This is a genomic window from Hymenobacter gummosus (genome assembly GCF_003970915.1).
In the GTDB taxonomy this organism is placed as follows: Bacteria; Bacteroidota; Bacteroidia; order Cytophagales; family Hymenobacteraceae; genus Solirubrum; species Solirubrum gummosum.
Genome location: NZ_RXOF01000006.1, coordinates 173,015 through 229,713, shown reverse-complemented (window position 1 = coordinate 229,713; position 56,699 = coordinate 173,015). Strand labels below are relative to the sequence as shown.

At 66.2% G+C, this 56,699-nt stretch carries 49 protein-coding genes (2 of these 49 running past the window's edge); 22 read left to right on the top strand and 27 right to left on the bottom strand.

Annotation, left to right across the window (positions count from 1 at the left end):
• The 5 genes from EJV47_RS28035 to EJV47_RS12680 all read right to left on the bottom strand — a co-directional run.
• A protein-coding gene (locus EJV47_RS28035) for a GEVED domain-containing protein (RefSeq protein WP_165903737.1) crosses the window boundary here: on the bottom strand, positions 1-1,314 show its 5' portion. It extends 393 nt beyond the left edge of the window; only the first 1,314 of its 1,707 coding nucleotides appear in the window; it begins with the start codon at positions 1,312-1,314; its stop codon lies beyond the left edge, outside the window.
• Positions 1,315-1,677: 363 nt separating this feature from the next.
• Positions 1,678-2,940: a M43 family zinc metalloprotease gene (locus EJV47_RS12695; RefSeq protein ID WP_165903736.1), complete on the bottom strand. Its 1,263-nt coding sequence runs from the start codon at positions 2,938-2,940 to the stop codon at positions 1,678-1,680.
• 214 nt (positions 2,941-3,154) lie between these two features.
• On the bottom strand, positions 3,155-4,519 hold the full coding sequence (gene hflX / locus EJV47_RS12690) for a GTPase HflX (protein ID WP_126693527.1): 1,365 nt from the start codon (positions 4,517-4,519) through the stop codon (positions 3,155-3,157).
• 210 nt (positions 4,520-4,729) lie between these two features.
• A complete protein-coding gene (locus EJV47_RS12685; RefSeq protein ID WP_165903735.1) occupies positions 4,730-5,599 on the bottom strand; it encodes a GNAT family N-acetyltransferase in 870 nt (289 codons plus the stop codon).
• Between the two features lie 58 nt (positions 5,600-5,657).
• Positions 5,658-8,258, bottom strand: coding sequence for a cellulase family glycosylhydrolase (locus EJV47_RS12680; RefSeq protein ID WP_126693525.1), 2,601 nt, complete (start codon positions 8,256-8,258; stop codon positions 5,658-5,660).
• Positions 8,259-8,661: 403 nt separating this feature from the next.
• Between EJV47_RS12680 and EJV47_RS12675 the strand changes: the two genes are divergently transcribed.
• Entirely contained in the window at positions 8,662-9,780 is a 1,119-nt protein-coding gene (locus EJV47_RS12675) for a glycosyltransferase family 4 protein (RefSeq protein WP_126693524.1), read from the top strand.
• 61 nt (positions 9,781-9,841) lie between these two features.
• On the top strand, positions 9,842-10,393 hold the full coding sequence (rfbC, locus tag EJV47_RS12670) for a dTDP-4-dehydrorhamnose 3,5-epimerase (RefSeq protein WP_126693523.1): 552 nt from the start codon (positions 9,842-9,844) through the stop codon (positions 10,391-10,393).
• Between the two features lie 107 nt (positions 10,394-10,500).
• Here rfbC and EJV47_RS12665 read toward each other — a convergent pair whose 3' ends face one another.
• Entirely contained in the window at positions 10,501-11,802 is a 1,302-nt protein-coding gene (locus tag EJV47_RS12665; RefSeq protein ID WP_126693522.1) for a UDP-N-acetylmuramoyl-tripeptide--D-alanyl-D-alanine ligase, read from the bottom strand.
• 142 nt (positions 11,803-11,944) lie between these two features.
• Between EJV47_RS12665 and EJV47_RS12660 the strand changes: the two genes are divergently transcribed.
• Positions 11,945-14,227, top strand: coding sequence for a T9SS type A sorting domain-containing protein (locus tag EJV47_RS12660; RefSeq protein WP_126693521.1), 2,283 nt, complete (start codon positions 11,945-11,947; stop codon positions 14,225-14,227).
• A gap of 176 nt (positions 14,228-14,403) precedes the next feature.
• Here EJV47_RS12660 and EJV47_RS12655 read toward each other — a convergent pair whose 3' ends face one another.
• From EJV47_RS12655 to EJV47_RS12640, 4 genes are all read right to left on the bottom strand, one after another.
• A complete protein-coding gene (locus tag EJV47_RS12655; protein ID WP_126693520.1) occupies positions 14,404-15,210 on the bottom strand; it encodes an amidohydrolase in 807 nt (268 codons plus the stop codon).
• A 146-nt stretch (positions 15,211-15,356) separates the two neighbouring features.
• A complete protein-coding gene (locus EJV47_RS12650) occupies positions 15,357-16,508 on the bottom strand; it encodes a methionine aminotransferase (RefSeq protein ID WP_126693519.1) in 1,152 nt (383 codons plus the stop codon).
• 56 nt (positions 16,509-16,564) lie between these two features.
• The gene (locus EJV47_RS12645) at positions 16,565-16,783 is read right to left on the bottom strand and encodes a hypothetical protein (RefSeq protein ID WP_126693518.1); all 219 of its coding nucleotides are present in this window, start codon (positions 16,781-16,783) and stop codon (positions 16,565-16,567) included.
• A gap of 271 nt (positions 16,784-17,054) precedes the next feature.
• A complete protein-coding gene (locus EJV47_RS12640) occupies positions 17,055-20,063 on the bottom strand; it encodes a PAS domain-containing protein (protein ID WP_126693517.1) in 3,009 nt (1,002 codons plus the stop codon).
• Positions 20,064-20,248: 185 nt separating this feature from the next.
• Between EJV47_RS12640 and EJV47_RS12635 the strand changes: the two genes are divergently transcribed.
• From EJV47_RS12635 to EJV47_RS12625, 3 genes are read left to right on the top strand one after another with little or no spacing between them, the layout of a single operon-like run.
• A complete protein-coding gene (locus EJV47_RS12635) occupies positions 20,249-20,644 on the top strand; it encodes a hypothetical protein (RefSeq protein WP_126693516.1) in 396 nt (131 codons plus the stop codon).
• Positions 20,645-20,691: 47 nt separating this feature from the next.
• Entirely contained in the window at positions 20,692-21,093 is a 402-nt protein-coding gene (locus tag EJV47_RS12630; protein WP_126693515.1) for a hypothetical protein, read from the top strand.
• Between the two features lie 39 nt (positions 21,094-21,132).
• Complete coding sequence (locus EJV47_RS12625) at positions 21,133-24,012, top strand: TolB-like translocation protein (protein WP_126693514.1); 2,880 nt, start codon at positions 21,133-21,135, stop codon at positions 24,010-24,012.
• A gap of 280 nt (positions 24,013-24,292) precedes the next feature.
• Here the strand turns inward: EJV47_RS12625 and msrA are convergent, their stop codons facing one another.
• Positions 24,293-24,979 carry a peptide-methionine (S)-S-oxide reductase MsrA gene (gene msrA, locus EJV47_RS12620; protein WP_126693513.1) on the bottom strand — a complete coding sequence of 229 codons (687 nt, stop codon included), beginning with the start codon at positions 24,977-24,979 and terminating at the stop codon, positions 24,293-24,295.
• Positions 24,980-25,146: 167 nt separating this feature from the next.
• Here msrA and EJV47_RS12615 point away from each other — a divergent pair, with 167 nt between their 5' ends.
• The gene (locus EJV47_RS12615) at positions 25,147-25,743 is read left to right on the top strand and encodes a DUF4136 domain-containing protein (protein ID WP_126693512.1); all 597 of its coding nucleotides are present in this window, start codon (positions 25,147-25,149) and stop codon (positions 25,741-25,743) included.
• A 278-nt stretch (positions 25,744-26,021) separates the two neighbouring features.
• Here EJV47_RS12615 and EJV47_RS12610 read toward each other — a convergent pair whose 3' ends face one another.
• Entirely contained in the window at positions 26,022-27,314 is a 1,293-nt protein-coding gene (locus EJV47_RS12610; protein WP_126693511.1) for an MFS transporter, read from the bottom strand.
• Positions 27,315-27,572: 258 nt separating this feature from the next.
• Between EJV47_RS12610 and EJV47_RS12605 the strand changes: the two genes are divergently transcribed.
• The 6 genes from EJV47_RS12605 to EJV47_RS12580 all read left to right on the top strand — a co-directional run bounded on the left by EJV47_RS12605 (position 27,573) and on the right by EJV47_RS12580 (position 35,329).
• On the top strand, positions 27,573-31,382 hold the full coding sequence (locus EJV47_RS12605; protein WP_126693510.1) for an ice-binding family protein: 3,810 nt from the start codon (positions 27,573-27,575) through the stop codon (positions 31,380-31,382).
• 228 nt (positions 31,383-31,610) lie between these two features.
• Positions 31,611-32,948, top strand: coding sequence for a hypothetical protein (locus EJV47_RS12600; RefSeq protein WP_165903734.1), 1,338 nt, complete (start codon positions 31,611-31,613; stop codon positions 32,946-32,948).
• Positions 32,949-32,965: 17 nt separating this feature from the next.
• A complete protein-coding gene (locus EJV47_RS12595; protein ID WP_126693508.1) occupies positions 32,966-33,322 on the top strand; it encodes a T9SS type A sorting domain-containing protein in 357 nt (118 codons plus the stop codon).
• A 56-nt stretch (positions 33,323-33,378) separates the two neighbouring features.
• Positions 33,379-33,693, top strand: coding sequence for a hypothetical protein (locus EJV47_RS12590; RefSeq protein WP_126693507.1), 315 nt, complete (start codon positions 33,379-33,381; stop codon positions 33,691-33,693).
• Between the two features lie 483 nt (positions 33,694-34,176).
• Positions 34,177-34,887 carry a hypothetical protein gene (locus EJV47_RS12585; protein WP_126693506.1) on the top strand — a complete coding sequence of 237 codons (711 nt, stop codon included), beginning with the start codon at positions 34,177-34,179 and terminating at the stop codon, positions 34,885-34,887.
• A gap of 139 nt (positions 34,888-35,026) precedes the next feature.
• A complete protein-coding gene (locus EJV47_RS12580) occupies positions 35,027-35,329 on the top strand; it encodes a hypothetical protein (RefSeq protein WP_126693505.1) in 303 nt (100 codons plus the stop codon).
• Here the strand turns inward: EJV47_RS12580 and EJV47_RS12575 are convergent.
• Both EJV47_RS12575 and EJV47_RS12570 read right to left on the bottom strand, forming a co-directional pair.
• The gene (locus EJV47_RS12575; RefSeq protein ID WP_126693504.1) at positions 35,287-36,345 is read right to left on the bottom strand and encodes a ferredoxin--NADP reductase; all 1,059 of its coding nucleotides are present in this window, start codon (positions 36,343-36,345) and stop codon (positions 35,287-35,289) included. The two genes, EJV47_RS12580 and EJV47_RS12575, sit on opposite strands and share 43 nt — an antisense overlap.
• A 435-nt stretch (positions 36,346-36,780) precedes the next feature.
• The gene (locus tag EJV47_RS12570; protein WP_126693503.1) at positions 36,781-37,782 is read right to left on the bottom strand and encodes an aldo/keto reductase; all 1,002 of its coding nucleotides are present in this window, start codon (positions 37,780-37,782) and stop codon (positions 36,781-36,783) included.
• A 150-nt stretch (positions 37,783-37,932) separates the two neighbouring features.
• Between EJV47_RS12570 and EJV47_RS12565 the strand changes: the two genes are divergently transcribed.
• The 4 genes from EJV47_RS12565 to EJV47_RS12550 all read left to right on the top strand — a co-directional run bounded on the left by EJV47_RS12565 (position 37,933) and on the right by EJV47_RS12550 (position 40,946).
• Positions 37,933-38,352, top strand: coding sequence for a hypothetical protein (locus tag EJV47_RS12565; protein WP_126693502.1), 420 nt, complete (start codon positions 37,933-37,935; stop codon positions 38,350-38,352).
• 4 nt (positions 38,353-38,356) lie between these two features.
• Positions 38,357-39,187, top strand: a complete 831-nt coding sequence (locus tag EJV47_RS12560; RefSeq protein WP_126693501.1) for an alpha/beta fold hydrolase — start codon at positions 38,357-38,359, stop codon at positions 39,185-39,187.
• Positions 39,188-39,876: 689 nt separating this feature from the next.
• The gene (locus tag EJV47_RS12555) at positions 39,877-40,332 is read left to right on the top strand and encodes a DUF2141 domain-containing protein (RefSeq protein WP_126693500.1); all 456 of its coding nucleotides are present in this window, start codon (positions 39,877-39,879) and stop codon (positions 40,330-40,332) included.
• A gap of 179 nt (positions 40,333-40,511) precedes the next feature.
• Entirely contained in the window at positions 40,512-40,946 is a 435-nt protein-coding gene (locus EJV47_RS12550) for a hypothetical protein (RefSeq protein ID WP_126693499.1), read from the top strand.
• A 4-nt stretch (positions 40,947-40,950) separates the two neighbouring features.
• On the opposite strand, the gene EJV47_RS12545 is transcribed toward EJV47_RS12550, so the two are convergent.
• Both EJV47_RS12545 and EJV47_RS12540 read right to left on the bottom strand, forming a co-directional pair.
• Complete coding sequence (locus tag EJV47_RS12545) at positions 40,951-41,451, bottom strand: YdeI/OmpD-associated family protein (protein WP_126693498.1); 501 nt, start codon at positions 41,449-41,451, stop codon at positions 40,951-40,953.
• Positions 41,452-41,518: 67 nt separating this feature from the next.
• Positions 41,519-42,088: a hypothetical protein gene (locus EJV47_RS12540; RefSeq protein ID WP_126693497.1), complete on the bottom strand. Its 570-nt coding sequence runs from the start codon at positions 42,086-42,088 to the stop codon at positions 41,519-41,521.
• A 183-nt stretch (positions 42,089-42,271) separates the two neighbouring features.
• Between EJV47_RS12540 and EJV47_RS12535 the strand changes: the two genes are divergently transcribed.
• Together EJV47_RS12535 and EJV47_RS12530 are read left to right on the top strand one after the other, a co-directional pair.
• Positions 42,272-42,973 carry a DsbA family oxidoreductase gene (locus EJV47_RS12535; protein ID WP_126693496.1) on the top strand — a complete coding sequence of 234 codons (702 nt, stop codon included), beginning with the start codon at positions 42,272-42,274 and terminating at the stop codon, positions 42,971-42,973.
• A 110-nt stretch (positions 42,974-43,083) separates the two neighbouring features.
• The gene (locus tag EJV47_RS12530; protein WP_126693495.1) at positions 43,084-43,389 is read left to right on the top strand and encodes a hypothetical protein; all 306 of its coding nucleotides are present in this window, start codon (positions 43,084-43,086) and stop codon (positions 43,387-43,389) included.
• A gap of 74 nt (positions 43,390-43,463) precedes the next feature.
• Here EJV47_RS12530 and EJV47_RS12525 read toward each other — a convergent pair whose 3' ends face one another.
• The 6 genes from EJV47_RS12525 to EJV47_RS12500 form a co-directional block, all read right to left on the bottom strand.
• Positions 43,464-44,165, bottom strand: coding sequence for an START domain-containing protein (locus tag EJV47_RS12525; RefSeq protein ID WP_126693494.1), 702 nt, complete (start codon positions 44,163-44,165; stop codon positions 43,464-43,466).
• A gap of 186 nt (positions 44,166-44,351) precedes the next feature.
• A complete protein-coding gene (locus EJV47_RS12520; RefSeq protein ID WP_126693493.1) occupies positions 44,352-45,035 on the bottom strand; it encodes an OmpA family protein in 684 nt (227 codons plus the stop codon).
• Positions 45,032-45,622 carry a hypothetical protein gene (locus EJV47_RS12515; protein ID WP_126693492.1) on the bottom strand — a complete coding sequence of 197 codons (591 nt, stop codon included), beginning with the start codon at positions 45,620-45,622 and terminating at the stop codon, positions 45,032-45,034. Before EJV47_RS12515 ends, EJV47_RS12520 begins: the two co-directional genes overlap by 4 nt.
• 157 nt (positions 45,623-45,779) lie before the next feature.
• A complete protein-coding gene (locus tag EJV47_RS12510; protein ID WP_126693491.1) occupies positions 45,780-46,490 on the bottom strand; it encodes a copper homeostasis protein CutC in 711 nt (236 codons plus the stop codon).
• Positions 46,487-47,515 (bottom strand): glycosylasparaginase, encoded by a 1,029-nt coding sequence (locus EJV47_RS12505; protein ID WP_126693490.1) that lies wholly within the window; start codon positions 47,513-47,515, stop codon positions 46,487-46,489. Before EJV47_RS12505 ends, EJV47_RS12510 begins: the two co-directional genes overlap by 4 nt.
• A 162-nt stretch (positions 47,516-47,677) precedes the next feature.
• Positions 47,678-48,055, bottom strand: a complete 378-nt coding sequence (locus tag EJV47_RS12500) for a hypothetical protein (RefSeq protein WP_126693489.1) — start codon at positions 48,053-48,055, stop codon at positions 47,678-47,680.
• Positions 48,056-48,313: 258 nt separating this feature from the next.
• On the opposite strand from EJV47_RS12500, the gene EJV47_RS12495 reads away from it, so the two are divergent.
• Positions 48,314-50,248 carry an alpha-amylase family glycosyl hydrolase gene (locus EJV47_RS12495; RefSeq protein WP_126693488.1) on the top strand — a complete coding sequence of 645 codons (1,935 nt, stop codon included), beginning with the start codon at positions 48,314-48,316 and terminating at the stop codon, positions 50,246-50,248.
• 149 nt (positions 50,249-50,397) lie between these two features.
• On the opposite strand, the gene EJV47_RS12490 is transcribed toward EJV47_RS12495, so the two are convergent.
• Complete coding sequence (locus EJV47_RS12490) at positions 50,398-50,784, bottom strand: hypothetical protein (protein ID WP_126693487.1); 387 nt, start codon at positions 50,782-50,784, stop codon at positions 50,398-50,400.
• Between the two features lie 334 nt (positions 50,785-51,118).
• Between EJV47_RS12490 and EJV47_RS12485 the strand changes: the two genes are divergently transcribed.
• Positions 51,119-52,099, top strand: coding sequence for a GlxA family transcriptional regulator (locus EJV47_RS12485; RefSeq protein WP_126693486.1), 981 nt, complete (start codon positions 51,119-51,121; stop codon positions 52,097-52,099).
• A 292-nt stretch (positions 52,100-52,391) separates the two neighbouring features.
• Here the strand turns inward: EJV47_RS12485 and EJV47_RS12480 are convergent, their stop codons facing one another.
• Together EJV47_RS12480 and EJV47_RS12475 are read right to left on the bottom strand one after the other, a co-directional pair.
• On the bottom strand, positions 52,392-52,829 hold the full coding sequence (locus EJV47_RS12480) for a DoxX family protein (protein WP_126693485.1): 438 nt from the start codon (positions 52,827-52,829) through the stop codon (positions 52,392-52,394).
• 137 nt (positions 52,830-52,966) lie between these two features.
• Positions 52,967-53,518 carry a GNAT family N-acetyltransferase gene (locus EJV47_RS12475; RefSeq protein WP_126693484.1) on the bottom strand — a complete coding sequence of 184 codons (552 nt, stop codon included), beginning with the start codon at positions 53,516-53,518 and terminating at the stop codon, positions 52,967-52,969.
• Between the two features lie 166 nt (positions 53,519-53,684).
• Here EJV47_RS12475 and EJV47_RS12470 point away from each other — a divergent pair, with 166 nt between their 5' ends.
• Entirely contained in the window at positions 53,685-54,839 is a 1,155-nt protein-coding gene (locus EJV47_RS12470; RefSeq protein WP_126693483.1) for an alpha/beta hydrolase, read from the top strand.
• Between the two features lie 68 nt (positions 54,840-54,907).
• Here EJV47_RS12470 and EJV47_RS12465 read toward each other — a convergent pair whose 3' ends face one another.
• Positions 54,908-55,639 (bottom strand): DUF6683 family protein, encoded by a 732-nt coding sequence (locus EJV47_RS12465; protein WP_126693482.1) that lies wholly within the window; start codon positions 55,637-55,639, stop codon positions 54,908-54,910.
• Positions 55,640-55,758: 119 nt separating this feature from the next.
• On the bottom strand, positions 55,759-56,699 hold the 3' portion of the coding sequence (locus tag EJV47_RS12460; protein WP_126693481.1) for a M1 family aminopeptidase. Its footprint extends 580 nt past the window's final position; 941 of the gene's 1,521 nt are visible here — the last part of the coding sequence; its start codon lies off the right edge, out of view — the gene reads right to left on this strand; it ends in the stop codon at positions 55,759-55,761.

The following is a 56,699-nucleotide window of genomic DNA, read 5'->3' as shown; positions in this document are numbered from 1 at the left end:
GGGCACCGTGAAGGCGCTGCTCAGCGTGATGGCCGAGTTGCTGCTGCGGCTGGCTACCAGCTCGCCCGAGTCGCTGAAGTCGCCGTCCTGGTTGTAGTCGATGTACACCTTCCAGTATTCGGTGTAGGCGGTGCTGGTGAAGCCGGCCGAGTAGTAGATGGTCTGGGCCGAGCCGGCCGTTACCGTGGTGCCCAGGGCCGTGCCGTCGTAGTAGCCGGCGTCCTTGCTGGAGCTGCGGTTGATGGAGCCTAGCTGCACCAGGTCAATCCACTCGTAGCTCACGTTGCCACCTTTCGAGGCGCAGTAGGTCGGGGTAGTCGGGGTGGGCGTGGTGCCGCCGGGAGCAGTGCCGCCGTCGGAAGTCACGAGGCCGGCGCGGGCGCCGCCCGAGGCAAACAGCGCGTTCATGCGCGTCGACTGGCCCACCGAGAACATGTACATGCAACGGTCATCGGTGTAGTCCATGTAGTTCATGAACATGTCGCCGTTGGTGGTGTTGCCGCAGGTGCGCTTCGGGAAGGAGGGGCAGCCGTAGTTCGAGGTCTGCTGGGTCGGGGTGTCCGATACCAGGTCGTTGCCGCAGTTGGCGTCGCCCCAGATGTGGCGCAGGTTCAGCCAGTGGCCTACTTCGTGGGTGCCGGTGCGGCCCAGGTTGAAGGGCGACACGGCCGAGCCGCCGCGGCCGAAAGCCGTGGTCAGGATAACTACGCCGTCGGTAGCGGCGGGGCCGCCGGGAAACTGCGCGTAGCCCAGCACGCCGCCCGAGAGGTTACACACCCACAGGTTCAGGTACTTGCTGGAATTCCAGGCGTCGAGGCCGCCGGTGCTGGCCGACTTCATCTGGTCGTCGGTGCCCCAGGACGTCTTGGTGGTCTGCTTGCGCTGAATGCCGGTGGTAGCGGCGCCGCTGGGCGTGCGCTTGGCCAGCACGAATTCGATGTTGGCGTCGGCGGCCAGGCCGGCGAAGGCCGACGGCACGCTGGTCCGGTCGGCGTTCAGCTTGCGGAAGTCCTCGTTCAGCACCGCAATCTGCGAGGCAATCTGGGCATCCGAAATGTTTTGCGCGGCGGTGTTGTACAGCACGTGCACCACTACTGGGATGGTCACCACGGCCGTGGTCCGGTTGGCCGTGGGGTTGGCCTCGAAGCTGCGCGTATGCGACTCCACGGCGGCCATGCGCTGGGCCAGGCCGGGGTCGGCGGCGAGTTGGTGGGCCAGGTGGTCATTGGTGGCGCACTGGCGTACCGACTGGGCCTGCGCGGCCGAGGTCAGCAAGCCGAGGCAAGCCAAAGCAGCGTAGAAGGTTTTCTTCATGAACGGTTGGTTTGGTTGTGGAAAAAGAGAGCTGTGGGTGATGAAATTGAAATTGAGGCTGCCAATGTTTGAAGAAATTACGGTGCTAACAAGTGTTTGTTGAATAATTTTTGCAAAACCAGAAAAAATATTACCCATCGATGTCAAAGTAGTTGGATGGATGAGTTGAAAGTGTACTTTTGCGGCCCGATAAAATTTAGTTGTGTTTATCATATAATAAATATACCAATGTCTAAACATTGGTTGTTCAGCTGTAACTGCTTTGCTGATAATTATTTGCGGTGTTCATTCATCGGCCTGGATGCAAAAAGCCCCGGCTGACATTCAGCCGGGGCTTTTGACTATTTCCTGGATAAGCAGCGCTTACTCCTTCACGAAGCTCTTCTGCACCACCTGGCTGCCGTCGCTGATGGCAATGCGGTACAGGCCCTTGTTTAGGCTCTGCACGTCGAGCTGGCCGGTGCTGGCGTCGTAGCGGGCCCCCTTCATCAGCTGGCCGTGAATGTCGTATACCTGCACGCTGGTGGCGCTGCTGCGGGCCCCCGAGGTGGCGTCCGTCAGCGTGAGCACCGAGGCGGCGGGGTTGGGGTAGAGCGAGTACGAGCCACCGGTAGCCACCGTGCGCGGGGCAGTGCCGCCGTTGGAGGTTACGAGGCCAGCGCGGGCGCCGCCCGAGGTAAACAGCGCGTTCATGCGCGTCGACTGGCCGCTGGTAAACATGTACATGCAGCGGTCATAGGTGTAGTCCATGTAGTTCATCGACATGTCGCCCTGGTTGCCGCAGGTCACGTGCGGGAAGGCCGGGCAGCCGCCGTTGCTGGTCTGCTGGGTCGGCGTGTCCGATACCAGGTCGTTGCCGCAGCTGGCGTCGCCCCAGATGTGGCGCAGGTTCAGCCAGTGGCCGATTTCGTGGGTAGCCGTGCGGCCGCCGTTGTAGTTGGTGGCCGCGCCGCCGGGCACCGAGGAGTACAGGCACACCACGCCGTCGGTGGCGGCGGCACCGCCCGGGAACTGCGCGTAGCCCAGCAGGCCCTGGCCCAGGTTGCACAGCCAGAGGTTCAGGTACTTGTCGCGGGGCCAGGCGTCGGAGCCGCCCTTGCTGCTGTACTTCACAAAGTCGTTCGAGCTAAACGAGCGGGTTTTGGTCGACTTGCGCACCACGCCGGTGGTCGGGTTGCCGCTGGGGTCCTGCTTGGCCAGCACAAACTGGATGTTGGTGTTGGCGGCCAGGCCGGCGTAGATGGCAGGCGTCTGGCTCGCGTCGGCGTTCAGCTTGGCGAAGTCCTCGTTGAGCACCCGGATCTGGGCGTCAATCTGCGACTGCGGCACGTTCTGAGCAGAGGTATTGTACACCACGTGCACCACCACGGGGATGGTTACCACCGCGTTGGTGCGGTTGGCGGTGGGGTTGGCGGCGAAGCTGCGCGTCTGGGCTTCGATGTTGGCTAGGCGCTGGCTCATGGCCGGGTCGGCGGCGAGCTGCTGGGCCAGCACGTCCATGGAGGCGCACTGGCGGCCGGGCTGCTGCTGCACGGTACCGATGCTGCGGTCCTGATCCTGGGCCACGGCGGGCTGCAGGGCGGCAATGCCTAAGCCAAGTGCAAGAGCGTAGAACGTTTTTCTCATGTAAGGTTTGGTTGAGGTGGTGGCAAGAAGTGTCCGGTTAATAGATGGATTTATTTACACAAAAGCAAAAAATAGGTTTCATAATTTTAAATAACACAATTGCTATATACTTGCCAGTGAAGGAAGTAAAAATTCGCAATTCACGAATTGGGCAAAACAAAGAGCCCGGCGGTTGGGCCGGGCTCGAAGCTGGACAGGATTAGTACAAAAACGACTATTCCTCCGCGGAGTAAGCCGCCAGGTCGGGGAAGGGCGGGTGGCCGGGGTACTGCCGCTCGTAGATGCCGCGCAGGCGCCGGGCAATCATGGCGCGCAGCTCGTCGATGTTTTGCCGCTCCTGGGCCGAGATGAAAATGACCGGGTCGTGCAGGCGGGCCATGTAGGAGGCCTGTAGCTGCTCCAGCGTGGGGCGCGTCTGCACCTCGTCGGCGTGGTGCAGGTCCTCGGCGTGGTCGGGCTCCACGTCGTGCAGGTGGGCAGCCGGGTCCACGTCGGTCTGGTACTGGTCGATTTTGTTGAACACCAGGATGGTCGGCTTCTCGGCCGCGCCAATGTCCTTGAGCGTGTCGTTGACTACCTGAATGTGCTCCTCGAACGAGGGGTGCGAAATATCCACCACGTGCAGCAGCAAATCGGCTTCGCGGATTTCGTCCAGCGTCGACTTGAAGCTCTCAATAAGGCGGGTGGGCAGCTTGCGGATAAAGCCGACGGTGTCGGAGAGCAGGAAGGGCACGTTTTCGAGTACCACCTTGCGCACCGTCGAGTCGAGGGTGGCGAAAAGCTTGTTTTCGGCAAACACCTCGGTGCGGGCCAGCAAGTTCATCAGCGTCGATTTGCCCACGTTGGTGTAGCCCACCAGGGCCACGCGCAGGATGCCGGTGCGGGCCTTGCGCTGGGTCTGGGTCTGCTTGTCAAATTCCTTGAGTTGCTCCTTGAGCAGGCTGATCCGGTCGCGCACCACGCGGCGGTCCGTCTCGATTTCCCGTTCGCCCGGGCCGCGCATGCCCACGCCGCCGCGCTGGCGCTCCAAGTGGGTCCAGAGGCCCGTCAGGCGCGGGAGCAGGTACTGGTACTGGGCCAGCTCCACCTGGGTGCGGGCCGTGGCCGTCTTGGCCCGGGAGGCGAAGATGTCGAGGATGAGCAGGGTACGGTCCAGGATTTTCACCTTCAGCTCGCCCTCCAGGTTGCGCAGCTGCGAAGGCGAAAGGTCGTCGTCGAAGATGACCATGCTGGTGCCGTGGTGCTGCACGTAGGCGCGAATTTCCTCCAGCTTGCCCGAGCCCACGAAGGTGCGCAGGTCGGGCTTTTCGAGCTTCTGGATAAAGCGCTTGGTGGGCACGGTGCCGGCGGTTTCGGTGAGGAAGGCCAGCTCGTCGAGGTATTCGGTGGTGACGCTGTCGTCCTGGCGTTTGTCGGGCACGGCCACCAGCACGGCGGTTTCGGCTTCCTGGCCGGTTTCGTAGGTGGCGTCCTTGTTGCCCTTGGCCAGGATGCGCCCCACGCGGCCCTTCACCGAGTCGGTGGCGCCGGGGTGGCGGGTGCTGTTGGAGCGTCGTTTGGAAGAAGGTCGGCTAGGCATAGGTTTGGGAGACAGGAGGCAACCGGGGGCCGGCTGCGGTACGTGTGGGGTGGGGGGAAGGGTGTGGCTACGCGCGGCGAGGCCCGCAACAAGCGGGTTTCTGCCGGTAACATACGGTAAAGGTAATGTAGTGGCTAAGGGCCAGGCTAAAGCACCTTAACCAAGCGCCGGAACGACCAACCAGTTAGCCATCCAGCTATTTGGCCCGTTTTACTTCAGCGTGAGGCTGTAGGCGGCCACCTGCTCAATCTGTTCGGGCGTGAGCTGGCCCTTGAAGGCGGGCATCTTGCCCAGGCCGTTCGTGACCATGTACACCCGGCCCATCTGGTTGAGGTTGCTCTTGGTCAGGTCGTGGGCGCCGTTGAGGCCGCGCTTGCCGTCGGGGCCGTGGCAGAGCACGCAGTTCTGCTCGAACAAGGCCTTGCCGGGGTCGACCACATCGGCCGCCGCCACGGCCGGCGCGGGAGGCGTAGCAGCGGGCTTTTCGGCCTCGCCGCAGCTGCCGAGCAGGGTCAGCAGCAACAGGGCGGCGGCCAGCAGCGGGGCGGGTGCGGCGGCCGGCTCGGGGCGCAGGCAGGACCACTGCCAGACCTCGCCCCAGTTCGGATCGATGACGGGGCCCAGGTACTGCAGGCCGGCTTTTTCCAGCACCCGGCAGGAGGCGTTGCGCGCGGGCTGGGTCAGGGCCGTCACGCGGCGCACCCGGGGGTGACCAAAGGCGTAGTCCTTGAGGGCACGGGCGGCTTCGGTGGCCAGGCCCTGCCCGCGGTAGCTTTCCAGCACGCTGTAGCCGATTTCCACGGTGCCCTGCTCGTCGGGGCGGCCCTTGAAGCCGGCCAGGCCGATCAGGCGCTGCTCCTGGCGGTGCACCAGCAGGTACATCCACCAGGGCTGCAGGGCCGGGTCGCGGCGCAGGTGCTGGTAGCCCGAGGCCAGGGCCATCTGGGCTTCCATCGAGCCGGGCCAGCCCGCCTCGGCCGTTACGCCCAGCACGCCGGCCAGCACGTGGGGCCCGGCCAGCGCCGCCTCGAAGTAGGTCGGGGTGCAGGGAATCAGCTGGAGGCGCGGGGTGGTGAGCATGGCGGATACGGGGCGGGTGAGCAAGGCAAAATTACGGGCAAATCGGGCCGCGCGGCCGCTACTGCAGCTGCACCGACTCGATATCCACCTGAATGGGGGCGCCCACGGCCGGACCATTCACCACTACCTGCAGCACCTCGGCCTCGGAAAGACGCAGCTGCGGGGGCTGGCTGGCGGGCCGGAACTGCAGGGGCAGAAAGCCGGGGTAGGGCCGCGGGGTGATGAGCAGGGCGTCGGGCTGCAGGCGGCTGAGCGGGATGCGGATGGTCTGCCACTCGGCGCTGAGGCGCAGCGGGGCGGCGTAAGCGGCGGCGTCCTTGGTGAGCAGGGCCACTTTCACCGCGGCCGCCGGCTGGTTGCTGCGGGCCTTCACCACCAGCTCCTTCACGCCGCCCAGCTCCGAGGCGCGGCCCGTCAGATAATCGGCGAAGTAGGCGCGCAGGCTCACGCTGGGGCCGGGCGCGGCCGGGCCGGCGTCGGCTTTGGTGGTGGGCACCACCAGGCGCAGGGCCAGGGCGCCGTCGGGGGCGCTGGTCACGTAGTCGGCCCAGCCGGAAAAGGCGTTTTCGGTGCCGCGCACCTCGGTGCGGGGCTGGTCGCGGGCGGGCTGGTAGAGCGACACCGGCGTGCCGGCCGCCACCACGGGCACTTCCCAGCGCTGCGGGGAGAAAAAGTCCCAGTCGCGGGGCTGGCCTTCGGCGCCGCCGGGGAAAGTCAGGGCGGGCTGACCGGGGCGCTTCAGAACCACCCAGTAGCGCAGCAGGCCGGGGTAGAGCAGCTCGGCGGGCACTTCGGCCTCGGCGGTGGCGCCGGCGCCGCGCGTCATGGGCAGGGTGCGGGTGCGGCCGTAGAAGTGCTGCGCTACCAGCAGCAGGCTATCCTGAGGCCCGGCGCCGCCTACCAGCACCCGCAGGCGCAGGGGCTGCCCGGCCGTGGCCTGGGCGTAGGGCTGGTGGCGCAGCAGCGGGGGCTGCTTGGTCGGGGCCGGGGCCACAAACTCGCCCAGCTTGAGGGCGCCCAGCGGCGTATCGGCCCCGAAGGCGGCGGTGCTCTGGCCGCGGGCGGCCAGCAGGTACACGCCGGGGCGCACCGTCAGGCGGGTCCCGCTGGCGGTGGCCTGGGCGGGGTTGCCGGGGTTGAGGCCGCGCAGGCTGAAATCAGCGCCCAGCCCCGGCAGGTTCACCGTCAGCGGCTGCTCGTTCCATTCGAGGTAGGTGACGGCCTTGCGCAGGGAGGCCGTTTCAAACGGGTCGCGCACCGGCACGGCGTCGGGCAGCACCTCCAGCCGCCAGATGCCGGCAGCCAGGCGGTCGAGAAAGTAGGCCCCCGAGCCGCCGTACGTCACCAGCGGCGAGGAGCCCACGCCGGCTACGTGCTGCAGCTTGGCCGGCTTCTTCGGCTGGGTGCGGGTCGAGTTGGTGTGGTAGAACTCCTCCTCGGTGTTCATTTCGCTCAGCTGCTGGCGGTAGCTGACGCGGAACGGCCCAAACGTGGAATCGGCGGGGTAGCGGCGGAAGGGCTGGCTGCGCTTCACCTCGCGGAACACCTTGCCCGCAATGAGCAGGCTAAGGGCCTTGGCCGGCGTGTAGGCCAGGTTCAGGTAGTGCGTCTGGTACTCGGTGTTGTAGGGGGCAATGGCCAACGGGTCGTAGGCAAACTGGGTGGCCCACTGAAAACCGGCTTCGCGGAAGCTGCGGGCCATCAGCGGGTACATGATGGGCTGCAGCACGTCGGCCGACTCGAACTCGTACACCATCTTGGCACGGCGCTTAAACCGTGGGTCGTTGCGGTAGGGGATGGGGTACTGGTCGACGTAGGGCAGCAGGTTGCCGCGCAGCTCGTGGCCGCTCACCAGGCCCTGCGGGTACCACTGAAAGGTAATGCCGTCGACGTTGGCATCGAGGATGGCCTCGTGCACCGGGTAGTTTTCGGCGATGTTGTAGAAAATGGGCTTCTGCAGGCCGGTGGCGCGCATGGCCCGCACCATGCGGTTGGCAAAGTCCGTCACCTGCGCCTTGGGCTCGTGGTAGCGCGGCTCGTTGCACACCTCGAAGGCAATGATGTCCGGGTCGTCGCGCAGCAGGCGCTTGGTATACGGGTTCTGGTGGTTCAGAAACTGCGTCAGGTACCGCTCCTGAGCCGCTATGGCGCGCGGATTCACGTACGCTTCGGCCTTGGAGTAGATGCTGGAAAAGCCGGTGCCGGAGTCGGGCTCGGGGTAGCCATTGTTCCAGTAGGCAATGGGCGTGAGGATGGTCTTAATGCCGCGCTGCTTAAGCTCGGCCAGCAGAAAGTCGAGCAGGCGCAGGTGTTCGTTTTGTTGCAGATTGCCCAGCGTATCGGTGATTTCCACGTCCCAGACGTGCACCCGGAAGGCATCCACGCCCATGCGGGCCAGGTGGTACACGTCCTGTCGGATGGCCTGCTCCACGTCGGCGCCCACGCGCTGGTGGGCCCGGTAGGCGTGGGCGAAGGGCGCGGTGTAGTTGACCCCGAACAGGGCCACCTCCCGCTTGGAATCCGTCCAGCGCAGCACGCCTTCTTTGTCAACGAACACGCCGGCCGCTGGGGCCTGGGTGGCCCGGCGCTGAGCCTGGGCGGGGGAAACAGTCAGCCCGCCGAGCAGCAGGGGCAGCAACAGAAAACGCAGAAGCTTCATAGGCAAGGGCCGGCCGCGGGGCCGGGTTCAGGCTGCAAAAGTACGCCCCGCATCCCGGTCCGGGCTGTCTGCTTCCGGAGCCGGGCGTCTGACTTCCGGGTACGTGGCCAGCGTTTCCGGGTAGCGCCCCGACGCTTCCGGGAGCCTAGGACCGGCTTCCGGGCACTGGCGCGCGGCTTCCGGACCCATGCGGCCCGCTTCCGGGGGCGTGGCCGCGGCTTCCGGCCGGGTGGGGAATGGTTCCGGGCGCATGGGCGCGGTTTCCGGGTGCCCAACCGAGCTTCCGGGTGGTCAACCGACCTTCCCGGCGGTCAACCGCACGGGAACCGACTCCCCAACGCCTACCCCCATACCCGCTTGCCCTATCTTTGCGCCCCGGCGCCCAACCCGCGCCGGCTTTTTTATGCGCGTTGCCATTGTCATCAATACCAGCTGGAACATCTGGAACTTCCGCCGTAACCTCGTGCGCGCCCTGCAGGCCGCCGGCCACGAAGTGCTGGCCATGGCCCCGCCCGACGCCTACTCCGAACGGCTCGAAACCGAACTGGGCTGCCGCTACGTGCCCATCCCGATGGAAAACAAGGGCACCAACCCCGTCAAGGACGCCCAGCTGACCAAGCGCTTCTACGACGCCTACCGCCGCCACCGCCCCGACGTGGTGCTGCACTACACCATCAAGCCCAACATCTACGGCACGCTGGCCGCCCGGCTGGCCGGCATTCCGAGCGTCAACAACGTGTCGGGCCTGGGCACGGCCTTTATCGTGCAGAACCTGGTGAGCCGCATCGTGCTGGGCCTGTACCGCTTTGCCTTCCGCTTCCCCAAGCGGGTATTTTTCCAGAACGACGACGACCGGCAGCTCTTTCTGCAGCACCAGCTGGTGCGCCGCGAAATAACCGACCTGCTGCCCGGCTCCGGCATCGACGTGGAGAAGCTGCGCCCCGACCCGCAAGCCCCCGTGCGCCACGAGCCGTTCGTGTTCCTGATGATTGCCCGCGTGCTCTACGAAAAGGGCGTGGAGGAGTACTTCGAGGCCGCCCGGCAGGTGCGCGCGGCCGTGCCCGGCACCCGCTTTCAGCTGCTCGGCGGCATCGATGAGTCGGGCGGGGTAGGGGTGAAGCGCGTGGTGTTCGACGAGTGGCTGCGGGCCGGCAACGTGGAATACCTCGGCACTTCCGACGACGTGCCCGCCCACATCCTGCAGGCCGACTGCGTGGTGCTGCCCTCCTACCGCGAAGGCACGCCCAAAACCCTGCTCGAAGCCGCCGCCCTGGGCAAGCCCGTGGTAACCACCGACGTGCCCGGCTGCCGCGAAACCGTCGTTGACGGCCAGAACGGCTACCTCTGCCAGGTGCGCTCCGCCGATGACCTCGCCGCCAAGATGCTGCAGGTGCTCCGGCTGCCCGACGCCGAGCTGCGCCGCATGGGCCAGGCCTCGCGCCACTTGGCCGAAACCAAGTTCGACGAGCGGCTGGTGCTCGATAAATACCTGCGCACCGTCGCCGAATTCGGCCGCCGATAGCCCTATTTTAGCCCCGGGACGCGCTGGCCGCGCCCCGCGCCGTCCCTACCGAATCTGCCCGATGGAAGTAATTCAGTGTCCGCTCAGCGGGGTGTTGGAGCTGGTGCCGCGCGTGTTTGGCGACGCCCGCGGCTCGTTCCTGGAGTCGTTCAGCGCCCGCCTGCTGGCCGAAAAAGCCGGCATCCGGGAAGACTGGGTGCAGGACAACCAGTCGGTGTCGGCGGCCGGGGTGCTGCGCGGGCTGCACTTCCAGCGCCCGCCCTACGCCCAGGCCAAGCTGGTGCGCGTGGCCCGCGGCCGCGCCCTCGACGTGGTGGTGGACATCCGCCGCGACTCGCCCACCTTCGGCCAGCACACGCAGGTACTGCTCTCGGCCGAGCGGGCCAACATCGTCTACATTCCCACTGGCTTCGCCCACGGCTTCGTCTCCCTCGACGACGACACCATCTTCCTCTACAAGTGCAGCAACTACTACGAGCCGGCCCACGAGGGCGGCCTGCTCTGGAACGACCCCGCCCTGAACATCCGCTGGGGCGACGAGGATTTCGTGCCTATCGTCTCACCCAAGGACGAAATCCTGCCCACCCTGGCCGAGCTGAACAGCCCTTTTTAGGAGTTTAAGAGGGTAGGAGGGTAAGAGTTTAGGAGTTAAAAAGTTTGCGAGGGTAGGAGTCGCCCGAACGATAACTCCTACCCCCTTACCCCTATACCCTCTTACCCTTACAGCAGCTCCATCAGCGTTTCCAGGCCCATGCCGCGGGAGCCTTTGACGAGCACGAGGCGTTCCTGCAGCGGATGCTCGCGCAGCCAGGCGGCCGCCTGGGCTTTGGTGTGGAAGTGGTGGAAGCCCGGGCGCTGGGCGCGCTGCATTTCCTGGCCCACCAGCAGCACCGTGCCGTAGCCTTGGCGCAGCAGCAGGTCGCCGAGGGCGTGGTGCTCGGCCGTGCTTTCCTCGCCCAGCTCGAACATGTCGCCCAGCACCACGGCTTTGCGGCCGGCCTCGCCGGGGCGGGCCGTAAAGCTGGCCAGGGCCGCCGCCATCGAGGAAGGGTTGGCGTTGTAGGCGTCGAGGACGACCTCGTTGTGGGCCGTGCGCACCAGCTGGGAGCGGTTGTTTTGCGGGTCGTAGGCGGCCAGGGCCTCGGCAATGTCGGCCGTGGGCACGCCGAAGTGGGCTCCCACGGCGGCGGCGGCGGCCAGGTTCACGAAGTTGTAGGCCCCGGTAATGGCCGCTTCCACCGGCGTGCCGTCGAACAGGCGCAGGCGCACCCGCGGCGCGGCCGACAGCAGCTCGGCCGGGTAAGTATCCTGCGGACCGGGGTACGTCACGCGCTGGGGCAGCAGCTGGCCCGCCGCGGCCAGGCGCGCATCGGCCGTGTTGACGAAGACCGTGCCGCCGGTGGCCGTCAGGAAGCGGAACAGCTCGGTCTTGCCCCGGGCCACGCCCTCGATGCCGCCGAAGCCCTCCAGGTGGGCCTTGCCGATGTTGGTGATGAGCCCGTGCGTGGGGCGGGCGTACTGGCAGTAGCTGTCGATTTCGCCCTGGTGGTTGGCGCCCATTTCCACCACGGCCAGCTCGTGCTCCTCGGGCCGGATGCTGAGCAGGGTGAGCGGCACGCCGATGTGGTTGTTGAGGTTGCCGCGGGTGTACTGTACCCGGAAGCGGCGGCTGAGCACCGCGTTCAGCAGCTCCTTGGTGGTGGTTTTGCCGTTGGAGCCCGTCACGGCCAGCACCGGGATGCGCAGCTGCTGGCGGTGGTGCAGGGCCAGCTGCTGCAGGGCGGCCAGGGTGTCGGGCGCGTAGCAGTAGCGGGCCGGGTCGGTGGCGGCCAGCGCCTCGTCGTCGACCACGGCAAAGCGGGCACCCTTCGCCAGGGCCTGCGGGGCGAAGTCGGCGCCGCGGAAGCTGGGGCCGTTCAGGGCCACGAACAGCGTCTGGTCCTGGGCCTGGCGGGTATCGGTGCTCACGGCGCGGCACTGCCGGTAGCGGGCGTAGAGGTCGGAAATGGAAATCGGCGGCATACCAGCGGGTTTGGCGTAATTTGGGAAAGGAAATCTAAGAAGGGAACCAAGGAGCCCCGGCGCAAATTTTGCTGTTAGTTCCAACCTAATTCGCTTTTCGGGCATCATCCTCGTCATTCAGCCCTTCTTTCCGTCTTTTTCTATGCTTCGTCGTTTACCCGCCCTGCTGGCCTTGCTGCTGCCCCTGGCCGCCGCGGCCCAATCCCCGTTCGGCTTCGAATACCGCCCCAACCTGCTGCCGCCCGTGCTGGTGGGCTCGGATACCCTGCACCTGGCCTGGGCCGGGGGCCTCAACAGCCCCCAGTATTCCAGCATCGACCTGAACGCCGACGGGAACAACGACTTGTTCGTGTTTGAGCGCATGACCAACCGGGTGCTGACCTTCCTGAGCGTGCCGGCCCCCACGGGCGGCCGGCGCTGGCAGTACGCCCCGAGCTACGAAAGCATCTTCCCCGCCGACCTGGACCGCTGGGCCCTGCTGCGCGACTACGACTGCGACGGCCGCCCCGACCTCTGGGCCTTTGCCGGCACCGGCGACGTGCGGGTGTACCGCAACGTGGCCGGCCCGGGCGGGCGGCCCACCTTCCAGCAGGCCAGCCCCCAGCTGGCGTTCTACAACACCACCACCTTCAACGGCACCATCTACCTGGGCAGCTACGACATCCCGGCCATTCAGGACGTGGACGGCGACGGGAAGCTCGACATCATTGCCTTCGACTTCGGCTTTGGCACCCAGGTGCAGTACTACCGCAACGTCAGCACCAGCTGCGGGGGGCTGCAGTACCGCTACGAGTCGCTGAACTGGGGCGGCATCACCTTCTGCGGCAGCACCTGCACCGATTACAGCATGGCCGGCACCGCCTGCCGCCCCACCGGCATCAACCACACCGGTGGCTTCGGGCTGCTGCTGCAGGACTTCGACAACGACGGCGACCAGGACCTGCTGCTGGGCCGCGACAGCTGCCCCGAAATGGTGGCCATCCGCAACTCGGGCACGGCCGCCGTGGCCAACACCAACAACAGTAGCCTGCTGCGCACGCTGCCCAACGGCCTGGGCGTGGTCGATTTGGTGAACTACCCCGTGCCCTACGCCATCGACGCCAACCAGGACGGCAAGCAGGACATCGTGGTGGCCTCGGGCCTGGCCAACAACGACGATCTGACCACCATGCGCCGCAACGGGGCCATGTTTTTCAACACCGGCACCAACGCCGCCCCCAACTACGTGCGGCAGAGCGGCCCCTTTCTGCAGGACCAGATGATTGACGTGAGCGAGGGCGCCGCCACGGCCTTCGGCGACATCGACGGCGACGGACTGGTGGACATGCTGGTGGCCAATACCGCCGACCAGTACGCCGGGCCGCTGTCGTCGGGCACGTACCGCGCCACGCTGTCCTACTACCGCAACATCGGCACGGCCCAGCGCCCGGCCTACCGCCTCGTCACCAACGACTACCTCAATCTGTCGGCGCTCAGCCTGCAGAGCCTGCGCCCGGCCCTGACCGACCTCAACCGCGACGGGGCCCTGGATTTGGTGTTCGGCAGCTACTACATCGGCGCCAACTTCCTTTTCTACTACCTGAACACGGCCGCCGCGGGCCAGCCGGCCAGCTTCAATACCAGCCAGCTCAACAACCTCAATAACCTCGGCAACACCCGCGGCGACACGCCCTGCTTTACCGACGTGGACGGCGACGGGTACCTCGATTTGCTGATTGGCACCAACACCGGCCACCGCCTCACCGGCGGCTCGCTGCGCTACTACCGCCGCAACCCCAGCCAGCCCCTGAACGACGCCTTTACGCTGGTCAATGACAACTTCGGCGGCTTCCGCACCCCCGACAACCAGCGCCCCATGAACCTGACGCCCGCCGTGGCCGACGTGGATGGTGACGGCACGCCCGATTTGCTGGTGCTGGAGCACACCGGTACCCTGCACCTGGTCACCAACTACCGCGCCCAGAGCGGCATCTTCACCGAGCGCACCGAGGTGATGCGCAACCCGGCCACCGGCCAGATGGAGGCGCCGCGCTGGGGCAATACCGTCAGCGTCGACCGCAGCCGCAACCACCTCAACCTGGTCGACCTCAACGGCGACAATGCCCCCGAGCTGGTAGTCGGCACCGAAGCCGGCGGCCTGATGCTCTACGGCACCGTGGGCCGCATCACCAGCACCCGCCGCCAGGCCGCCGATGCGCTGCCCCTGCAGGTGTACCCCAACCCGGCCCAGCAGCAGGTCACCGTGGAGTCGGCCACGCCGGCGCGGGTGCTGCTGCGCGATTTGCTGGGCCGCGTGGTGCAGCAGCACGACGCCCTGCTGCGCCGCCAGCAGCTCAACGTGGAAACCCTGCCCGCCGGCGTGTACCTGCTCGAAGCCACCGACGCCAACGGCCGCCGCGGCGTGCAGCGTCTACAGGTGAAATAGTGAGGTGGTGATATGGTGAGTTTCACCGCCTAACAGGCCCAAAACCCGCAAACGTAGCGGCCCCGGCAACCTTGGTTGCCGGGGCCGCTACGTTTGCGGGTCGTACTGTTTGGTAGCTCAGGTAGTCGGTAAGGAGCCGTCCGCACGTCAACTCACCATTTCACCACCTCACTATTTCACAGCTTCACCATCTCCCCGCTTACGCGCAGGTCGAACTCGTCGGCGTCGAGCAGGGCGGGGAAGCGGCCGCGGTAGGCTTCCAGGTCGGCGCGGCGCAGGGTGCGGGTGATGCCCGTTTCCTGGTTGCCGACTTCCACCAGGTACTCGCCCTTCATGTCGAGCAGGGCCGAGTCGCCGTCGTAGGGCTGGCCTTTCAGGTCCATGCCCACGCAGTTGACGCCCATGGTGTAGGCCAGGTTTTCGATGGCGCGGGCGCGTAGCAGGGTCATCCAGGCGGTGCGGCGGGCGGCGGGCCAGTTGGCCACGTACAGCAGCAGGTCGTAGGGCTGGTGGATATCGTTGCGGCTCCACACGGGGAAGCGCAAATCGTAGCAGACGAGCGGGCAGATGCGCCAGCCGCGCCACTCCTCGATCAGGCGCTGCTGCCCGGCGGCGTACACTTCATGCTCGCCGGCCATACGGAACAGGTGGCGCTTGTCGTAGTGGCTGTACGAGCCGTCGGGGCGCACCCAGTGCAGGCGGTTGTAGTAGTGCCCGTCCTCGTCGCGAATCATGATGCTGCCGGTAATCACCGCGTCGCGTTTGACGGCCAGCTCCCGCATCCAGGCCAGGGTAGGGCCCTCGGCCGGCTCGGCCCAGCGTTCGGCCTCCATGCTGAAGCCGGTGCTGAACATTTCCGGCAGCACAATCAAATCCGTCGGAATGGAAATTTCGGCGATATGCGCCGCCAGCTCGCTGCGGTTGGCCGCAGGGTCGTGCCACTTGATGGCGAACTGAACAAACGAAACGGTGAGGTCGGACACGGTGAGAGAGCGAAGAAGAGGGTTACTTCGGCATGTTACTGAATTGAGGGTAAAAAGACAATAGAAGATTTGGAAAGTGATACGTCTCAGTGCAAACTCCCGCCCTTACTCAACCCGAAAGTCGGCGTAGCCGGAGAAGGGGGGAATTAGCCCCGGAAGCGGCGCAGCCGCTCGGCGGCGGCCTGCAGCGTCTCATCCTGCTTGGCGAAGCAGAAGCGCACCAGGCCGTGGTCGGTGCCGTCGTGGTAGAAGGCCGACACGGGCACCACGGCCACGCCGGCTTCCTGGGTGAGGCGGTGGGCAAATTCCACGTCGCCCAGGCCGGGAGCCAGCTGCTGGTAGCGGGCCAGCTGGAAGTAGGAGCCCTCGGAGGGCAGCAGCTCGAAGCCGGTGCCGCGCATCAGCTGCCCGAACAGGTCGCGCTTCTGCTGCATAAAGCGCGGCAGGTAGTCGTAGGAGGTGGCGTCGCCGAGCACGTCGGCAATGGCCAGCTGGGCCAGGGTGCTGACGGCGAAGGTGACGAACTGGTGCACCCGGCGCACCTCGGCGCTGAGGGCGGGCGCAGCCACGCAGTAGCCCACTTTCCAGCCGGTGGCGTGGTAGGTCTTGCCGAACGACGACACCACGAAAGCCCGCTCGCGCAGGGCCGGGTGGTGCAGGGCCGAGCGGTGCGGCCGCCCGTCGAACACCATGTGCTCGTACACCTCGTCGGACAGCAGCAGGGTGTCGGAATCGGTCAGCAAGGCGGCCAGCTGCTGCCAGTCCTCGTCGGTCCACACGGCGCCGGTGGGGTTGTGCGGGGTATTCACCATCACCAGGCGGGTGCGGGGCGAGAGGGCGGCGCGCACCCGGTCCCAGTCGGGGCGAAACTCGGGCAAACTCAGGGGCACGTACACGGGCCGGCCGCCCGCCAGCCGGATGGCCGGGGCGTAGGAGTCGTAGGCCGGCTCCAGCACCAGCACCTCGTCGCCGGGGCGCACCACGGCCGTGATGACGGCAAACAGCGCCTCGGTGGCCCCGCTGGTGACGGTAATATCCGTGGCCGGATCGGGCGCGGGTACGCCGTAGACGCGGGCGGTTTTGTCGGCAATCAGCTCGCGCAGGCGCGGCAGGCCGGGCATGGGCGCGTACTGGTGCTGCGGGCCCTGGGCGTGGTGGGCCAGGGCTTCGGTGAGGGCCGCGGGCGGGTTGAAATCGGGGAAACCCTGGGCCAGGTTGATGGCCCCGTGCTCGGTGGCCAGCTGCGTCATCACCGCGAAGATGCTGGTGCCGACGTCGGGGAGTTTGGAAGTAAGCAAGGTGGGGAACGAAGAAGCAGTGGAGGCCCGTAAGTTACGGTCCGCGCAATATGCGGCTACTTGTCGAAGTAGTGAATCATCCGCTCCGCTTCTTCCGGGCTGAAATCCGCTTGGTGTTTGGCCAGGGCGGCCCGCACGTCGTCGGGTGCGCGGCCGGTGCCAGTCCAGCGGACGACGGAGACGCCCCGGCTACCGCGGATAAAGTAGCAGGTAGTCCAATGGGAGGAAATCGGACTGATGATATAAAATAACCCTAGGTTGTCTCGGGTAACCAAATCATTCAGGCAAACATCCACGCGTCGAACATCGACACGCCATTCCATCTGGTTTTGTTCTGTTATGAAAGCAGATAACCGCCGAATGTCTCGGTTACGCAGATGAAGGTCCGCTACCTGTACGCACCATTTAGGCGGTGGCATCGGTGACTTCGTACCGTCCGCGTTTTCTCGCATAAGCTGCTGAAACTTCGGCGCGCAGCCCATGAGGCTAATGGCGCTCGGCAGCCCCGCCGCCAGATACTTTACAGCTTGTTGGCCGCGCATCAGCTTACTCTGCCAGCGTCCCGCTATCCTTCGGCAGCCGCACCCGGAAGGTGGTGCCCACGCCGGGCGTGCTTTCCACCAGCAGCTCGCCGCCGTGGGCCTGCACCAGCCGCTGCACCAAATAGAGGCCGGTGCCGGAGCCGGGCACGTGGTCGTGGAAGCGGCGGAACAGCTGGAACAGCTCGGTGCCGTGGCGCGACAAATCAATGCCCAGGCCGTTGTCCTGCACCGTCAGCACCGGGCGGCCGGCGGCGTCGCGCTCGGTCCACACCCGGATGCGGGGCGGGCGGCTGGGGTCGTGGTACTTCACGGCATTCGAGAGCAGGTTATAGAGCACGCTCTGCAGGTTGGGCCGCACGAATTCCACGGCCGGCACCTGGGAAAAATCCGTCTCGACCACGGCGCCCACCGTGCGCACCTGCTCGCCGATGCTGTGCAGCACTTCCTGCGTCAGGCGCTCCAGGCGCACCTGCTCGGGGGCGGCCAGCATGCTCTGCTTCTGCGTCTGCACCAGGGCCGCCAGCTCCTTGATGGTGGTGTAAATCTGCTCCAGGGAGTGCTCGAACATGGTGAGCAGAGCCGGCGCGTCGGGGTCGTCGTAGCGGGCCGAGCGCGTCAGCTCCTGGAAGATGCCGGCCATGTTGTCGATGGGCTGGCGCAAGTCGTGCGAGGCGGTGTACACGAAGTTGTCCAGGTCCTGGTTGATGCGCAACAGCTCGGCGTTGCGCGCCTCCAGCTCGTGCTGAAAGCGCTTGTAGTCGTCGATGTCGGTGCTGGAGCCAAACCAGCGCAGGATGCGGCCGTCGGCGTCGCGCAGGGGCAGGGCGCGGTGCAGGTGCCAGCGGTACTGCCCGTCGTGGCGGCGCACCCGGTCCTCGTTTTCGTACGGCTCGCCCGAGGCCATGTGCTGGCGGAAGCGCGCGAGCGTGCGTTCCTGGTCCTCGGGGTCCACCAGGTCCTGCCAGCCCCAGTGCAGCGACGCTTCCAGGCTGCGGCCGGTGTACTCCACCCAGCGCTGGTTGAAGTGGCTGATGGTGCCGTCGGGCTCCACAATCCAGATGAGGTTGGTGAGGCTGTCGGCCAGGAAGCGGAACTGCTCCTCGGAGCGGCGCAGCTCGTCCTGCAGGGCGCGCTGCTCGTGGATGTCGGTGCTGGAGCCGTACCACTTCACGATGCGGCCCTCGGCGTCGCGCATGGCGGTGGCCCGCACCAGAAACCAGCGGTAGAGCCCATCGGTGCCGCGCACGCGGTGCTCCACCTCGCAGTCCTGGCCGGTGCGCATGCTTTCGGCCCAGCGCTGGCGCGTGAGGTCCTGCTCGTCGGGGTGCACCAAGGCCAGCCAGCCGCCGCGGGCTACCTCGCCGGGCGTCTGACCGGTGTAGTCGAGGAAGCGTTGGTTGGCGTAGTCGATCTGGCCCGCGGGCGTGGCCGTCCAGGTAAACAGCGGCACGGTGTCGGCCAGGAAGCGGAACTGCTGCTCGCTGTGGCGCAGGCGCTCGGCCAGCTCCTGCTGCTCGTGCACGTCGGTAAGGGTGCCGTACCAGCGGCTCAGGCGCTGCTGCTCGTCGAACACCGGCAGCGAGCGGGCCAGGTGCCAGCGGTACTGCCCGTCGGCAGCGCGCAGGCGCAGCTGGCTGGTCCAGGGCTGCCGGTCGCGGCGCGCCCGCACGAAGGAGCCGGCCACGGTGGGGTAGTCGTCGGGGTGCACAAAGGTGCGCCAGTCCTGGCCACGGGGCGGCTTGGCCGGGGCACCCGTAAAGGCCGACCACTGCGGACTCACGTACACCAGGCGGCCGTTCGGCGCCTGGCTGAAGCTGATCAGCGGCAGAGCCTCCGTCATGGCCCGCACCTGCTCGTCGCGGCGGCGCACGGTGGCCGTGAGCCGCTCGTGGCGCTGCCGGGCCTGCACCTGGGCCGTCACGTCGACGGCGAAGAAGAGCACGCCCTGAATCTGGCCCTGCCCGCCCGGCAGGGGCTGCAGGGTCAAATCGTAGTAGCGCTGCACGCGCTGCTGGGTCTGGGCATTCACCCAGCTGATGGGGCGGGCCTGCTCCTGCAGGGGGCGGCCCTGGCGGTAGGCCTCGTCGAAGAGGGCCAGCAGACCCTGGCCGGCCAGCTCGGGCACGCTCTGGGCCAGGGGCCAGCCCACGCGCAGGCGTCCGCCGAGCAGCTCCAGAAAGTTGGGCGTGGCGAAGGACACGATGTGGTCGGTGCCGAACACGGTGGCCACGTAGGCCGGCACCTGTCCCAGAATCTGCTGCAGCTGCTGGTCCTTGGCCAGCAGGCGCTGCTGCACGCGCTTGGCGTCGTCCACGTCGGTGCAGGTGCCCAGCCACTGGCTGATGCGGCCGTGGGCGTCGTGCAGGGGCAGGGCTTGCACCAGAAACCAGCGGAAGCGGCCGTCGTGGCTGCGCAGGCGCAGCTCGGCCCGGTACGGCTCGCCGCTGCTCAGGGCCTGCTGCCAGCGGTGGCGGGCGGCGGGCTGGTCGGCCGGGTACAGCTGCGCGGTCCAGCTGGGGTCGGGGGCGGCCAGGCCGGCGTGGCCGGTGTAGTCGAGCCAGCGGGGGCTGAAATAGTCGTGCCGGCCCTGGGCGTCGGTGGTCCAGACCAGCTGCGGGATAAACTCGCTCAGAAAGCGGAAGGACTCGGGCGGCCGGGGCGGCTCGGGGGCGGGCGGCGCCGGGGCGGCCTGGGCCAGCACGTAGCCCCCGTGCCCATTGGTCCTCACGGCCTGCAAGGTGAGGGCGCGGGCGGCACCGTCGGCCGCGCGCACCCCGATGGTGGCCGGCGCCGCGGGCGGGGCCAGCAGCAGCGTAGCCCAGCTGGCCCCATCTTCGAGCAGGGGCAGCACCGCATCGGCCGGCCGGCCCAGCAGCTCGGCGGGCGCGCAGCCCAGCCAGGCGCCCACGGCCGCGTTGGCCGCCGCCACCGTCTGGTCGGGCGCCAGGGCTAAGCAGGGCGTCGACAGGGCGTCGAACAGCAGCCCGAAATCGGGGGCGGAAAGCGAGGGCATGGCAGCGCGGATGAGGGGAAATGGACGAGTTGCCTTTCTCAAAGATACGCGCCCGCGCCCGGCCACCGGCCCATTTGGCCGGCGGATTTGGAAAGAAGATTGAATTATTTCGCCCGGCTTGCAGAAAAGCGGCAACCCGGTTCGTCCGCCGGCCGTACGAGTAGGTTCGACTTCCCCCGCTTTGCATGGCCGAACGTTTACTTTACCGCGACGCTGTCATCAGTGTGGCTTACGACGAAGCCGAGCAGTGGCTATTGGCCGAATGGCAGGCCGAGCAGGACGCCTTTACGGTGCAGGCCGGGGCGCTGCGCATGCTGGAGCTGCTGCGGCAGCAGGGCTGCCGTAAAGTGCTCAACGACAACCGCCGGGTGCAGACCACCTGGGCCGATGCGGCCGAATGGGGTGGCAGGGTGTGGTTTCCGCTTATGATTGAGGCTGGCCTGGAATATTTTGCCTGGGTGTACTCGCCCAACGTGTACAGCCGCCTGAGCACCGACCTCACCCTGCAACACACCGCCAAGCCCGTCGTAAGAACTTTTGACAGCATCGAGGCGGCCCGCACCTGGCTGCGCCAGATCTAGCCCTCCGAAGCTGCAATTTGCCGCACCTGTTATTGTTGTCTTGCGGTATGCTACGGCTCCTCTATCATTCTCCCACGCTGAGTATTGAAGCGGATGAATACCACGGTTGGCTGTACGCCAACTGGCGGCACGTGCCCGGTTTGCCGGCCGTGCAGGGCGGCTGCGCCGCCATCCTCGACTGCCTGCAGCAAACCGGCTACTGCCGGATTCTGAACGACAACCGCCTGGTTTGCTCGCTCTGGGCCGAGGCCGCCGAGTGGGTGGGCCGCACCTTCATGCCCCAGCTCGACGCGGCCGGGGTGCGGCACTTGGCCTGGATCAACGCCCGCAGCATGTACGGCCGGCTGAGCAGCAGTCAGGCCGTGGCCTACACCGAGCGGCCCCACACCCGCCTGTTCGACGACTACGCCGAGGCCGTGGCCTGGCTGCGCGCCGCCGAGGGGCCGTAGAGTTGCAAATGCGCCGGTCCGGCCGCAGCTTTACCGGTGATGCTCCGCTTTTTCGCCCTGGCACTGCCGGCCGCTCTGCTGCTGGCCGGCGCGGCCGCCGCCCAAACCCTGCCCATCCTCGACCAAAACCCGCCCGACCTGCGCTGGCAGCGGGTGCGCACCCCCCACTTCCGGGTGCTCTACCCCGCGGGTTTCGACTCGGCGGCCCAGCACACGGCCCGGCGCCTGGAGCAGGCCCACGCCGCCGGCACCCGCTCCCTGGGCGTGACGGCCCGGCCCCTGACGGTGGTGCTGCAGACGCAGACGACGGTCAGCAACGGCTTCGTGACCTTTCTGCCCCGCCACGCCGAGTTTTTCACCACCCCGCCCCAGGAGGCCAGCTTGGGCACCGTCGACTGGCTCGACCAGCTGGTGGTGCACGAGTTCCGCCACGTAGGGCAGTTCGACAAGGCCCGGCAAGGCTTGGGACGGGTGCTGGTGCCGCTGCTGGGCGAAGGCGCGCTGGGCGTTATGTCGGTGGGGCTGCCGCCGTGGTTTTTCGAGGGCGACGCGGTGGGCACCGAAACGGCCCTCACCCGCAGCGGCCGGGGGCGCATTCCGGGCTTCGACGTGGGCCTGCGCGCCAACCTGCTGGCCGGGCGCCGCTACTCCTACCAAGAGGCCGTCAACGGCTCGTTCCGCCACCAAGTGCCCAACTGGTACACCCTGGGCTACTTCCTCACTTCGTACCTCAAGAACCACTACGGCCCCGACGCCTGGGACCGGGCCCTCGACCACTACTACCGCTTTCCGTTCTACCCGTTCTCGTTTTCCGACGGCATCCGGCGCACCACCGGGCTGCGGGTGGAGCAGCTCTACGCGCGGGCCATGCAGGAAGCCGACTCCACCTGGCGCGCCCAGCAGGCCGGGCTGGTGCTGACCGAGGCCACCGACCTGCGCGGGCAGGCCGGGACGAAAGTCTACACCAACTACGAATACCCGCAGTACCTCACCGACAGCACCGTGCTGGCCCTCAAGTCGGGGCTGGGCGACATTGCCCAGTGGGTGCACCTGGGCCGCGGCGGGCGGGAGCAGCGCGTGTTTGTGCCGGGGCTGATTCACCTGCCCGAGGCGCTGAGCGTGGCCGCCGGTAAAGCCGTGTGGCCCGAGTACCAGCCCGATGCGCGCTGGGGCCAGCGGCAGTACTCCGAGCTGCGGGTGCTCGACCTGGCCACCGGCCGCCTCACCCGCCTCACCCGCCGCACGCGCTACACCTCGGCCGCCCTCTCGCCCGACGGCCGCCGCCTCGTGGCCACCAGCACCGACGCGCAGTACCGCCACCACCTCGTGGTGCTCGATGCCGGCACCGGCGCCGTGCTGCAGGAGCTGCCCAACCCCCAGAACCACCTGTACCTGCAGCCCCGCTTCCTGCCCGACGGGCAGCGCATTGCCGCCGTGGTGCTGCGGCCCGAAGGCAAGACCATCGAGCTGCTTGACCCCGCCGCCGGCACCCGCCGCGACCTGCTGCCCGTGGCCAACGTGAACCTGTCGGCGCCCATGCCCTGGCAGGACTACGTGCTCTACAACTCCCCGCAGGCGGGCATCGACAACCTTTTCGCCGTGGACGTGCGCTCGGGCCAGGCCTACCAGGTGACCAGTCGCCCGCTCGGGGCCTACCACGCCGCCCCGGCCCCCGACGGCCGCCACCTGGCCTTCCACGAGTTTCGGGCCCAGGGCAGCCGCATCGTGGAAATGCCCCTGGAGCCGGCCCGCTGGACGCCCGTGACCCCGCCCGCCGCCGACCCCGAGCGGCTGTACTCCCGGCAGCTCACGGCTACCGACCCCGGCGCCCCGCAGCTGCGCCCCCAGCTGGCGCGGCCCGACTCGGCCGGGCGCTTTGCGGTGCAGCGCTACCGGCCGCTGGCCCACGCCTTCAACGTGTTCAGCTACGGGCTGGTGCAGAGCCCCGGCGGCACCGGGCTGAGTTTGGGCGTCCGCTCCCAGGACTACCTCAACACCACCCAGGCCATTGCCGGCGTGATCTACGACCAGACCGAGCGCACCGCCGCCCTGTTCGGCGGGCTCAGCTACCAGGGCCGCTACCCGGTATTCGACCTCGATGTCACCCACGGCGGGCGCCGCGCCAGCCTTTACGCCGACCGGGGCCTGCCGCTCGACTCCTTGCTGCAGGACCGGTGGCGCTACACCCGCCTGACCACCGGCCTGCGCCTGCCCCTCACGCTCACCCGCTCGAAGTACCTGCAGGCCCTGACCCTGGGCGCTTACTACCTGCACGAGCAAGTATACGACTACGATTTGCCCCTGCGCCGCCGCTCCGAGGTGGGCCCCAACAACCCGCTGCACGCCCTGCAGGGCAGCCTCAGCTACGTCCGGCAGCTCAAAATGAGTGCCCGCGACGTGGGCCCGCGCTGGGGACAGTCGTTGCTGGTGACGGGCCGCACTACGCCCTTCGGCCACGGCCTCAATGCCCGGCAGCTCGGACTGATTGGCTCGGCGTACTTCCCGGGTATCGGTAAGCACCACTCGCTGCGGCTGCGCGCCGGCTACCAGTGGCAGCAGCAGCGCGAGTACCTGTTCAGCGCGGCCGTGTTCTACCCCCGCGGCGCCGGCTACGTGGGCTTCGACCGCCTGGCCGTGGGCAGCGCCGAGTACCGCCTGCCCCTGGCCGATACGCACTGGGCCCTGGGCCGCTGGCTGTACGTGCAGCGCCTGAAGGGCTCCGCCTTCGGCGACGTGGCCCGGGGGCGCAACCTGGGCAGCCCCACCACGCGCGACTTCCGCACCGCGGGCGGCTCGGTGTCGGTGGTGTTCAACGTGCTGCGCCTGCGCACTCCGCTGCAAACCGGCGTGCGGGTGCTGCGCAACTTCACCACCGGCGAGTGGCAGGTCGACCCGCTGGTGCTGGATATTGGCATCTGAGCCGGGCATGGGCGGGCTATGGTATTTTCCCGCAATGGCTGGTTCGGAGTGCTTTCGGGGTAACTATACTGTGCCTATACGGGGCAGCCACGGCGACGCGAGGCTGAAAAATTGAATCTTACCGGGAAGCTGGCCTTGAACGACGCTACGCAAACCGCGGCAGCATGAAGGGTGGCTGGCCCTGTCGAGTCCCACCCACAACGCCGAACGGCCCCGCCGGCGCAGTGCCAGCGGGGCCGTTTGCAAATTCAAACCGGCGGTAGAGGCCAGCCGGACGGGCCTACTTCACCGGCTCCTTGAGCAGCTCCGGAAACTTCTCGGCGAAGCGCTGGAAGCGCGGCGTCGACACGTTGCGGATGTAGGGGTTGTCGGGGTTGTTCTGGAAGTAATCCTGGTGGTAGCGCTCGGCCGGGTAAAAGGCCTTGAAGGGCAGCACCTGCGTCACCACGGGGCTGGGAAACAGCTTGGCGGCCTGAATGCGCTTGATTTCCGCGTCAATCTGCTGCTTTTCCTGCGGCGTGCGGTAGAACACCACCGAGCGGTACGACTCGCCCACGTCGGGGCCCTGGCGGTTCAGGGTTGTCGGGTCGTGCTGGAAGAAGAACACCTTCACCAGCGTGGCGTAGCTGATGACCTTCGGGTCGTAATACACCTGCACCGACTCGGCGTGGCCGGTGTTTTCGTGGCTTACCTGCTCGTAAGTGGGGTTGGCCACGGTGCCGCCGGAGTAACCCGACACCACGGTGCGCACGCCCTTCAGGCTCTCGAATACGTGCTCGGAGCACCAGTAGCAGCCGCTGGCGAAGGTGGCCACGGCCTCGCCCGCCTGCTGCTTGGGCAGCTCGGCAAAGCGGCGGTCATCCTGGGGCGGAGTAGCGGCGGGAGCGGCAGCGCCCGGGCCGCCGGAGCGGGCCTCGCAGCCGACGGTGCTCAGCGCCGTCAGCAGCAGTATCAACAGTGGTTTCATGCTTGTCATCGTCGTGAGGAGCAACATACGGGCGCGCCAATTGATTCGGATGCCGGGCGGGAAACTGCCCTGGCGCGCCCTACTATATAGCGGCTCAACTACAACCAATTGGCCGTAAGCCGGGTAGGAGAGAGGACACGCTTTTCTCCAACCAATTCCGATTCACCATGAAATTCCGCCTGATAAGTGCCCTGGCGCTGCTGCTGGGCTGGCTCAGTGCCTGCTCGTCGGTAACCGTGCAGGAAAAAGCCGGGGTCGACTACACGCAGTACCGCACCTTCGCCTGGGCCGATACCGAAGTGAAAACCGACGGCACCCAGGGCCCGGCCCTGCGCAGCCAGCTGCAGGACGGCGTGCTGCGCCCCGCCATCGAAGCCGAGCTGGCCAAGCGCGGCATCACGCCCGCCACCACCGGCCGCCCCGACCTCTACCTGACCTACCACCTCTACGTGGAGGAAGCCGAGCGCACCGTGGCCAACCCGCCCAACCCGGCCGTGCCCGTGAGCTACCCCTACCTGGTGCGCTACCGCGGCGCACTCATCCCCGTCAACTACACCTACTGGTACCAGGCCCCCAGCGGCTACCGCACCGAAACCTACCAGGAGGGCATGCTGGTGCTCGACTTCATCGACGCGAAGAGCAACAACATGATCTGGCGCGGCTCCGTCTCCGACGCCGTCAGCAACCCCGCCCGCGCCGGGGAGCGTTTCGCCGAATCCGCCCGCGACATCCTCGACAAGTTCCCGGTGAAGCAGCAGAAGTGAGCGGGCGAATGAAGAGTGAGGAAGGAAGAAGCCCGTCATCCTGAGGCGCGGCCGAAGCACCCTCCTCGAGCCCCGCACCGCCGTGACCTACGAAGTGCCGCTGCTGAAGGCAGAACAATAAAAGTGCAGCCACCAACGCCCCATCGTCCGGGCGTGGCGGCTGCGCTTTTCAGTTGCTGCAGTCCAATGTTTGTGCAGTGGCATCAGCGGCGGCGCGGGGTGCGAGGAAGGTCCTCCGGCCGCGCCTCAGGACGACGTGCTTCTTCCTTCCTCACTCTTCACTCCTCCTCGATCCTCGACGTGTGCTTGGTATCGGGCATGCGCCAGTACACCAGCAGCGAAATGGCGGCGCACAGACTCACGTACCAGTAAAACAGCGGCTCCTGGTGCCAGGCTTTGAGCTGCAGGGCTATGGTTTCGGCCGTGCCGCCAAACAGGGCCACCGTGAGGGCGTAGGGCAGCCCTACGCCCAGGGCCCGCACCGGCGTGGGGAACAGTTCGGCCTTCACTACCGCGTTGATGGCCGTGTAGCCGCTGACGATGAGCATGGCCAGCGCCAGCAGCCCGAAGGCCACCCAGGAGCTGCGGGTCTGGCTCAGGGCAGTGAGCAGGGGCACCGTGCCCAGCGTGGCGCCCACCCCGAAAAACAGCAGCACCGGCCGCCGCCCTACCCGGTCGGAGAGGGCCCCCATCAGCGGCTGCAGCAGCAGAGCCACCGCCAGCACCGCCGTGGAAATGCGCGTGGACTGCTCCACCGTGAAGCCGGCCGTGTTGACCAGAAACTTCTGCGGGTAGATGGTGAAGGTGTAGAAAGCCAGGGTGCCACCCAGGGTCAGGCCCACCACCGTCAGCACCTCGCGAGGGTAGCGCAGCAGCCCGCGCAGCCTACTTTCCGTTGCCACGTCCGCGGCTGCGGCCTGGGTGACGAAGGAGGTGGTTTCGTGCATGTGCTGGCGCAGGTACAGGGCTACCAGCGCCGCCGCCGCCCCAATGACGAAAGGCACGCGCCAGCCCCAGGCCTGCAGCTCGGCCGGCGTGAGCAGCTGCTGCAGGCCCAGCTGCACCACCAGGGCCAGCAGCTGGCCCGCCACCAGCGTCACGTACTGAAAGCTGGAGTAGAAGCCCCGGTGCCGGGCGTCGGCCATTTCACTCAGGTAGGTGGCTGAGGTACCGTACTCGCCACCCACGCTCATGCCCTGCAGCAGCCGCGCCAGCAGCAGCAAGGCCGGTGCCCACAGCCCGATGCGCCGGTAGCCCGGCGTGAGGGCAATGAGCAAGGAGCCCCCGCACATCAGCCATACCGACAGCAGCAAGGCCGCTTTGCGGCCGTGGCGGTCGGCGTACTCGCCCATCAGCCAGCCGCCCAGGGGCCGCACCAGGAAGCCCAGCGCGAAGATGGCGGCCGTCTGCAGCAGCTGCACGGTGGAGTTCTGGCCGGGGAAGAACACCGGCGAGAAGTACAGGGCAAAGGCCGTGTACACGTACCAGTCGTACCACTCCACCAGGTTGCCGATGGAGCCGCTGACGATGGAACGGATACGGGCGGCCGTGCGGGGCGGAGGGGCTGACATTGGGAAAATTCAGGTGGCCAGGTGTAATTACAGCGTACAATAAAATAACGTTACTTCTATGTAACATTCTGCTGGCTCGTCCGTTGCCGGTAAACCACCGGCAACAAAGGCGCAAGCCCTGTTTCGGAGTTACTGCGCATACCCCGTTTCACCGTATTTGTTTCCCACTTATGAAAACACTGCTACTCCTGCTGCCGCTGCTGTGCGCCGACGCAGGCTTTTACCTCACCCCGGAGGTGGCTTCTGCCCCCCCCCCCAATGGCTGCCGCTAGCCGGCCGCTGCTAAGCCCACCTGCCCGGCTGCTGCCTGCCGCAGCCGACGCCTGTGCCCTGTTGGCTGGCGGTACCATCGCTGCAAGTCCGGAGGCCGCGGCGGTAGGTAACGCCGCCGCAGTGGGCGGCATCGGTACGACAGTGCAGGTCAGCGGCACGGCCCTTACCGGCAGCGCGGCGCAAACAGCTCTCACGCAGGTCGTGCAAACCCGGCAATACTGCGCCGCCCAGGCCGCCTCGTCGCTGAGCGGCACGTTGGGCGGGGCCACGCTGGCGCCGGGCAACTACACGGTCGCGGGCACAGCCACGCTGGGCAGCGGTGCCACCTTGCAGCTGACCGGCGACACGGCCGCCGTGACCGTCGTGCACGTCGCCGGCGACCTAGTCGTTAAGAGCAACGCGGCCGTGGCGCTGGCGCAGAACCGGCCTGGCAACGTGTATTGGGTTGTAGATGGCAACGTAGCGTTGGAAGACGGCACTTCGTTCCCAGGCGTGATATTGGCTGGCGGCGACATACAGGTGCAAGGCCGGCAATACGGCGTAACGGCCCTGATGACAGAAAGCAATATCACGCTGAATGGGCTAGATGCTCTGGATGGTCGGGCTGCATTCTATGCGCCGAACCAGTTGTTAGGACAACGAATCGGGCCGTGTTCAGCACCAGACCCTTGCGCTACCAATTTGGTAGTCAACGGCGGCTTCGAGGATGGAACCAATTGCCCGGCTGTTCTGGGTGCTTTTGGTTTTAACGGACTAGCCGGGGTGGTTTGCGGATGGGGCAACGCGGACTCCAACCTGGGCTCTCGTGCTGGTTCGCCGGACTGGTATCACCGCTGTGGCACTAGCGCGGATGTGCGTGTTCCGATCAATCGCATGAGCGGCGGCACGCAACGGGCCCCTCGTAGCGGTGACGGCTATGCTGGGGTGTATAGTGTGGAAAATAACGGCCGCGAATACATTCAGCAGCGGTTAGCTTCTCCATTGTTGCCCGGCCAAGTATACTATGCCGAGTTTTATGTAGCGCTGGCACCAGCTTCCATACGCACGGCTCGTAGCTTGGGCATGGCTATTACAACGACAGCGCCTGCTGTACCAGCCACCGGTAATCAAGTGCTCAGTAACATCGTACCGCAGATAACCAATGGCAATAATGCCTTGCCAAACAGCGTCAATCCTGCGTGGAGACGCATCAGCAGTACCTTCACAGCCAACGGTGGCGAACAGTATATTACCATCGGAAACTTCTTGCCGGACATCGTTAATGGCCAGAATACCCTAGAGTTTAATGGCCCTCGTATCGGTAGTGACCCTGCTGGGGGAGCTTATTATTATGTTGAAGATGTTTCTATTGTACCTGTACTCAACGAAAACTATACCCAAACTTTAGCTTGCGACCAGTCGCCCGTAACCATTGGCAAGCCGTGTTTGCAGCTACCATTCGGCTACACGTTCAGTTGGTCGCCCGCCGTGGCGCAACCTAATTCGCTGGTGAACTATGTGGCACCAACCAGTCCTACTACGTACACGCTTTCTGTTCAATCGGACGGAAACATAGTGCAATTGTATTCCTGGTCGGTTTCGCCGGCCCGGCACAGCTTTGCCACGCTGGGGGCGGCGGGCGTCGATACCTGGCTGAACGCCAACGGCGGCACCACGACCTTCAGCGGCAACCACAAGGTGCTCGGCAACCTGGTGCTAACCAACGGAACGTTTGAGCTGACGCCGGGCACGCGGTTCTGGATGGCCGCCGCCCCCGCCAGCAACGGGGAGCCGGCCGGCCGCATCATCGTGGCCGCCAACGCGACGCTGCGGCTGAACAACGCCACCATCGAGTCGTTCTGCACCAACGCCTGGCAGGGCATCACGCTGGATGTGACTTCGCCCAACGCCCGCTTGGTTGTGGAAAACAACAGTACCGTCGCCGATGCCAAGTATGGAGTACTGGCGGAGAACAACTACGCTTATCCCAACAATCCTTCCCCCTACGAAACTTACTATTCTATTACTAACTCCACCTTCCGCAACAACTTAAATCATATCTGGGACGAATCCATGCACAAAACCACGGCCACGTCCTGCGTGGTTGAGAACAACACCTTTACCTCGTCTGCCAACAACATGCTCGCCCCGTATTCTGGGCTGCGCACCTACGAGGCCCTGCATGTGAACTCGTTCAACGTGCCCGATGGGGCGGTTTCCATCCGCAACAACATCATCAACGAGGCAGTGTATGGCATCGTGACGGCGCTGGACGATTTCAGCCGGGTACACGTCACCAACAACCTGTTGCAAAACATCTACACCATTGGCATCTGGCAGCAAGAGGGCAACAATTCCAACGAGTTTTCCGGCAACACCGTCTATCTCAACCCGGATTATATGTTTGGCACGCCGCAGATTGGATATGCCTCTACTGCCGTTGGAATATACTGCGGGAGTCTTGCCTATGGTGCCAGCCCAACCAGCCAGAACTACGTGTATGGCGCCACCCCGGGGAGCGTCGCCTTGCCACGCCCCCAGGTAGGCGCCGTGGCTGGCCAAGACCAGCTACTGGAAAAGAACTACTTCCGGGACCTGAACGTAGCCATGAGTACGCTTAACGGCCAACCCAGACTGCTGGGCAACTTCGTTGTCAACTGCGAGGAGGCCGTGCGCATCAACCCCGCCACAAGCTCTCTGAGCAACCCGCAAGTGCGCTGCAACCGCTTCACCCGCCTGAGTAACGGCCCGGCCTACGCCTACGGCATCGTAGTTCCCAGCACTATGCAGCAGAATCTGCAGTTCGGCTCCAACAGCCAGCCGGGCGGCAACCGTCTTGTCAACATCCAGGAACCGCTGCGCAACGATGGCAACGGGACGGTGACGTATTGGCGGTACAATTCGGGGCAGGAGAACGTGTCAGCCTCAGGAAGCGGGTACACCGTTGTCAATCCATCTTCTTTATCTCCAGCCAACGCCTGCTCTCCTTACACCGCTGGGGTCAACGCGGCCCGGGCAACCGGGGGCTCTTTGGCCTACGTGCAGGCCCTGATGGACTCGGTAGCCCGGCAGAACGCGCCGGCGTACCGGTTAAAAGACTACCAGGGTGAAATTGTGCGCTACTTTGCCAGCCGCAACGACCTGACGCCGGTGGAGCTATATTTGACCCGTCTGGAAGCGGCCAACCCCGACGCGCACCGCTCCATCAGCTTGGGCCTGCTGCGCGTCCGGCGCCAGCAGCGCAACGTAACTCGTGCCCAATGGGTGCGCGGCGAGCTGCTGCGTACGGCGGGCCAGGATATTGAAGTTCGCAACCAAATTAAGCTCTCGGACGCGCTGACCAGCCTGGCCCAACGCCCCGTGCGCCCGGGGCAGCGCCTGCTGTCAGCCGACAGCGTGGCCCTGCGCCAAGTCGCTCTTTCCGGCACCGATGTAGCGGAAGAAGCGGCCACCCGGCTGCGCTACTACTATCCCCAAGCCTTACCAGCCACGACAAGGGTACCTCTGCGACCTGCTACCGCAACGGCCAAGCCGCTCGAAGCCCCCGTCGCCACGCGCCTGAACGGAGCCAGCCCCAACCCGGCCACGGCGGAGCTAACGGTCCACTACGCGCTGGGCGCGCAGGTGCGCCACGCCGAGGTGCAGCTCTACAGCCTACTGACCGGCAAGCGTGTGCTCACCCAGACGCTGTCTGTGAAAACCGGGGCAGGCCGGCAAGTGCTGGACCTGCGCGGCCTGCCTCCGGGGCAGTATAGCTACCGCCTCGTCACGGACGGGCGCAGCGGTCCGGCCAAGCACCTTGTTATTACCCGCTAACTAGTCTGTGGCCCCGTCCGGCGCGCTTGTGCCCGGATGGGGCCACTGTTTGGCACCATGCGCACAATTGTACTTCTGCTTTTACTGGCTTGTGTCACTAGGCTAGGCACCGCCCAGCACTTGGTGCGTGACCGGATTTACCCCAGCCTGAGCACGTTTGGCTTTCCGCTGGCGACTGGGTTGGCCAATGGCCAGGCGTTGACTTACACGGTCAGGCGGCTGCCGCAAATGCCCGGTTTTCAGCAGCGTTTCATCCGCCTCACCCCGCAGTTGGACACGTTGACCACCCCGATGCAGTTTTACAGAATGAATGCGGGCATGGGCCGGCCGACGGCCTTTGGCGGCTACCTAGTGTCCTATGGCACCCCGGGCGTGACGCCCCCCGACATGCAGAAAATAACGCTGGCGCGCTACCGCAACGATTTCAGTTTGGCATGGGCACCGCGGCGCTACAACTTCTTCAACGGCCAGCAGGAACTAAATGTCGGCTTGCTGACCACGGCCGAGGCCTGTTTCCTGGGGTTCTATTCTGACACCAGGCCGCGCACCAACTTTTCAGTCGCCAAAACCGACACCGCGGGCAACCTGCTGTGGGTCAAAGCATACGGCTGGCAGGGGGATTTTGTCGCGGACATGAAGTTCACGCGGCAAGGCCATATTCTGCTGGTGGGGTACACCCAGCACGCTCAGCAATACGACCTGAAGTTTTTGCTCATCAATCAGCAGGGCGACTCGCTCAACTCCCTGCGCTTTGCCCCACTCGGCCCGGGACGCACCGTGACCACCCCGGAGGTGGGCAGAAACCTGTTTCCGTTGACCGATGGAGGCTTTCTGGTGCTTACCAGCGTTGATTCCGTGAACCGGCCCAACATTCCGCTGGCCGTGAAGGTGGACGCGCAGCTGCGCCCGGTCTGGACGCGGGTGGAGCGCTACGTGCCGCCGCGCTCGTTCGGTGCCATTGGCCAGTACGGCGACGCCCTGGAGCTGGCCGACGGGTCCGTGCTGGTGCTGTTTTCGTACAACAACACGCCCGCGGCCGAGCAGCGCCCCTTCTACCTGCTGCGCCTGGACGGGGCCACCGGCCAGCTGCTGCAGCGCCACGAGTTGCGCAGTGCCATTTGCAACCGCGTGGAACCCTTCCAGTTGGTAGCCGACGGGGACAGCGCCGCCTACGTGCTGGGCGCGTGCACGGCCGGCCCGGGCGGGGCGTTCGTCGCGGCCCCGTACGCGGCGCGCGTGAGTTTGCGCGGGCTGCCGGCCGTGGTCACGGCGGCCGTCCCGCCCCGGCCAGCGGCTGAGGAGGCCGCCGGGTTGGGCCGGCCCTACCCCAACCCGGCCGCCGGCGCCGTGCGCGTGCCCTACCGCCGGGCGGCGGGCACCGGCCCGGCCGCGGTGCAGCTGCTCGACGCGCTGGGGCGGCGCGTGCGCCGGGTGCCGGTGCCGGCGGCCCCGGGCGGGACGCTGGCGCTGCCGCTGGCGGGGCTGGCCGCCGGCCTCTACTGGCTGCGCTTCGAGCAGGCCGGCGCGCCCGTCGGGCCCGGCCGCCGGCTGGTCGTAAAGCCCTAGCTTGGTCATCCACGCCCATGTCTCACCGCCTCCATCCTTCCGCACTACCGGGCCTCCGCTTCCTGCGCCCCCACCCGGCCCCCGCCAAGCCCGTCGACGCGTCTGCCGCCACGCGTTTGGACGGGGCCAGCCCCAACCCGGCCAACGCGGAACTCACCGTGCATTATGTGCTGGGCGCCGACGTGCAGCGGGCCGAAGTACAACTCTACAGCCTGCTGACCGGCAAGCGCGTGTTCTCGCAGGCGCTACCTGTGAAGGCCGGGACCGGCCGGATGGCACTGGACCTGCAAGGCTTGGTGCCAGGCCAGTACAGCTACCGCCTCGTCACGAATGGACAAAGCGGCCCGGCCAAACACCTCGTCATCGCCCGTTAGTTTTGCGCAGCCCCGCCCAACCCCCAGCGGTTGGGCGGGGCTATTTCCTGGCCCCCATGCGTCATTCCATCCTTTTTGCGTTGCTCCTGCTGATGAGTTGGCCGGGCGCCGCTCAGCGGTTGGTGCGCGACCGTGTTTATCCCAACAGCATCTACGCTTTCGGGCGCAGCGTGCTGACGCCGCAGAACCAGGTGCTGACGGCGCTGTTCAAGCGCCACCCGCAGATGCCGGGCTACTTCGGCCGGGCGGTGTTCCTCAACCGGCAACTGGACACGACCACGACCTCCCAGCGGGTGTACAACTTGGCGGCCGGTATCCCTCGCTTGGCATTATCAGGGGGATACGCATACACTTACGGGGAACCGAGCTAGGACACCCAGGATGCTACACTACGCCGCTACCACCCTGATTTAACACTGCGCTGGCAGCGGCGATACGACTTACATCCGGGCTATCAAGAGGGACCTACTGGTCTAGTGTCCACTGCAGATGCATATTTTTTAAGTATTTACAGCTTTGCCCCAGGTAGTCGTACACGCAACGTGGTGCTGAGAGTAGATACGGCTGGTATGGTAATCTGGCAGAAAAATTTTGGTTGGACTATCGCAGATTTTAGCCTAGACATGCAACTCACTCGTCAAGGCAACTTGCTGCTGTACGGATACACAGCCGATATGAGTAGCGGTCAGATTCATGTTAAGCTGCTGGAACTAACTCAAAATGGAGACTCGGTGCAAGGCCGACGAATTGCCCCGCCTGGGGTAAGTCGGAATGTGGCCGCGCCAGATAGGAATTTCGATAGTTTATTACCACTTACGGATGGAGGGTTTTTAATGCTAACAGGCATTGATTCCGTGAACCGGCCTAACATGCCGCTGGCCGTGAAGGTGGACGCGCAGCTGCGCCCGGTCTGGACGCGGGTGGAGCGCTACGTGCCGCCGCGCTCGTTCGGGGCGGTGGGGCGCTACGGCAACGCCGTGGAGCTGGCCGACGGCTCCGTGCTGGTGTTATGCTACTACGCAGGAACGCCCGCCGCCGAGGACCGCCCCTTCTACCTGCTGCGCCTGGACGGGGCCACCGGCCAGCTGCTGCAGCGCCACGAGTTTCGCAGTACCATCTGCAACCGCATGGCCGCCTTCCAGCTGCTGGCCGACGGCGACAGCGCCGCCTACGTGCTGGGCGCGTGCTCGGCCGGTCCGGGCGGGGCCAGCGTGCAGGCGCCCTACGCCGCCCGGCTGAGCCTGCGCGGGCTGCCGGCCGTGGTCACGGCCGGCGCCTCGGCCCGGCCGCGGCCCGCTGAGGCCGCCGGGCTGGGCCGGCCCTACCCCAACCCGGCCGCCGGCGCCGTGCGCGTGCCCTACCGCCGGGCGGCGGGCACCGGCCCGGCCACGCTCGTGCTGCTCGACGCGCTGGGGCGGCGCGTGCGCCGGGTGCCGGTGCCGGCGGCCCCGGGCGGGACGCTGGCGCTGCCGCTGGCGGGGCTGGCCGCCGGCCTCTACTGGCTGCGCTACGAGCAGGCCGGCGCGCCCGTCGGGCCCGGGCGCCGGCTCGTCGTGCAGCCGTAAGCTGCCCCGATGCCTTACCGCTGTCGACGCTTGAAGGCGGTCCACTTTAGCGGCGTTGTCCAAATCCGGGGCGGTATGAATCAATCGATGTGGATAACTCGCGCGTACCTAACCGGACATCACCTATGCGCCCCATCCGATGCCTGCCAATCCCGTTACCCATCCCCCGGCCCGCAATACGCCCCGGGCCCGCGCCGAGCTGGTTGCCCGCTTTCAGGACTTCCACCGCCGCGCCGTGCAGCACACCGGCCCCGAATCCACGCTCCGGCTCTACTGCCGCGCCCTCTGCGACTGGGCCGCCGACCCTAACACCGACCTCTACCACGTGGAGCGCCTCGTCGACGAAATCCAGCACGCCCTGCGCCTGGAGGCCGCCGACGACGAAGAGGCCGCCGGGGCTCAGCCCCCGATTTCCAGCCGCACCGGGCCGCCCACGGGGTAGCCGGTGCAGGTCAGCACCAGGCCGCGGGCCAGGTCCCGCTCGGTCAGCACTTCGTTGTAGCTCATCCACACCCGGCCCTGGGTGCAGCGGGCCAGGCAGTTGCCGCAGCGGCCGGCCTCGCAGCTGTAGGGCAGGCGCAAGTCGTGGCGGCGGGCGGCCTGCAGGATGGTATCGGGGTGCTGGCTGCTGAACTGGTACTCGCGGCCGGCCCAGTGCACCGTCACGGGGTGCGCGTCGGTGTCGGGGGGTAGCAGCGGGGGCACGTAGGGCGGCTCAGTGTTGAAGTTTTCCCGGCGAATGTTGTCGGGCGGCAGCTGCAGCTCGCGCAGGGCGTAGCCACACATGCGCATGTAGTTCAGCGGCCCGCACACGTAGGCCAGCAGCTGGGCGGGTGGGGCCGTGGCGTGCTGCCGCACCAAATCTTCCAGCAGCTCCTTGTAGAGGTGGGCGCGGGCCAGGTCGGGAGCATTGCTGTACAGCCACTCGATGCGCAGCCGCTCGGGGTAGCGGGCCGCCAGGGCCAGTAGCTCTTCGCGGAAGATGGTGGTGGCCGGGGCGTGGTTGGAGTACACCAGCACGGCACTCAGCGTGGGCTCGGTGGCCAGCAGTGTCTTGAGCAGGGAAAATACCGGCGTAATGCCCGAGCCGGCCGCCAGCAGCCACACCTGCCGCACGGCGCGCGTATCCTCGGGCAGCACAAACAGGCCGGCGGCCCCGGTGGTAAGCAGCGTGTCGCCGGGCCGCACCCGGTCCACCAGCCGCCGCGACATCAGTCCGTTGGCAATGCGCTTGATGGTGATGCGCACGGGCTCGTTCAGGGCCGGGGCCGAGCTGAAAGAGTAGGAGCGGCGCACTTCCTGGCCGTGCTCGTGCGCTACCAGCGTAAGGTACTGGCCGGCGCGGTACACCAGCGGCAGCCCGTCGGCCGGGGTTAGCTCCAGCGTCACGGTGTCGGCGGTTTCGGGGCGCACGGCGGCTACGGTCAGCGGCCGGTAGGGCGTTTCGGCGGTGGGCATGGGGCAAGCGGCAGATTCGGGCGCAACAAACGAAAACTGCCCCAACTGCGGCGCCCGGCTACCCTGTGGAGAGACAGGGCGGCCGGGCGCCAGGTGTTGGGCTGTGGAAGAAGAGCGGATGCCAGCTTACGCGGTCGGTCCGGATTAAGTTGGATTTGGAAGATAATACTTTTCCGCCGGAGCAAGCGGCTGACGATGAGCCGCGTCGTAGGCCGGAGCTCGAATGCTACAAGCTAGCTCCCCTCCTCAGATGAGGAGGGGTCGGGGGGGGGTGAAAACTACAGATAGAAATTACTCTCAAGCATCAACACGCGAGGTGTCTCGGCTTTGCTCGACAGGGCGTTCTGATGACGAGTCAACCACCCCCAACCCCTCCTCATCTGAGGAGGGGAGCTAGTCTCTAGCTGCGCCCTGCAATCAGGCCCAGCTAGAGTATCAGCCAATCAGCTGCAGCGCGGCCAGCTTTTCGCTGATGAAGCTGACCTCTTCCGCCGTCAGCCCGACCTCGATGGCGCGGGCGTTCTGCTCGGCCTGCTTGGCGTCGCGGGCGCCCACCAGGGCTACCGTGATGCCGGGCTGCGCCAGCGTCCAGCGAATCACCAGCTGGCCCAGGGTGGCGTTTTTGCTTTCGGCCAGGGGCTGCAGCTGCGCCAGGAAAGCGTTGACGCGCGTCACGTTCTCGGGCGTGAACAGCCGGTGCCCGTTGCGCAGGTCGCCGGGGCCGAAGTCCTGCCCGGGCTTGATTTTGCCGGTCAAGAGGCCCAGCTGCAAGGGGCTGTAGGCCAGAATGGCCTTGTTGTGCTCAATGCAGTACGGCACCACATCGGCTTCGATGTCGCGGCGCACCATGCTGTAGGGCACCTGGTTAGACGCCAGCCGGACAGTTTGCTCCGCCTCCTGCATCTGCTGGGCCGAGTAGTTGCTCACGCCCACGGCGCGCACCTTGCCCTGCTCCACCAGCCGCTGCACGGCCTCCATCGTCTCGTGGATGGGCGTGGTCACGTCGGGCCAGTGAATCTGGTACAGGTCGATGTAGTCGGTGCCGAGGCGACGCAGCGAGTCTTCGCACTCCTGCACGATGCTCGCGGCGGCGGCGTACTTGTACACGTCCAGGTCGCGGCCGCTGTTGTCCTTGGTTTTGAAGCCGAAGTCGCCGCGGGGCTCGGGCAAATCCCAGCGCATGCCGAACTTGGTCAGAATCTGCACCTTGTCGCGCGGCAGCCCCTTGATGGCCTCGCCCACGATTTCCTCGCTCAGCCCCTGCCCGTAGATGGGCGCCGTGTCGATGCTGGTCACGCCCAGCTCGTAGGCCCGGCGGATGGCGCCCACGGCGTCGTTCTGCTCGGTGCCGCCCCACATCCAGCCGCCCGCGGCCCAGCTGCCGAAGGCAATGCGCGACACGGTCAGCCCGGAGTCGCCCAGTTGTTGATATTCCATGTTGGTCGTAATCGGTAAGAAATGCCGTGCCCGGGAGCCGGGCACGGCAATGGTAACCCAATGGCCGGCCCGAAGGTTATAGCGGAGCCGCGGGTTTTCCCCGCCCGGCCTACTTTTGCCCCGCCGCCCCGCCCTTTCCACCCGCTATCCATGTCCGTTCTTTCCTTCCGCCGTCCCGACGGCCACGTCTTTCTCACGGCTGAGCGCAACCGCGCCGAGGGCTGGATTCACGCCCGCTGGTCCGGGGTTCAGACGCTGGAAACCGTGCAGCAGGGCGGCCTCGCCTACGTGGACATGCTGCGCGCGGAGCCCTGCGCCAAGCTGCTCAACGACCACCGCGAACTGGTGGGCCGCTTCACCGAGGCCAACGACTGGATTGCCCAGGTCTGGACGCCGCTCATCGTGCAGGCCGGGCTGCGCTACTTCGCCCACGTCCTCTCGCCCGGCATCTTCGGGCAGATGTCCATCAAAGACCTGCACCAGCGCATCGAAGGCGTGTTCGAGCTGCGCATGTTCGGCGACCTGGAAGAGGCCAAGCAGTGGCTGCGCACCGTCGACCAGCAGCCTTAGCCGAATGCTCCCACCCCCTCCCGACCAGCTGCGCAAAGAAGCCCTCCGCCTCGACCTGGGCGGCTACCAGCTCCAGGTGCTGCGCCTGCACCCGCCCGGTCCGGCCGCCGACCAGCTTCCCACTCTGGTGTTTCTGCACGACTCGCTGGGCTGCATCCGGCTCTGGCGCGACTTTCCTGCCCGCCTCGCCCGGGCCACCGGCTGCCCCGTCCTCGTCTACGACCGGCGCGGCTACGGCCAATCCGATGCCTTCAGCGCGGCTCCTCGCACCCCCGGCTACCTCGAAGCCGAAGCCCCCGTGCTCCGCCAGCTGCTCAGCCGCTGCGGCATCCACCGGGCCATCCTGTTCGGCCACTCCGACGGCGGCAGCATTGCCCTGGTAGCCGCCGCGCAGTACCCCGGGCAGATTGCGGCCGTCGTTACCGAAGGCGCCCACGTGTTCGTGGAAGACCTCACGCTGGCCGGCATTCGGGCCGCGCAAGAGCAATACCGCAGCACCAATCTGCCCGAGCGCCTGGCCCGCTACCACGGCCCCAAAACCGAGGCCGTGTTCCGGGCCTGGGCCGATACCTGGCTGGCCCCCGGCTTTCGCCGCTGGAACATCGAAGGCTACCTGCCGCGCATTCAGTGCCCGGTGCTGGTGCTGCAGGGTGAGAATGATGAATACGGCACCACCGCGCAGGTCGAGGCCATTGCCAGCCAGGTCGGCGGTCCGGCCCGGAGCGTGCTGCTGCCCGGGGCCGCCCACTCCCCGCACAAGGAAGCCCCCGACGAGACGCTGCGCCTGGCCGCGGCGTTTGTGCAGAACGTGCTGGCCAAGTCGTCCGCGCCGTAGCGCGAAGTGGCACTTCGCGTATCGTTGAACGACAATCGTCCGCGCGTTAGCCGGCCCAACAGCAGCAACGATACGCGAAGCAGAGCTTCGCGCTACGGCGCAGGCGACGACCAAGCCGCAAAAAAAGGGGGCGCGAGCTATCCAGCTCACGCCCCTTCTGAAGTCCGCGTCGGGTCCATTCCCCAATGCCCTTGCCAACCGGGTAGTTTCGGTGCATTCTCCCAACCCCTGGCTACGTTCGGTTGACTGGCGGCTCCAGTGATACTGATGGCGCGTCCCTGACCACTAGATTCCCGGTGGCGTTGCCTGCGTGAAGCGGAAGCCCGGGGCAGCAGAAAAACAGCTGCAAACTGATGATGAGGGAATTGCGAGTTTGAATGTTGGGCTATTAATTCTGAAAACCACTGATCAGCCCCCGGATTTTTTGTGCAAACGTTATCGGGAACGTTGCCAATGCTGGCTGCCAAACGCTCGTTTGGCACTCCGCCCGCGGCTCAGCGGAACGACATAGCGCTACAACCCACTCCCGTAGCTGGCCGCCTGAGACCCCCGCTGGAATTCTATTGGCTGGCCTGCTCCAACCTCGGCTGGAACCAAAGCCAGCGCGGCGCGTTAGCAACAGAGTAGCCACCGGCCAATTAGTAAATTATTGCTAGATTGGTACTTGTCCAATTTTACCCTGGTCGCCGATGAACCTTCCTCAGCTCGTTTCCGCCGCTTTCGTCACCGGCTGCCTGCTGGCCGGGTCTTCGCCCTGCTTGGCAGGCGGCAACCCCACTACTTCTGCCGTGACGGTGGTGGTGTCGCAGCTGGCCTCCACGCAGGCCGCCGTAAAGCTGTATTTCTACAACGTACGCGAAGGATTCCTGCAGCCCAAGCAGTACGCCTTTATGAAGGTGGTACGCCCCGGCGGGCAAGACCGCATTACGCTGCCCGTGGAGCTGGCCAACGGCGACTGGGCCGTGGCCATCACGCAGGATACCAACAACAACGACAAGCTCGACAAGAACATGGTGGGCATTCCCACCGAGCCCTACGCCTTTTCCAACAACGTGCGCCCGCGCTTCGCCCCGCCCGAGTTCGACGACTGCAAATTCACCGTCAGCGGGCCGGGCAAGGTGGTCAATATCGTGCTGAAGCCCTGAAACGCCCTGCTGCCCTGGGCAAGTACGGCGGTGCCGAAGCCGGCGGAGCCGCGCCGGTTTGCGGGCAAGTAGTTGGCTGCGGGCGCAACCTCGACGGGCTTTGTCCCGTTCTGGGGGCTCGAAACCAGAGGATTGTGCTGAGGATTGTAGCTTTGCCCGTCTGAGTTTCCCTGCCGCCCATGTCCGACGTTGTCATTCGAGCTGAATCCTACGGGTCCCTGCTGTTTGCCCCGGAAGTTCCCTGCGTCATTACGCAGTGGCACGGGTTTGCCAACAGCCAGCAGTTCCGCAGCATCATGAACGACGGCCTGGCCTGGTTCGAGCAGCAGGCTGAGCGCACCTGGCCCCTGGGCTGGCTGGCCGATTGCCGGCAGATGAGCGCTATTACCCCGGCCGACCAGATCTGGCTGGAAACCGACTGGAACCCCCGCGCCTACGCGGCCGGCATCCGGCACATCAGCATTGTCACTTCGGAAAATATCTTCGGCCGCATTGCCACCCAGGTGTACGCGGCCAACACTGAGGCCCAGGCGCACTACACGCTGGAGCCGGTGACGTCGGCCAGCCTGGAAGAAGCCAAAGACTGGCTGCAGGGCCGGCTGCAGGGGCGCTAAACCGTTACAGCGGCTCGGCGGGCGGCCGAAACGGGTTGCCGCCCGAAGCCAGCTGGTGCAGAATCTGCACCACGCGCCGGGCGCGGGTTTCGGCCTGCTTGCCCGCGTTGATGTGAAACGCCAGGTTGCGCTGCCGGCCCGGCGTCAGGCGCTGCCAGGAGGCTGCGGCCTCGGGCCATTCGGCCAGACCTTCGATCAGCTCCTCGGGCATGTCCACCAGGTCCGGCTCCGGGTCGGGGCGCAGGGTTACGAGCACTTCGCCGTCGTCGCGCAGGTTTAGTTCGCGGCGCAAGGCCTTGCTCACCATGATGTACCGCTCGCCGGTGTTCATGGGCATCAGCCCGCGCCGCAGCGTGTGGCCGTTGAGCGTGGCTATGACGCGCTTCACCGCTTTGCCGCCGAGGGCCTCCACTACGTAATCGGGTACCACAATCATGGCCATGGGCATAAACCCGAGGCCATTGGGCAGCAGACGCGCCTGAAACGCGAGGGGTTCGGCCAGCATAAGCAGCTATTGGCGTAAGGAAGCGGGCCGACAGCCGCCGGAGTTGGGACTGTCGGCCCGCGGCTACTTATTTTTTAGCCCGCAGCTCGGTGCCGGCCGGCATGGGAATTTCGCGCGAGGTCTGGAACTCCGGCTGCTTGTCGGCGCCCTCTTCCAGGCGGCGCTGCACGATGCGGATGCGGCCCGAGGCGTCGGGCAGCACGGCCAGGTCGTTGCTGGTGCCGGAGTTGGGGTCGTAGCTGCGGAAACCGATCAGCATGCTGCCGGGGAAGTTGGCGCGCTTGGCTTCGGCCGCGTCCACCTGGTCGGGCTTGCCGGCGAAGGGGCCCAGGTCGATTTCGCGCGACTCGCCGCCGCTCAGCACCAGGTAGGCGGTGTTGCGGGCCGGGCCGCCCTCCGCGTCCTTCACCGGGGCGAAGCGGAAGGCCAGCTCCACGGGCTTGGCCGCGGGGGCGGCCGGGGCCTCGGTATTGGTGGAGCCCGACACGCCGGGGGCGGCTTCGCTGGCGTCGGCGGCGCCGGCTTCGGGCGCTTTCACCTCACCGGCCGGGGCCGACTGCTCGGTGGCGGAGTTGTTTTGGTTGCAGCCGGTGGCCAGCAGGACGGCGGCGAGCAGGGGCAGAGCGTAGCGTTTCATCGGGCAGGGGAGAGAAAAGCCGAACGTAGATTTTTCGGCTGGTAAGATTAAGCATAATCACGGGCCGGCCGCGCACCCCACGCCGAAAAAGACGTCCCGCCCCCGGCGGTACCGCAGCGGCGGCGGAAACCTTTCGGCCCCCGTGCTGCTTATAGCAGCCGTATTCCAATTTGCCCCTGCCCCATGAAAGTTGAAATCTGGTCCGACATCATGTGCCCGTTCTGCTACATCGGCAAGCGCCGCTTCGAGGCCGCCCTGCAGCAGTTTGCCCACCAGGACAAGGTGGAGGTGATTTGGCACAGCTTCGAGCTGGACCCGAACATGCAGACCCGCCCCGGCCAGAATATCAACGAGCTGCTGGCTGAGCGCAAGGGCGTGTCGTTGGCCGAGGCCCGGCGCATGAACGAGTACGTGGCCGGCGCCGCCCAGGAAGTCGGCCTGCGCTTCGACTTCGAGCGGATGCAGCCCGTCAACACCTTCAACGCCCACCGCTTCAGCCACCTGGCCGCTGCCCAGGGCAAGCAGGACGCGGCCGAGGAGCGGCTGTTTGCGGCCTACTTCACCGAGGGCCGGAACGTGGACGATGCTGACACCCTGGCCCAGCTCGGCACCGACATCGGCCTCGACGCCGAGGCGGTGCGCCGCATGCTGGCCTCCGACGAGTACGCCCAGCAGGTGCGCATCGACGAGTACCAGGCCCGGCAAATCGGGGTGCGCGGCGTGCCCTACTTCGTGTTTGAGGACAAATACGCCGTATCGGGCGCGCAGCCGGCCGAGCTGTTTCAGGAAGTGCTGACCAAGGTTTGGGACGAGTTCAACCCCGCGCCCACGCCCGTGACGCTGGCCGAAGGCCCTGCCTGCGGCCTCGACGGCGCCGACTGCTAAATCCGGCCCGGCTCCACAACCACCCAAGCGCCGCCGCAGCCTCTGAAACGGGCCGCGGCGGCGCTTGGGCGTTTAGGGGCTGTTATCTTCGGGGCCGCTTTTTACAATTTATGAGCAACGAAGAACTGGAGTTCCGCACCATCGGGGCGGCGCAGGCTGGGGCCGAGCCCGGCCAGCTGTTTGGCAAGCCCTGCTACAAGGTCAATGGCAAGGCCTTCGTGTGCTTTTTCCAGCAGGCCATGGTGTTCAAGCTCAGCGGCCCGGTCCACCAGCAGGCCCTGGCCCTCGACGGCGCCCAGCTGTTCGACCCCTCGGGCAAGGGCCGCCCCATGAAGGAGTGGGTGCAGGTGCCGGCCGACTACCGCGCCCAGTGGCCACAGCTGGCCGCAGCGGCCCGGCAGTACGTCGGGCAGTAGCCCTGCGGGCCAAAAACCACTGCGGCCGGCCCCGCACGGGAGCCGGCCGCGGCCGTTAAGGTAGTTGGTGCTGCCTAGCGCTGGGCCGTTTCGGGGCTCAGGAAGGCAAAGGAGCGGCCCTGGTAGCGGGGCAGCTGCAGGCCGTTGCGCAGCTTGATAAACGAGCTGTACGGGGCCACCGGCGCAATCATATTGATCAGCCAGGTGGGCAGTTCCCCGCCCGGGTCTACCCGGAAGGTGTAGTCGATGCGCAGGCGGCTGTCGGTAATCTGGTGGACCGTCCACTGGCCCGTCCATGCAGGTACCCGCACGATGCCCTTCTGCACCGGCATCATGCCCGCCACCGAGTTGGTGTGGATGACGAGCAGCTTCTCGGCCGGCGTGTAGTTAAACTGCAGGCGCATCACCAGGTCGCGGTTGTCCACCGGCCGGGGCATCTGGCTTTCGATGTAGTAATACAGCTCCGTCTCGCTGACGCGCCGGATGAGGTGGGCGCGTTTGGTGTTGCTGATAACCTGCGTGTAGTTGTCCACGTCGGAGTACAGCGCCACCAGCTGCGAGAGGGTGCCGGGCATTTCGCAGTGCACCCGGATTTCCTTGAAGCGGCTGCCGGGCGAATGGCGCGAGTACACCTTTATACCGTCCTTATTCGTTTCCAGGCGCCACGACTCACTAGCCACCGCTGCGGGCCGGGCCGTGGGGGCAGCGCCCATGCCCGTGCCAGCGCAGCAGAGCAGGGCGGTAAGAAAGGCACAGCATGCGCGGGCGGTACGCATCTTTGTATGGGCTTTGAAGGCGGAATAGGCGGAGTCGGACCGTGAAAATACAACTTCAAAACTTCATAAACCAACTTTCTTGCCAGAACGGCAAACCTTTTCCGCATCCCGCGGTTGACGCCGCCCCGCCGGCTCCCAACCAAGCCGCCGCGGCCGGGGCCTGATCGGGAGCGGGGGCAGCTGACGCTAGGAAATAACCACTTCCACCCGCCGGTTCTGCCGCCGGCCTTCGGGGTTGTCGGAGCCGTCGGGCTTGGTATTTGGGGCCACCGGGTCGGCTTCGCCCCGGCCCTGCACCTGGGTCTGGCCCGGGTTGCTGCCGCCGTTGGTTTTCAGCCAGTCGGCAATGGCCTGGGCGCGGCGGCGCGAGAGGTCCAGGTTGTACTGGTCGTCGCCCTTGGCATCGGTGTAGCCGGTAATGACGACGCGGCTCTTGGTGTACTGCTTCACCACTTCGGCCAGCTTGCCGAGTGTGGGCGCCGCCTCGTGCTTGGTGTCGGCCTTGTCGAAGTCGAAGAGTACGTCGGCGTCGAAGTTGATGACCAGGCCCATATCGGTCATCTTCGCGCCCAAATCGGAGGCCGCGCCCGACAAGTCGCTGACCACGCCGGTGAGCTTCTGGCCCTGGTCGGCCATGCGCCCCGCGCCCGAAGTGGCGGTGCCGGCCGGGGCTGCGTCGGGGGCCGGGGAGCTGGCCGCGGTGGTGGCTGGTGCTGGCTGCTGCGCCGCGCCGATGGGCCGGGCATCGGTGCCGCTCAGGGGCTGGCCGGGGTCGGCCGCCGCGTTGTCGGCGGGCTTGTCGGAGCAGCTGCCGAGGCCGAGCAGGGCCGCCAGGGCCAGCACGGCCGTACAGGAAGCGGGGCGGCTCATCGTTGCACGGCTACGGCATCAAAGGAGCCGGCTTCGGGGATGCGGAGGGAAATGGTCTGGCTGGTGGCCGGCGGGGCCGGGAATTTCAGCGAGACGAGGGCCGGCAGGTTTTTGCGCACGTCCACGCGGAACTGCTTGTTATTGAACGACAGCGGGGAGGCCATAAACTTGCCCTGCTGGTCCTTGAGCACCTCGTACTTGCGCGAAGTGGCGTCGTCGACGTAGTTGACCTGGTCAATATCCTCGAACACACTCACCGAGCCGCTGACGTCGGAGCTGGGCGGCAGCATGTACTGCAGCTCCACGCTCAGAATGTCGCCCACCACGCGGGCTTTGGTCAGGGCTACCTGGGAGCCGCGGGGGCCGGGCTGGGTAGCCAGGGCCGCGGGAGCGGGGGCCGGCGCCGGGGCCGCGGCTTCGGTGCGGGCTACCCCGGCGTCGGCCGGGGCAGGGGCTGGCGGCGCGGGCTGCGTGGTAGTTGTTGTGGTTTCGGTGGTGGTCGATTCAGGGCTGTCGGCGGTTTTCTCCTGACTGCATGCAGCGAGGCTCAGGGCCAGTACGCCGGCCAGAATGAGGGACTTATGCATGGTGTTGGGATGTGTGGTGGGAAGCATGGGTATGACTCAGGGACGGGCTAGGTTGAAAGTTCGTAACCAGAGTGCCATTTTGTTGCGCTGATTATTACCAAAACAACCACCTGAGACGCCACGCTGCCGGGCGGCCATTCCCGGCTCTACCCGCAGCCTACTCCGCCAGCCGCCGCACCAGCTCCGCCACCACGGCCGCGTCGGTTTCTGCCTCCGCCACCCCAAACAGTCCGCGCGCCGCCGGCACCACCGGGCCGCGGGCGCTGCTATGGAACTCCCGCGCCCCGCTGCCTTCCAGCACGGCCCGGATGGTGGCCGGCGAAATACCCGCGCCCGGCATGACGCTGACGCGCCCGGCCGCCTGCCGGACCAGCGCCGCCAGCCGCGGCAGCCCGGCCGGCGCCGTCGGCTGCCCGCCCGAAGTCAGCACCCGCTGGCAGCCCAGGCCGATAACGTCTTCCAGCGCCGCCGCCTGGTCGGGGCACTCGTCGAAGGCGCGGTGGAAGGTGACCGGCAGCGGACCGGCCGCGGCCACCAGCTCCTGGCAGGCGGCTACGTCCACGCGGCCGGCTGCGTCGAGCACGCCCAGCACCACGCCCGCGCAGCCCAGCGCCCGGCACTGCTCGATGTCGGCGCGCATGATAGCCCGCTCGGCGGGGCTGTACACGAAGTGGCCGGGGCGCGGGCGGATGAGCACGAACACCGGGATGCTGAGCTGCCGCCGCACTTCCCGGATCAGCCCGTAGGAGGGCGTGATGCCGCCCTGGGCCAGGTTCTGGCACAGCTCGATGCGGTGGGCGCCGCCAGCCTCCGCGGCCAGGGCCGAGGCGAAGGAAGCGGCGCAGACTTCCAGCTGCCGCCCGCTCATTTCAGCAGGTACTCGCTGTCGAACAGCTCGTTTTTGCCGTCGGCGGCGCACACGGCGTAGTTGAAGCCCTTCTGCAGGGCGAAGGCGCCGTACTCGCCGCGGTTGTTCAGGGCAATAAAGCACACCTGAATGTCGCGGGCCTGCTCGCCCTTGCTGCGGGCCACGCGCTCTACGGCGGCGCGGCAGGCGGCTTTCGGGCTCATCCCCTGGCGCATCAGCTCCACGATGAGGCTGGCCCCGGCAATGCGGATAACGTCTTCGCCCTGCCCGGTGGCGGCGGCGGCGCCCACGGCGTTGTCCACGTACAGGCCCGAGCCGATGATGGGGGAGTCGCCCACGCGGCCGCGCATCTTGTAGGCCATGCCGCTGGTGGTGCAGCTGCCGCTGAGGTTACCCTGCGCGTCCTGGGCCAGCATGCCGATGGTGTCGTGGTTTTGCTTACCGCCCACCGGCCCCACTTTGCGCGGGCTGCCGCTGTTTTCGACGTTGATGACCGGCTTGTACTGGCTGGTCTTGAGCCACTCGCGGTAGTCTTTTTCGGCGTCGGCGCTGAGCTTCTGGGGCTCCAGCTTGAAGCCCTGGGCCAGGGCAAACTGCTGGGCGCCCTCGCCCACGAGCAGCACGTGGGGCGTGCGCTCCATCACCCGGCGCGCCACGCTGATGGGATGCTTGATGCGCTCCAGCGCGGCTACGCCCCCGCAGTTGAACTTCTCGTCCATGATGCAGGCGTCCAGCGTCACGCGTCCGTCGCGGTCGGGGCGGCCGCCCAGGCCCACGCAGCAGCCCAGCTCGTCCTCGGTCACCATCACGCCGGCTTCCACCGCGTCGAGGGCGCGGCCGCCGGGCTTCAGCACTTTCCAGGCCCCCAGGTTGGCGTTGAGGCCGGCATCCCAGGTGGAAATAACGATGGGCCGGCCGACGGCCGGGCGGGGCGCCGGAATAATAGCAGCCGCGGCCGCGCGGCCGGCGGCCAGCGCGGCCAGGCCGGCGGCCGAGGACTTAAGAAACTTTCTGCGGTTGGACATGGCGGGAGCAGGCGAAGAACTGCGCGCCAAAGAACGAAAGTTAAGCCGAGGTTAACCGCACCACGCCGCCGATTGGCAGGAACGGGCGAGCCGGCCGCGGGCGGATAGACCAGGGGCACGAAATCCGGTTCGCGGTGGCTGGGCTGCTGGGCAGCTGCTACTTCAGGCCGTGGCGGCTGGCGTCAGCTGGGCCTGGCAGGCGAAGTGAAACAGGGCCGACAGCAGCACCTTGCTGAGCTGGGCTTCGCGGGTGCGGCTGGCGGCGTCGGCGGCGGGCTGGCGCTGCTGGCAGGCCTGCTGCACGGCGTTGTAGACGGCGGCGGCGGGGTAGCGGGTCAGCAGCTCGCGCAGATCAGCCAAATCGGTGGCGGTGAAGTAGCTGTTGAGCGACAGGAACCCGAGCAGCTGTTCCCGCGCGGCGGCCGAAGCCGTGGCCATGCCCGACTTCAGGACCGGACTGGAGGGCAGTTGGGCCTTCAAGCGGGCCAGCGGGGCAGCTAGCTGGATGGAGTGCGGAGCGGAAGTAGCGGTTTGGTACATAAGGTGGAGCATGTACGGTGGTGGAACTGATGGTGATTATAGTTAAAATATTTATTGTTTAAGTTATATAAAGACGAAATATTTTCCCATTGTGCAAGCCACCCCGTGTATGTACAATCGGCCGGGGCGGGCCGCCGAGCAATTCTTGCGCGGTTTTTTAATGGCCCGGGCGCAGATTTACCTTGGCCGCGCCCATATTGCAGCTTCCCGGCTTCGCGGCCGGCTGCTCCCATCCGCATCATTCCCACGCGCTTACTTATGCCCACCTTCTTCCTTCCGGCCGCCGCGTCGGTCCGCCGCTGCCTGCGCCGCGTTTTGCCGCTGGCTCTGGGCCTGCTGCCCGGCCTGCCCGCCGCCGCCCAGACCGCCGCTCCCACCATCACCCGCCTGAACCCGACCAACTGGTGGGTGGGCATGAAGCACCACGACGTGCAGCTGCTGGTGTACGGCCCCCAGGCGGGCACGCTCACGTACTCCATCAACTACCCCGGCGTGAAGCTGGTGAAGGCCAACACCGTCGAAAACCCCAACTACGTGTTCCTCGACCTGAGCATCAGCCCCACGGCCAAGCCCGGGCAGGTGAAGCTGGTGGGTAAGAAGGGCGCCCAGACCGTGACGCGCAGCTGGGAGCTGCGCGCCCGCGACAACGCCGCCAAGGGCCAGGGCGTCACGCAGGCCGACCTCGTCTACCTGGCCATGCCCGACCGGTTCGTGAACGGGGACCCCTCGAACGACAAATTTGCCGACATGGCCGACCCCAACGCCGACCGCGCCAACCCCTTCTACCGCCACGGCGGCGACTTGCAGGGAGCGGCTCAGCGCATCGGCTACTTCAAGGACCTCGGGGTGACGGCCGTGTGGTTTACGCCCGTCATCGAAAACGACCAGCCGCTCACCGACGAGGGCGGCAACATGCGCTCGGCCTACCACGGCTACGGCTTCACCGACCACTACAACGTGGACCGGCGCCTGGGCGGCAACGCGGCCTACAAAACCTTCGTGCAGCAGGCCCACGCGCAAGGGCTGAAAGTGGTGCAGGACGCGGTGTACAACCACGTGGGCATCAACCACTGGACGGTAAAGGATTTGCCCATGAAAAGCTGGCTGCACCAGTGGCCCAGCTACACCAACACCTCGTACCGGCAGCAGTCCGTGACGGACCCGCACGCCGCGGCCATCGACCGGAAAGTGCTGCTCGACGGCTGGTTTGTGCCCTTCCTGCCCGACCTCAATCAGCAGAATCCCTACGTGGCCAACTTCCTGATTCAGCACGCGCTCTGGTCGGTGGAGAACTTCGGGGTGGATGCCTGGCGCATCGATACTTATATGTACAACGACCAGCCCTTCATGAACCGCTGCAACGCGGCGCTGCTGGCCGAGTACCCGCGCATCCACATCTTCGGCGAGTCGGCCGTGTCGAACGTGGTGGACCAGGCCTACTACGTGCGCAACAAGGTGAACTTCCCCTTTAAGTCCAACCAGCCGGGGGGGCTCGATTTCGTGCTCGAAGGCGGGATGCTGGCCGGGCTGAAGGAAGTGGGCGGCAAGGACGTGACCGGCTGGGACAACGGCGCCCACCGCGTGCACCAGGCCCTGGCCCAGGACGGGCTGTACGAAGACCCCACCAAGCTCGTCACCTTCCTCGACAACCACGACCACAACCGCTTCCTCTCGGAAATGGGCGAAGACGTTGCCAAGTATAAAATCGGGCTGACCTGGCTGCTCACCACGCGCGGCATCCCGTCGATGTACTACGGCACGGAAATCCTGATGAAGAACTTCAAGAACCCCTCCGACGCCGAGGTGCGCCGCGACTTTCCCGGCGGCTTCCCTGGCGACAAGGAGGACAAGTTCACCGCCGCCGGCCGCACGCAGGCCGAAAACGACGCCTTCAACTTCGTGCGCACCCTGGCTCAGTACCGCCGCACGCACCCCACGCTGCACGCGGGCAAGCTAATGCAGTACATTCCCGAAAACGGCCTCTACGCCTACTTCCGCTACGACAACGCCGGCACGGTGATGGTAGCCACCAACACCACCGACAAAGCCGCCGCCCTGCCCACCGCCCGCTTCGCGGAGCGCATGAGCGGCTACACCAAGGCCCGCAACGTGCTGACCGGCGAAACCCTCGCGGACCTGAAAACCCTGCAGCTGCCCGCTAAAACCGCCATGGTGCTGGAGCTGATGAAGTAACTTTCAGGTGCCATCCAGAGCGCCGGCAGGAACCTGGGGCCGCATCATCACCCGTACGCCTCACTCTTCCTTCGATATGGCCAAAAACAGCCGCGCCGCCTGAAAACAAGGTTCAGGCGGCGCGGCTGTTTCGGTAGAAGGGCTCCGGACTACTCGGAGTCCTCGTCCGACTGGTACGCCGGCATCTCCTCGGGCCGGGTGAGCAGGCCGGCGGTCAGCCCCACGGCGCCGATGCCGAGAAAGGCGTTGCGGGCCCGCTTGTTGTGGGCAAAGCCGAACAGCCAGGGCGCGGCCAGGGCCGTCACGCTATTGACGAAGTCCAGGGCAATGTGGGCTTTGAAGGGCAACACCTTAAAAGCGCCCCACTCGGCGCGGGTCATCAGGCCCGAAATCAGGGCCATGCCGCTTAGGGCGTAGCACACGGTGACGGCGGTTTTCTCCTCTTCGAAGCCGAACAGCTTGGGCGCGGCGGCCACCGTTGGAATGTAGGTGAGGTCGGCCAAGCCGTGGGCTTGCCGGGAAATGGGCTGGTTCATGGAATAAGGAATTGGGTGATGGACGGGATGCAGACGACGGCAACTGATTCCCAGACCAACGCGCCGGGCGGGCAAAAGGATAAGGCCGAGCTACACCGGGGCGCCGGCCCGGCAGCCCGCACCGACCGCCGAAACAGCCCCCATTGCTGCTAACACAACCCCGAGGGAAGACAGCGTCAGCGGTACGGCCGTACTCCGCATTGACACCGGCAGCCCGACCTCCGCCCCGGCATTCAACTTTCGCAGCTGGTAGGCGCGGCGGAACAGTTCTATTTGCTAAATATTTTAGTAGTCGCGCTTGACAGCCGGGCCCGGTTACGCTACCTTGGGCAGCATGAAGCGCATTTCCATTCTGGTGCCGCACGGGGCCGTGCTCGGGAGCATTGAGGGCCCGCGGCTGGTGTTCAGCGAGGTGAACAACCTGCTCAAGCGCCTGGGCCAACGGCCCCTGTTTGAGGTGCAGCTGGTGGGCCTCACCGCCGAAACGCCGGTGTGCGGGGGCCTCTACAACATCCACACCCGCCTGCTGACCGCGGACGTGGAGCAGACTGATCTGGTGGTCATTCCGGCCATCGACGGCGACCCGCGGCAGGCGCTGGAAGCCAACCGGGACTTTGTGCCCTGGATTATCCGCCAGTACCAGCAGGGCGCTGAGGTGGCCAGCCTGTGCCTGGGCGCCTTTCTGCTGGCCTCCACCGGCCTCATCGACGGGCGGCAGTGCACCACGCACTGGGCGGCGGCCAACGACTTCCGCCGCATGTTTCCGCAGGTGGAGCTGGTGGAGGACCGCCTCGTCACCGACGAGCACGGCATCTACTCCAGCGGCGGGGCGTTTTCGTACCTGAACCTGGTGCTCTACCTCATCGAGAAGTACGTGGGCCGCGACATGGCCGTGACCTGCGCCAAGGTGTTCCAGATTGATATCGAGCGGGTCAGCCAGTCGGCCTTCATCATCTTCAACGGGCAGAAGGAGCACGACGACGAGCCGGTGAAGCGGGCCCAGACCTTCATCGAGGACAACTACCAGGAAAAGATTACGGTGGACCAGCTGGCCGACATGCTGGCCCTGAGCCGCCGCAACCTGGAGCGCCGCTTCAAGAAAGCCACCGCCAACTCGGTGGTCGAGTACATTCAGCGGGTGAAGGTGGAAGCGGCCAAAAACAGCCTGGAATCCTCGCGCGAGACGGTCAACGAGGTGATGTACCAGGTGGGCTACACCGACGCCAAAGCCTTCCGCGACACCTTCAAGCGCATCACCGGCCTCTCGCCCAAGCAGTACCGCGACAAATACAGCCGGGCGGTGGTGATAGGGTAAGAGGGTATGGGGGTGTGAGGGTAGGAGTTGTCTGCTGTCATCCTGAGGCGCAGCCGAAGGACCTTCCTCCCACCATGCACCGCCGCTAAAGTCTAAGGTCAGACGTTAGGCCAGGACGATAAAAGCGCAGCCACCGCGGCCCGAGTGATTGGGCGTTGGTGGCTGCGCTTCTATGTTGTTATTACTACCAACAAGCAGCGTTGACACATTGGTGTCAGCGGCAGTGCGTGGTGGGAGGAAGGTCCTTCGGCTGCGCCTCAGGATGACAGCAGACAACTCCTACCCTCACGCCCTACCCCGCGGCCACCACTGCCCGCAGTGGCGCTCTGTACCCCTCGGCGGGTACCTCGGCTGCGAAGCGCTGGGCCTGGCGCTTTTTCCAGAACAGGTAGGAAAACGCCATCCAGGTCAGGAAGAGCAGGGGCGAGACGATGAGCATCAGACTGTCGCCGGCGGCGGCGCGGGCCACGCAGGCGCCGAGGAGGTTGAAGGTGAAGCCGGCGTAGGCCCATTCCTTGGCGGTACGCAGCCAGGGCTGCAGCAGGGCCAGGGCGCCCAGCAGCTTGGCCACGCCCAGCACATCGAGCACGTGCAGCGGGTAGCCCAGGTGCCGCATGATGGCTTCGCCCTCGGGGCTGTGCGAGAGTTCGGCGTAGCCGCCGAACAGCATAAAGGCGGCGAAGGGCAAGGTGAAGACGCGGTACAGGATGGTGGCGGTTTTGGCTTTCATGGCGCGTTTGGCTAAAAAGGTTTGACATTGATTACATGCCAAAATTATTAGCAAAATAGGCGTCACGCCAGGGCCATTTGCGACGAACTACGGGGGTATTTGCGCCACCGCCAAACGGCTGAATCTGGCCGGCGCCGCTACTCCAGCACCGTCACCAAGGACTTGTCGTAGAGCTGCGCCCAGTCGCGGCGCAGGATGGCGTAGAGCAGCTCGTCCTCGAACTCACCCTGCTCGTTGCGGCCCGATTCGCGCATACGGCCCTCGTACTGGAAGCCCCGGGTTTTCTCGATGGAGCGGCGCGAGGAGTGGTTCGACACGCGGAAGCCGGTGGCCACGCGGTTCAGACCCAGCAGCTCGAAGGCGAGGTAGAACAGGTGGGGCTTGCTGCGCGGCGTGACGCCCCGGCCGCGCATGTGCTCGAACACGTCGGCGCCGGTGTTGCCGCTCAGCTCGTCCCAGCTGTCGACGGTGAGCAGGGTCATGCCGGCCAGCTCCTCGCCCAGCAGGCTGTAGAAGCCGAAGTTGGTGCGGCGGCCGGCGCGGTCGTACTGCGGCAGGTAGCTCCGGAACAGCTCGTCAAGCATGCCGTGGGAGTCGGGGTAGCCCTGGAAAAGCGTGGTGATGTCGACCAGGTTGTCCTCGTTGATGAGGTGCAGGGTGATGGAATCGGAGTAGAGGGCGCGCAGCATCGGGGACGGGAGGAGTTCGGCCTAAATAAAGCAATCGGCGCCAACTGACTACCGCGGGCTGCGGGCGGTTACGGCCGAGCTTGCTGGAAAATATTCGGGCAGCGTCAAGCAAAAGCCTAGGCCCGGCCGTAGGTGCTAGCCGACCACACACCAAACACCTTATTCTATGCGTTCCTTGTACCTTTTGGCTGCCCGCTGGGTGGCCCCGGCCGCGGCCCTGGGCCTGCTGGCTGCCTGCTCCAACAACCCTAGCACCGACTCCAGCGGCAACCCCACGGCCGACTCGGCCGCTACCACTGCCCCGGCCGCCGACACCATGGCTACGGCCGGCCCGCAGCCCATTAAGCCCACCGGCCCCGCGCCCGCCTGGGCGCCCACCATCAAGCCCGAAATGCAGGCCGTGATGGAAACCCTGGCCAGCCTCGGCGGTAAGCCCATCGAGACGCTGTCGGCCCTGGAGGCGCGGCAACAGCCCACGCCCACCGACGCGGTGATGAAGCTGATGCAGCAGAACAACATTCCCATGCCGCCCGTCACGGCCGATACCATGAGCCGTGTGCTGATGCCCGGCGTGAAAGTGCGCGTGTACACGCCCAAATCAGGCGCCGGGCCGTTCCCGGTGATTGTGTACTACCACGGCGGCGGCTGGGTCATTGCCAACCTCGATACCTACGACGCCTCGGCCCGCGGCCTCTCCGAGCAGGTGGGCGCCGTGGTGGTGTCGGTGGCCTACCGGCAGGCGCCCGAGCACAAGTTCCCCACGGCCCACAACGACTCGTTTGCCGCTTACCAGTGGGCGCTGAAGAACGCCGCCAGCATCAAAGGCGACCCGGCCCGCGTGGCCGTGGCCGGCGAATCGGCGGGCGGCAACCTGGCCTGCGCCGTGAGCATGATGGCCCGCGACAAAAAGGTGGCCCTGCCCAAGCACCAACTGCTGGTGTACCCCATTGCGGGCTACGACCTGAACACGCCTTCGTACCAGAAAAACGCCCAGGCCAAGCCGCTGAACAAGGCCATGATGGGCTGGTTCTTCGACAAGTACCTGCGCTCCGCCGCCGACGGCAAGAACCCGATGATTTCCCTGGTATCGGCCAACCTGAAGGGCCTGCCGCCCACCACGCTCATCACCGCCGAAATCGACCCGCTGATGAGCGACGGGAAGATGCTGGCCGACAAGCTGCAGGCCGCCGGCGTGCCGGTGAAGTACCAGAACTACGACGGCGTCACGCACGAGTTCTTCGGCATGGCCGCGGTGGTGCCCCAGGCCAAGGAAGCCCAGGCAATGGCCTCCGCCGAGCTGAAATCAGCTTTGACGAAGTAAGCGCCCTGCCTGATAAACAAAGCGGCCACCCCGGCGTCGGGGTGGCCGCTTGGCGTTTGATAAATCGTCTACTTCCTCGCGAAGCCCTGAGGCGTAAGCTTCAGCTGGCTGAAATCCATGCCGTACTGGCCCTTGAACATCGAGCCGATGCTGCTGCGGTAGGCCGGGAGGGTGCTTTTCTTGGCGGCTTCCTCCCAGCCGGCCGTCAGGATGACGGTTTGCAGCTTGAAGGCCTCCCCGAAGCGGGCCGCGGCCACCGGGTCGTCGGGCTTGAGCTGTCCGTTTCGCTGCATGATGCCGGCTACCTGCCCGCGCACGCCCTTGGCCAGCGCGGGCGTGATGGTTCTACCGTCCTGCACATTGTTGACAATTGCGTAACCCGTGAGCAGGTAACAGGCCATGGCGTCGGCCGCATCGGTGGCGCGCAGACCGGTGCCGCTGATGATTTTCGCGTACAGCGTCTCGTAGTCGAGCTTGCCGGGGCCGAAGGCGGCAGTGAGGGCCTGGGCGCCGGCGGGGTTGCTGGCCTGCAGCTTAGCGGCCAGGTTTGCCACCGTCCGCTCGCGCACGGCCGGGGAGGGGCGGTAGGCGAAGCTGCTGGCGGTGGCCGTTTTGGTGGTAGCCGTTCGGCCGCCCTTGGCCGCGGCGGCGCGTTTTTCCAGGTCGTAGCGCACGGCCTCGCCGCCGGCCCAGCCGGTCATCAGCGTCATATCGAGGGCCGGGCCGATGTCTTGGGCCGAACCGGCGCGCGGGGCCGCCAGCAGCAGGGCGCTGGCCAGCAAAAGCGGAAGCATCTTCATGGTACCGGGGGGCCGCAGCCCGGGTTGGTGGACCAGAGGATGTACGGTTGGGTTTGCTGGGCGGTTCCGCGGTGGCCAGCGGCAAAGCGCTGAATGCGGGCTACTTCCGCCGCGGCGGGCTACTGCCGGGCCATGGGCCGGGCGGCGGGGTTCTCGTTCAGGTACCGTTCGCGCAGGGGTGCGGCGGGGCCGTTGAGCTTGAGCACCGGCACCTTGCCGCTGTTGTCCACCGTCAGGCCTTCCACCAGGTCCTCGGGGCGCAGGGGCAGGTCGGCGCCGTCGAGCATGTACTTCTGGTACTCGTAGCTGATGTCCTCGCGCAGGTAGCGCTGGGCCAGGGTCAGAAACAGCTCGTCGGTGTACTTCTGGCCGGGCTGCCGGCAGAGGTGCAGCAGCTCGCGCATCATATCGTCGAGGGAGCGGGTGTAGCCCGAGCGGCGCAGAATCTGGTGGTCGAGCCAGAGCGCGAAGACGGCCCCGCGGCGGTAGGGCAGCTTGCCGAAGCTGCTGCTCTTCCAGTAGTTATCCTTGATGAGGTAGTTGGGCTGGTTGCGCTCGGCGTTGCGGTACAGGCGCTGAAGCACGTCCTCATTGAAGCTCTGCACCCACTGCTCCATCGTCAAATCCCCGCTGCGCAGGCGGTTCTTGAAGGCGTAGTAGTCGGTGAAGCCTTCCGTAAACCAGTAGTTCAGCTCCTCGTGCGCCGCCCCGATCTGTCCGCCAATCCACTGGTGCAGCATCTCGTGGTTGAGGATGTAGCGCAGCAAATCCCAGTTGTTGTAGGGGTTATTGGTCGACTGCAGCACGAAGCCCTGGTGCAGGCTGCTGCCCTTCATGCTCTGCCCGTGCCAGCTGGTGTCGGCAGTCGTCACGGTGGGGCTGAGGAACACGGTGTAGCTGGCCGGGCCGGCGTCCTGCCAGAAGGCGCGCTGGGCCGTGAGGGCCTGCCGCACGGCTTCCAGCACGCGGGCGTCGGTGTACTCCGTCCACTGCCCGCGCTGGGCCAGGTACACGGTGCGGTTCTGCAGGCTGAACTGCTGCAGGCGGTAGTCGCCGCCCA

Coding starts and splice junctions, on each gene's coding strand:
- EJV47_RS12685 (WP_165903735.1), bottom strand. CDS start 5,599: ATGCTCACCACCCCGCGCCTCCAGCTGATTCCCTGCACCCCGACCTAC.
- EJV47_RS12590 (WP_126693507.1), top strand. CDS start 33,379: ATGCGTCATTCCATCCTTTTTGCGTTGCTCCTGCTGATGAGTTGGCCG.
- EJV47_RS12495 (WP_126693488.1), top strand. CDS start 48,314: ATGCCCACCTTCTTCCTTCCGGCCGCCGCGTCGGTCCGCCGCTGCCTG.
- EJV47_RS12480 (WP_126693485.1), bottom strand. CDS start 52,829: ATGAAAGCCAAAACCGCCACCATCCTGTACCGCGTCTTCACCTTGCCC.
- EJV47_RS12605 (WP_126693510.1), top strand. CDS start 27,573: ATGGCTGCCGCTAGCCGGCCGCTGCTAAGCCCACCTGCCCGGCTGCTG.
- EJV47_RS12600 (WP_165903734.1), top strand. CDS start 31,611: ATGCCCGGTTTTCAGCAGCGTTTCATCCGCCTCACCCCGCAGTTGGAC.
- EJV47_RS12485 (WP_126693486.1), top strand. CDS start 51,119: ATGAAGCGCATTTCCATTCTGGTGCCGCACGGGGCCGTGCTCGGGAGC.
- EJV47_RS12615 (WP_126693512.1), top strand. CDS start 25,147: ATGAAATTCCGCCTGATAAGTGCCCTGGCGCTGCTGCTGGGCTGGCTC.
- EJV47_RS12555 (WP_126693500.1), top strand. CDS start 39,877: ATGAACCTTCCTCAGCTCGTTTCCGCCGCTTTCGTCACCGGCTGCCTG.
- EJV47_RS12595 (WP_126693508.1), top strand. CDS start 32,966: ATGTCTCACCGCCTCCATCCTTCCGCACTACCGGGCCTCCGCTTCCTG.
- EJV47_RS12545 (WP_126693498.1), bottom strand. CDS start 41,451: ATGCTGGCCGAACCCCTCGCGTTTCAGGCGCGTCTGCTGCCCAATGGC.
- EJV47_RS12520 (WP_126693493.1), bottom strand. CDS start 45,035: ATGAGCCGCCCCGCTTCCTGTACGGCCGTGCTGGCCCTGGCGGCCCTG.
- EJV47_RS12535 (WP_126693496.1), top strand. CDS start 42,272: ATGAAAGTTGAAATCTGGTCCGACATCATGTGCCCGTTCTGCTACATC.
- EJV47_RS12695 (WP_165903736.1), bottom strand. CDS start 2,940: ATGAGAAAAACGTTCTACGCTCTTGCACTTGGCTTAGGCATTGCCGCC.
- EJV47_RS12505 (WP_126693490.1), bottom strand. CDS start 47,515: ATGTCCAACCGCAGAAAGTTTCTTAAGTCCTCGGCCGCCGGCCTGGCC.
- EJV47_RS12580 (WP_126693505.1), top strand. CDS start 35,027: ATGCCTGCCAATCCCGTTACCCATCCCCCGGCCCGCAATACGCCCCGG.
- EJV47_RS12510 (WP_126693491.1), bottom strand. CDS start 46,490: ATGAGCGGGCGGCAGCTGGAAGTCTGCGCCGCTTCCTTCGCCTCGGCC.
- EJV47_RS12610 (WP_126693511.1), bottom strand. CDS start 27,314: ATGTCAGCCCCTCCGCCCCGCACGGCCGCCCGTATCCGTTCCATCGTC.
- EJV47_RS12525 (WP_126693494.1), bottom strand. CDS start 44,165: ATGCGTACCGCCCGCGCATGCTGTGCCTTTCTTACCGCCCTGCTCTGC.
- EJV47_RS12470 (WP_126693483.1), top strand. CDS start 53,685: ATGCGTTCCTTGTACCTTTTGGCTGCCCGCTGGGTGGCCCCGGCCGCG.
- EJV47_RS12475 (WP_126693484.1), bottom strand. CDS start 53,518: ATGCTGCGCGCCCTCTACTCCGATTCCATCACCCTGCACCTCATCAAC.
- EJV47_RS12500 (WP_126693489.1), bottom strand. CDS start 48,055: ATGTACCAAACCGCTACTTCCGCTCCGCACTCCATCCAGCTAGCTGCC.
- EJV47_RS12560 (WP_126693501.1), top strand. CDS start 38,357: ATGCTCCCACCCCCTCCCGACCAGCTGCGCAAAGAAGCCCTCCGCCTC.
- hflX (WP_126693527.1), bottom strand. CDS start 4,519: ATGCCTAGCCGACCTTCTTCCAAACGACGCTCCAACAGCACCCGCCAC.
- msrA (WP_126693513.1), bottom strand. CDS start 24,979: ATGAAACCACTGTTGATACTGCTGCTGACGGCGCTGAGCACCGTCGGC.
- EJV47_RS12635 (WP_126693516.1), top strand. CDS start 20,249: ATGGCCGAACGTTTACTTTACCGCGACGCTGTCATCAGTGTGGCTTAC.
- EJV47_RS12675 (WP_126693524.1), top strand. CDS start 8,662: ATGCGCGTTGCCATTGTCATCAATACCAGCTGGAACATCTGGAACTTC.
- EJV47_RS12680 (WP_126693525.1), bottom strand. CDS start 8,258: ATGAAGCTTCTGCGTTTTCTGTTGCTGCCCCTGCTGCTCGGCGGGCTG.
- EJV47_RS12570 (WP_126693503.1), bottom strand. CDS start 37,782: ATGGAATATCAACAACTGGGCGACTCCGGGCTGACCGTGTCGCGCATT.
- EJV47_RS12660 (WP_126693521.1), top strand. CDS start 11,945: ATGCTTCGTCGTTTACCCGCCCTGCTGGCCTTGCTGCTGCCCCTGGCC.
- EJV47_RS12665 (WP_126693522.1), bottom strand. CDS start 11,802: ATGCCGCCGATTTCCATTTCCGACCTCTACGCCCGCTACCGGCAGTGC.
- EJV47_RS12640 (WP_126693517.1), bottom strand. CDS start 20,063: ATGCCCTCGCTTTCCGCCCCCGATTTCGGGCTGCTGTTCGACGCCCTG.
- EJV47_RS12540 (WP_126693497.1), bottom strand. CDS start 42,088: ATGAAACGCTACGCTCTGCCCCTGCTCGCCGCCGTCCTGCTGGCCACC.
- EJV47_RS12530 (WP_126693495.1), top strand. CDS start 43,084: ATGAGCAACGAAGAACTGGAGTTCCGCACCATCGGGGCGGCGCAGGCT.
- EJV47_RS12515 (WP_126693492.1), bottom strand. CDS start 45,622: ATGCATAAGTCCCTCATTCTGGCCGGCGTACTGGCCCTGAGCCTCGCT.
- EJV47_RS12565 (WP_126693502.1), top strand. CDS start 37,933: ATGTCCGTTCTTTCCTTCCGCCGTCCCGACGGCCACGTCTTTCTCACG.
- EJV47_RS12625 (WP_126693514.1), top strand. CDS start 21,133: ATGCTCCGCTTTTTCGCCCTGGCACTGCCGGCCGCTCTGCTGCTGGCC.
- rfbC (WP_126693523.1), top strand. CDS start 9,842: ATGGAAGTAATTCAGTGTCCGCTCAGCGGGGTGTTGGAGCTGGTGCCG.
- EJV47_RS12575 (WP_126693504.1), bottom strand. CDS start 36,345: ATGCCCACCGCCGAAACGCCCTACCGGCCGCTGACCGTAGCCGCCGTG.
- EJV47_RS12490 (WP_126693487.1), bottom strand. CDS start 50,784: ATGAACCAGCCCATTTCCCGGCAAGCCCACGGCTTGGCCGACCTCACC.
- EJV47_RS12550 (WP_126693499.1), top strand. CDS start 40,512: ATGTCCGACGTTGTCATTCGAGCTGAATCCTACGGGTCCCTGCTGTTT.
- EJV47_RS12465 (WP_126693482.1), bottom strand. CDS start 55,639: ATGAAGATGCTTCCGCTTTTGCTGGCCAGCGCCCTGCTGCTGGCGGCC.
- EJV47_RS12630 (WP_126693515.1), top strand. CDS start 20,692: ATGCTACGGCTCCTCTATCATTCTCCCACGCTGAGTATTGAAGCGGAT.